A 57,671-nucleotide genomic window follows, 5' to 3' on the forward strand; every position below is an offset into this window, starting at 1 on the left:
ATGGGTACAACTTTAAATGTTAGAAACTATTAGCGAAATTTTTCTAGTCTTCTTTAATAAATGTTATTTCTATTTCTTTGTTATTACTTCACTTGGTAATTCTGAGACAGTCCCTTTAAATTTATAAGATAAATATATTTAATCCATATATGACAAGAACAGAGGATACAGCAACGACAAGTAAATTTTTTTCAAAGTATGCTAAACATACGGCAACTAAAGTACCTATAGATGAAAATAGCATACTTCCTGTACTATAAAATATGCTTGGAAATGTCATAGCGCCTAAAACAGAGTATGGCATATAACTTAAAAGAGATCTAATAAATACAGATTCTATTTTTTTGTTAAATATAGTTAATGGAATTACTCTAGGAATATAAGTAACTACAGCCATGATTATTACGCAGATAATTATGTACATTTATAAATCCTCCTTTACTGGAAAAAAATATGCGCCTATTATTGATGCAATAATGGATGACATTATAACAGCAAAACCACAAGAAACTTTATTTAAATAAGGTACGAACTTAAATAAACAAGAAAAAATTATAGCTATTAATACGACTATAAAGATTGGTTTTGATATTTTCACTTGAGGTATTATTAAAGCTATGAACATAGCATATAAAGCTATACCTAAAGCATCTTGTAATGAATTAGGTAAAATTGTTGTTGTTATAGCCCCTATAAAGGTGCCAAGAGCCCATCCTAAATAAGGCAAAGTTATTATGCCAAGCATGAATTCAGAACTAATATCACCTTCTTCTAGTGAGGCTAAGGTGAATGTTTCATCTGTTATACCAAATGATATTACACATCTTTGAATTAAAGGAATCTTTCTTTGAAGTTTTTGAGAGAGAGAAAGAGACATAAGCATATATCTAATATTTATAATAAACATTGTTAAAGCTATTTCTAGGTATGAAGCAGTATTAAAAATAAGACCAATACCTGCAAATTGTCCTGCTGATGTTAAATTTGTCATTGAAATTATAAGTGCCATAAAAGGGCTAAGACCACCACGTGCAGCCATCATTCCAAAAGTGATAGATACGGAAATATATCCTAAAGCTATTGGAATTCCTTTTTTTAATCCAGCTATATAATCGTCTAAATTTCTAATATATTTATTAGTAGTAAGATTTAAATTAATATTTTCTTTCAAATTGAATCACCCCAAATTTTTTATTAAATAAAATTATAACAAACATTTAAATGGAAATATAGGATAATATTTCATTTTATTATATGGAAATTATGATACAAAAATGTAAAAGTCCAACTTAGGGGTGATAAATGACATAATTTTAAATATTAACAATAATAATGAATAGAGAATATATATAACTATAATGAATAAGGGGATAGGATATAATGAGAAATGCAATTTCGAAAAAAGTGATATTAACAGGTATTATTGTTATAACAATAATGAATTTAGCATCAGTATCAGTATCAGCAAAATGGTGTAAAAATAGCAACGATAGCTGGAATTATATTGAAGAAAATAATAATCAAAATTCAGAAATAACAGCAGATGAAGCTAGAAATCTTATATTTAAAGAAGACGGCCAACATGTTTATGCTGTGATGAATAATAATTCAGTAGTTAGCGGTACAGCAAAGCTTATATTTGATACTAATATATCAATGGATATAATAAATAAAATTAAAGAGCAATGGGAAATGCCAACTTCAGAAGAACTGTATTCTTTTGATATTGTTGATGATTACTGCGAATTAGAACATTATTATGTGGGGAGATATAGTAAAAATGTTTATAGAACTGGCAATCAAGGTGGCTTAACAGTATATTTAATGGTGGATAATAATGTAGTTAAAGAATATCCTTGGATAGGCCTAAAATAGATTATTTATTTGGAGATGCCTTATAGTAATAGTAAGTTAAAAATCACGCAAAAATAGTTGCGTGATTTTTTTATAGTTAGTAAGGCGCATTCAAAAAAATAATAGAGCAGTATGTCGGTAAATTTAGTTAATAGCTGGCTATTAACTTGAACTTGCCTTCTTACCCTTGTAACAAATATACGATGCATCTTTGGTCTATTATTTTCTTTTATGTGCCTAAAGCATTTTTTTATTAAATATAAATAATATATATTATAGATAATAAATTGGGGGAAAGATTAATGGATTTAGTACTAGTATTTTTAATTACAGCAATGGTTATTTGGAAGAGTGTATATACAATTAGTTTAATAGTAAAATTTTCAAAGCAAAAAAATAAAAAAGAAAAGTGGATTAATATAATATTGTTTAATGCGTATATAATATATTTTTATTTTTTATTTAAGGCTGCTATGAATTCGATAACTTCTCCACTTGAGGGGCCTATTTGGTTAATTATAATTTTTATAATCCTTTTATTTGGTAACCTATTATATGATTTTAAAAATGGTAAATTAGATAATTAGGATAAAAATTAGTTTATATATTAAAAAAAGTTTAATTAAATAAAAAAAACTTAATATTAGGAAGGAAATAAAGCATTTTTATAGAATAAATATAGTAAAGTGGTGTAAAGTGGTGTAAAGTGGTTTGAAATAGAGGTTAAAATACTGTAAATTATTAAGGTAGGAGCTAGAACAATGTTTATTGGAGAATATCAACATTCATTAGATTCAAAAAATAGAATTATTGTTCCAGCTAAACTGAGAGAAGGCCTTGGTGATAAATTTGTTATAACTAAAGGACTTGATGGATGTTTATATGCTTACCCACTTAATGAATGGGAAATTTTAGAAAATAAGCTAAAAACTTTACCTTTAACTAATAAAGATGCTAGATCTTTTGTAAGATTCTTTTTTTCTGGAGCCTTTGTGATTGAGCTAGACAAGCAATGTAGAGGATTAATTCCACAAAATTTAAAAGAATACGCAGAAATAGAAAAGGACATAGTAAGTATTGGAGTACTATCTAGAGTTGAGATATGGAGTAAGACAAAGTGGATTAAATACAATGAATCAAATATTGATTTTGATTCAATAGCAGAAAAAATGAATGATTTAGGAATATAAGGAGTTTTTATTATGGAATTTAAACATGTTTCGGTTTTATTAAATGAGTGCATAGATGCATTAGACATAAAAGAAAGTGGGATTTACGTAGACTGCACATTAGGTGGAGCAGGTCATTCATCTCATATATTAGAACATTTATCAAAGGAAGGATTATTGATAGGAATTGATCAAGACAGTGATGCATTAAAAGCAGCAAAAGAAAGATTAAAAGATTTTGATAATGTAAAGTATGTGCATAGAAATTTTTATAATATAGATAGTATTTTAGAAAATTTAGACATACCTAAGGTTGATGGAATTTTAATGGACCTTGGAGTATCATCTTATCAACTTGATGAAGGAGAAAGAGGATTTAGTTATATGAAAGATGCTCCTTTAGATATGAGAATGAATAGAGATGATGATTTTTCAGCTTATGAAATTGTAAATACATATAGTGAAGAAAAGCTATATAAAATAATAAAGGACTATGGGGAAGAACGATTTGCAAAAAGAATTGCAAATTGTATAGTAAACAGAAGAATAGAAAAGCCAGTAGAAACGACTATGGAATTAGTAGATATTATTAAGGCTGCGATTCCAGCAAAAGCTAGGAGAGAAGGTCCTCATCCAGCAAAGAGAACTTTTCAAGCTATTAGAATAGAAGTTAATTCAGAGCTTCAAATATTAAACAAAACTATTGAAGATGGAGTAAGTAGATTGAATTCTGGAGGAAGAATGGCTATTATAACTTTCCATTCACTAGAAGATAGAATAGTAAAGCTAAAATTTAGAGAATTACAAAATCCATGTACTTGTCCACGAGAATTTCCTATTTGTGCTTGTGGAAAGACACCAAGCGTTAAGCTTATATCTAGAAAAGGGATTGAACCTACTAAAGAAGAGGTTGAAGAAAATCCAAGAAGTAGAAGTGCAAAACTTAGAGTCATTGAGAAATTATAAAAATAATTTTTATTATGTTATAAATTAAGCAGGGATGTGAATAAATTGGCGGGAAGAGAATATGATTATATAAAAGGCAATACAGTAGTAAAACCATCAAGAAAAAGTGTAGTAACTAAGCCAAAGAAAAAACAATCAGATTTACAACGAGTTAAAAAAAGTAAAAACAAAAGAGTAAAGAATGAAACGATAGAGACAAGAAAAAGTACACTTATGATATCAATAGTCATATTATCTTTAGGGATTTTTGTTATTGGAGGAGATGCCAAGGTTTATAATATGCAAAAGAAAGTAACGGATGTAAGTACTCAAATCAGTAGTGCTCAAGAAACAAATGAAGCATTAAAGGTTAAACTTTTAAAGTTTGGATCTTTGGAAAATATTAAAAAAAATTCTGAAGAAAAACTATCTATGATAGTACCAACTAAAAAGGATATAGCCAAAATTGATTTTTCAGAAAATTATTTTGAGAATGTTAGAAAATAATGATTCTGATGGAAATAAAGTGAAATAGAGCTATTTTCGAAATCTATGGATGCTCTTAAATAATTGTGCATCCTACTTGCTTTTATCTGATAGCTAGAATTTGTAACACTACAATACTGTTAAGAAGGAAATCATTGCTGCCAGTAATTGCATAAGGCATCTTCGAAAAAATAACTTGATCTAAAAGAGAACTTAGATGGGGGAATTAGATATTGAGGAAACCAAATTATAAAGATAGAGCAAAAATGCGAAAGAGAATGACAATTGTAATAGGCGGATTGACATGTGTTTTTGTATTGCTGACTATGAGATTATCTTACATAATGATAGCAAAGAGGCAGGAATATGCAGCACGAGCAGAAGAACAATGGACAAGTGAAGTAAAGATAGATGCAAGAAGAGGAAGAGTTCTAGATAGGAATGGGAAGGAACTAGCTGTATCAGCAAATGTTTATAGAATTGACTTTGATTTAAATTCTATTAGATCATATTTATCTAGAGATTTAACTAAATTATCAAAAGATAGTATAGAAAAATTAAGAGGGATTGGGTTATCAATAAAAGAAGGACAAAAAAATTTAACAACAGATGATATCGCACCTCTAATTGCAAAGGCTTTAGATTTAGATGTAGCAAAGGTTAAGGATAAACTTGAAACTAAATTGCCAAGTGGAGCAGATGCTGGATCAGCAACACTTATAAGAAGAATAGAAAAGGATGCGGCAGATAAGATAAGAGAGTTAAACATAAGTGGGATTTTAGTATCTCCAGATACAAAGAGATATTATCCAAATAATAATTTCTTATCGCATGTACTTGGAAGTACTAATGTTGATGGACAAGGGCTAACAGGAATAGAGCTTCAATATAATAGTTATTTATCAGGAGTGCCTGGAATGAAAATTGCAGAACTTGATAGAAATAGTGGGGAATTGCCTTATACAATTTCTCAATTCACACCACCAGTAGATGGTAAGGACATTACATTAACAATTGATGAAAATATTCAATTTTTTGCAGAAAAGGCAGTAGAACAAGCATATAAAGATAATAATGCTAAGGCAGCTTCAATATTAGTTATGGATCCTAAAACTGGAGAAGTTCTAGCTATGGCTAATAAACCGGATTTTAATCCTAATACCCCATATGAGGGAGCAGAAAATTTTGAAGGCGCAAATCAATCTGAAAAGGTACAAAAAATGTGGAGAAATAGATTGGTTAACGATACATTTGAGCCTGGTTCAATTTTTAAGGTAGTGACAGCAATTACTGGATTAGAAGAAAAAATTGTAACTAAGGATACAGACTTCACTTGTGGTGGTGGACTCAAATTTGGAAATCGTACAATTAAATGTTGGAAAACTCAAGGTCATGGAGCAGAAAAATTTCCGGATATAATTCAAAATTCATGTAATGTTGGATTTATGAAACTAGGAGAAATGATAGGAAAAGAAAAACTATGTGAATATATTGAAAAGTTTGGTTTTGGAAAAGTTAGTGGAATTGATTTACCAGGTGAAGCAAAGGGAATAGTTAAAAGTGTAGATAAAATTTCAGAAACTGATCTTGCAACTATAGCGTTTGGACAAACTAATACTGTAAACTCAGTTCAATATATGACTGCACTTGATGCAATTGCAAATGGAGGAAGCTTAATTCAACCTCATGTTATGAAAGAAGTTACTCATAATGATGAGAGTGGTGTTAAAATTATTGATGATAAATTTACTCCTAAGACTCAGCAAGTAGCAAGTGCAGAGAAGACAGCAGAACTTAGAACTTATCTTGAAAGAGTTGTTACAGGCGGTTCTGGTGCAGGAACATTTATGGAAGGATATCACATTGGTGGTAAGACAGGTACAGCTCAAAAGGTTAATCCTGAAAATGGTACGTATGCATCAGGTAAATATATATCTTCTTTTGTTGGTATGGCACCAGTTGATGATCCTCGAATTACAATAATGGTAACAGTAGATGAGCCAAGCAATGGATCGTATTATGCAGGACAAGTATGTACACCACCTGCTAAGATGTTATTTACAGATATTTTCAATTATCTTGATAGTAAATTTTCTAAGGAGAATTCAAGCCAAATATCAAGAGACGTTGTAATTCCAGAAGTAAGAGGAATGAAACTAGATGAAGCTAAAAAGGTTTTAAAAGAAGCAAAATTAGATTTTGTTTTAGATGAATCAGGAGATACAGTTTTAAATATAAATCCATATCCAGGATATGTAGTAAAAGAAGGAGCAAAAATAAATCTTTACACAGGAAATAATGGGTCTTATAATAAAAATGTTGTTATGCCAGATGTTAGGGGATATTCCAAAGAAGATGTATATAAGTTGTTAAATAGTCTTGGAATAGTTTCAGTTTTTGAAGGCGATGGAATGGTAGTAGGACAGAACATTGATCAAGGGGAAGTTATAACTAAAGGAACATCAGTTAAGTTAACTTTAAAGTCAGATTATAAAGATTAGGCTGTTATTTTTTCATGTGTCTTATTAAACAAATATTTATCTGTATTATTATTTTCCTTTGAATGTTTAAGTAAAGTACTAGCATGTGGGTTTTTGCCCACATGCTAAATTATTGTAAAAGAGAAATAAGGCACATTCAAAAAAATAGGTATTTAAAAAAACATAGTAAGCATATTATTTAAGGAGATGATTAAAAATGAACCTTAAAGATATTTTAAAAGGAATAAATTATAAGGTTATACAAGGAAGTTTAGACAAGGAAATAGTATCAATAAATTATGATAGTAGAGAAATTAAGAAGTCAGATGTTTTTGTTTGTATAAAAGGATATGCAACAGATGGGCATAAGTATATTCAAAAAGCAATAGAAAATGGAGCTAAGGCAATTGTTATTCAAGATAATATAGAGATTTCAGATAAGAATGTATCAATTATTAAACTTGATGACACAAGAAAAGCTTTGGCACTTATGGCAATAAACTATTATGATAATCCTAGCAAAAAAATGAAGATGATAGGTATAACTGGTACTAACGGAAAGACAACTACAGCATTTATGATAAAATCAATTTTAGAAGCTAATGGGAAAAAGGTTGGGCTTATAGGAACAATAGCTAATTATATAGGAAAAGAAGAAATTCATACTGAAAGAACTACTCCAGAATCATTAGAACTTCAAGCATTATTTAGTAATATGGTAGATAAAGGTGTAGAGTACTGCGTAATGGAAGTATCTTCTCACTCATTAGAACTAGATAGAGTTTATGGAATTGAGTTTGAAGTTGGAATTTTCACTAATTTAACTAGAGATCATTTAGATTTTCATAAAACATTTGATAATTATTATAAAGCTAAATTTAAGTTGTTTAAAAGAAGCAGTATAAGAATTATTAATTTTGACGATAATTATGGAAAACAAGTAATTAAAGATTTGAATGATTTACATGCAAATAACATATATACATTTTCTATAAAAGAAGATGCGGATTTTAAAGCATTTGATGAAAAAATGGGAAGTAAGAATATAAGCTTTAAAGTAAATTTAAAAGAAAATGAAGAGTTCATTTTATCAATTCCAGGTGAATATAATATTTATAATGCATTAGGTGCTATAGGAGCATGCCATAAGTTAAATATACCAGTTTCATGTATCAAAGAAGGAATTAATAAAGTTATAGTCCCAGGAAGATGTGAAAGAGCTGTGGTAGAATATAATTTACCTTATGATATAATCATAGATTATGCTCATACTCCTGATGGATTAGATAATATACTAAAAACAGCAAGAGGATTTACAGAAGGAAGATTAATTGCAGTATTTGGATGCGGTGGGGATAGAGATAAGGTGAAACGACCACAAATGGGAAAAATAGGAACAGAAATTGCAGATATTTCTATAATAACATCAGATAATCCTAGAACAGAAAAACCAATGGATATTATAAAAGATGTTGAATCTGGAATTGAAAAGGATAATTATATAATAATAGAAAATAGAAAAGAAGCTATAAAAAAAGCTATAGATATTGCAAAAGAAAATGATGTTATAGTTATTGCTGGTAAGGGACATGAAACATATCAAATATTAAAAGATAAGACTATACATTTTGATGAACGAGAAGTTATAAAAGAAATTTTAGACATTGTAAAATAAAGAACTAATTAAAAATTCTTAGGATTTTTTGAATGCTACAAGGAAGTGAAGGTAGTTAATACTGCTGTTATTAGTTACATTTTTTTAAGTAGTATAGTTACAAAAAAGACAAGAAGACTTATTAGTTATTTATTTGAAGATGCCTAAGATGATAAATAAGAGGTGGAATAAGCTATGAATTTAAATTTAGAGGAAGTAATTGAAGCTATTAATGGAGAAATAATTGTAAAAAATAATGAAGGCTCTTTTAATAAGATTTCAACTGATACAAGAAAAATAGAAGAAGAAAGTTTATTTATTGCACTTAATGGAGAAAATTTTAATGGAAATGATTATGTTATTGAAGCAATAAAAAAAGGTGCTTCAATAGTTATAGTTGATGAATTAAAATTTGATATAAAAGATTTAAATAATAAAGGGTTAGTTATAAAAGTAGAAGATACTAAAATTGCACTTGGAGCTTTAGCAAAATATTATAGAGAAAAATTAGGTATAAAAGTTGTTGGAATAACAGGTTCTACTGGAAAGACTTCAACAAAAGATTTAGTTGCTGCATTTTTAAGTGGAAAGTATTCAGTATTTAAAACTAAAGGTAATTTTAATAATGAAATAGGATTACCTCTTATGATATTTGAACTAGATCCTAGTTATGATATTGCGGTATTAGAAATGGGTACTAGTAATTTTAATGAAATTCATAGATTAGCTAATATTGCAAGACCAGATATTGCAGCTATTACTAATGTTGGAGTAACTCATATAGAATATTTAAAGAGTAGAGAAAATATACTTAAAGAAAAGCTTAGTATAACTGATTTTTTTGAAAATAATAATCCATTAATAGTTAACAATGAAAATGATATGCTTCAAACTTTAAATCAAAGTAGTAAGTTTAAACTTGAAAAAATTGGATATAATGAAAACTGCGAAGTATATTCAAAAAATATAGAGCTTACTGAAAAAAGCACATCTTTTGATGCAGTAACTCAAAATGGACAAAGCCATAGATTTAAATTAGATATGGTTGGAGAACATAACGTGTTAAATGCACTTATAGGAATACAGATAGCAATAGACTTTGGTGTTACATTTGAAGAGATGGAAATAGGGTTAAAGAATTTTGAAGCGACTTCTATGAGGTTGGAATTCATAAAGAAAGATAATATAACAATAATAAATGATTGTTATAATGCTAGTCCAGATTCTATGAATGCAGCACTAGAAGTATTAAAGACTTATCCTGGAAAAAGAAAAATAGCAGTATTAGGAGATATGGGTGAACTAGGAGAACATGCAAAATTTTCTCATAAGATGGTTGGGGAACATGCTATAGGAAAAGCAGATATGATATTAACAATCGGAGAATTTAAAGATGATTATAAAGAGGGATTTGGAAAAGATACAAAGGTATTTGCTTCAAAACAAGAACTTATGAATAATGTGAAAGAGTTTATTAAAGATGGAGATGTGATTTTAGTTAAAGCATCAAGGTCAGCAAAGTTTGAAGAAATAGTTAAATATATAGAAAAGTTATAATATATATAACAAAGGAGGTGAACTGCCTTAAAATTAGGCAGTATTAGATGGGGGATACATTTAGGGAGTTATTAAATCCAACAATTTTATCAGCATTAATAATGGGCTTTGTATTTTCAATGATTTTGGGACCTATATTTATACCAGTATTGCATAAATTGAAATTTGGTCAAAATATAAGAAAAGAAGGACCTAAAAGTCATCAGAAAAAATCAGGGACGCCAACTATGGGAGGACTTATATTCTTTATTTCAGTAACTGTTACTATGTTAATAATAGGGTATAAAGCAAAAGATGAAGGAATGATAATATTATATTCTTTAATTGCGTTTGGAATAATTGGATTTTTAGATGATATGCTAAAGATAATTTACAAAAATAATCTTGGATTAAGAGCATGGCAAAAGATGTTATTATTAATTTTATTCTCTGTTTCATTAGCATATTATGGTTATATACATGTGGGAACTAGTATCCTAGTTCCATTTTCTAATAATCAATTAAATTTAGGAATTTTTTATATACCTTTAGTAGTTGTATATTATGCAGCAACAACAAATGCAGTTAATTTAACAGATGGAATAGATGGACTCGCAACATCAGTTACAGTAATAGTTTTAACTTTTTTTGCGATAGTAGGTTTTAAGACAGGGCATTATCAAGTGGGAGTGTTTTCAATTGCACTTGCTGGAGCTTTATTAGGATTTCTTAAGTTTAATGCTTTTCCAGCAAAGATTTTTATGGGAGATACAGGATCATTAGCTCTAGGAGCAGCTATAGCAACAATAGCATTAATATTAAAAATGCCATTATTCATAATTATAGTGGGAGGAATATATGTTATTGAAACATTATCTGTTATAATACAAGTCACTTCATTTAAATTAACAGGTAAAAGAGTGTTCAAGATGTCACCTATACATCATCACTTTGAACAAGTTGGATGGAGTGAAGTAAAAATAGTTACAATTTTTGCAACAGTTACCTTAGTTTTATGTATTATAGGATTTACAGCACTTTAGGTGTTTGAAATAAGATAATAAAAGGAATATACAAAAATACTGACTTGTTATTTTCTTTCATGTGCCTTAGTAATTAAGTTTGGAGGAGTTATATATGAGAGTTGGCAAACTCAAAAACAAGAATATGGGTCAAATGGATTATGGAATATTCTACTGTGTAATTTTACTCTTAGCAATTGGAGTTGTTATGGTATATTCTGCAAGCTCTTATTATGCGATGTTTAAAAATAATGACAGCATGTATTTTCTCAAGAAACAGCTGTTGTTCGCAGTTCTAGGTATAATAGTATTGTGTATTACTATGTCAATTGATTATCATAAGTTAAAGCAGTATACTGCTTTAATGATGATTGCTTGTATACCATTATTATTACTTGTATTTTTATTTCAAGGGGTAAATGGAGCTCAAAGATGGATTACACTAGGACCATTATCTTTTCAACCATCAGAGTTAACTAAGTATGTTGTAGTATTCTTCTTAGCAAAGAGCATTGAGGCTAAAGGTGATGGGATTAAAAAGTTTAGTACGGGGATTGTTCCATATTTAGTAGTTTCTGGAATATATGCAGCTTTAGTATTAGCAGAAAAGAACTTAAGTATAGCATCAGTTATAATGATAGTTACATTTATAGTGCTTTTTTCCGCTGGGGGAAGATTAAAACATTTGTTTGGAATTGTAGCTCCACTTATGATAGCTGCAGCTACTGTATTCACATTAGGTGAAGGATATCGAAGAGCTAGAATGTTAAATTTTTTAAATCCATGGAAAGATCCAACAGGAAATGGATATCAATTAATACAATCTTTCTATTCATTAGGTGCTGGAGGAATTACAGGACTTGGTCTTGGTCAATCAAGACAAAAGACATTGTATATGCCAGAACCTCATAATGACTTTATATTTGCTATAATAGGTGAAGAATTAGGGCTTATTGGATGTATGTTTATAATAACTCTTTTTATAATATTTATTTGGAGAGGAATTAAGGTAGCGATGAAAGCTAAAGATAGTTATGGAACATTACTAGCAATAGGAATTACATCAGTTATTGCAGTACAATCTTTAATAAACATTGCTGTTGTAACAGGGTCAATGCCTGTTACTGGAGTGCCGTTACCATTTATCAGTTATGGAGGGACTTCGCTTGTAATAAATATGGCAGCAATGGGGGTACTTTTAAACATATCACGTCAGGCTGAAGGAAAAGCAGATAATTAAGGCATATGAAATAAAATAGACTAATATATTGACTTGTTATTTTTGAATATAAGAGAATTTTAAAGCTATAGTTTTAAAGACTATGGCTTTAATTTTATCTAAATTTTCTTGTTAGTTATTTATTTAGAGATTCTTTATGTAAAATCTATTAAAAAATTGATGAAAATATTTTGACAAAGTGGTATTATTAGATAAGGTATTTACAATATTAATTAAAATGATATAAGTATACTAAAAGGTACTTTTAGTAGAAAAAAGGCTATTTAAATACTTTTTTGTAAATAAGGCACATTTAAAAAAATAATAGACGACGAGTTTTGGTATATTATTTTCTTTCATGTGCTTAAATATTTATTTAGATATAAAAATATAGAGAAATAGGGATGTGTATGATAAAAAAAGAAAATAAATATATTTTAAAAGCACAACGTAAAAAATTTATAAAGAAGTTATTGATTATATTCCTTTTTTTTGTTATGGCAGTGGTATTATTTATTACAAAATCAAATTTTTTTATAGTTAAAAAAGTAGCTATTACTGGAAATCCAATAATAACAGGTGATGATGTAAAAAAAAGATGTGAGAGAATAATTGGAGAAAATATTTTTTTCGTTAAAAAAGATGATTTAATAAAAGAAGCAAAAAAAAATCCATATGTAGATGAAGTAAAGGTAAGTAAACAATATCCAAAGCAAATTAATATAAACATAGTAGAAAAAGAAGGAATTTATTATGTAAATCAAGGGAAAAGTAAATTTATATTAAATAATAAGTTGATTCTATTAGAAAAGACAGATGATATACAAGGAAGAAACTTAGTGGAAGTAACTGGAATTGATTTTCAAGAATCAGAAATAGGAAATACAGTATTAGAAGATTATAGGATTCGTAACATTTTAGAGGACTTTTACAATGTTGTGAAAAATAATCCAACTGGATATAATGTTAGTTGTATCGACATTAAGGATTTAACAGATATTAAAGTATATATAGGAGACATAGAAGGAAGACTAGGAAATGATGAAAATATACTTGATAAAATGAACAAAATACTTCATATTGTATCAAATCCAGAAACTGGAATTACTAAGGGATATATAGATGTAAGTTTTGATGGATCACCAATATATTATAAGGAATAGGGAAGGTAGGCAACAATGAAGGTATCTAAATCACAAATTTTTGTAGCTCTTGTATGTGCACTTTTAGGTTTCTTATTAGCATATCAGTTTAAAGTATTATCTAATAAAGGAAATCAAAATGAAATTAGCAATTATGATAAAAATAATATTATCTCAGAAATTGAAAGCATTAAAAAAGAAAAAGAAGAACTTAAAAAATCTAATACTACCTTATCTGAAGAACTTAAGAAAATAGAAGAATCTGCTGCAAAAGATGGCGATTTAGGAAAAGAAATAAAAAATCAGCTTGATAATGCTAGAATGCATTTAGGGATAGTTGATGTTAAGGGACCAGGTATAGTAGTAACAATAACCCCTAAAATTTCAATTTTCTCATCAAATCCAGGGGATAATAGTAGGGACTTAGGAGAAGATGAATTGGTTCATATAGTAAATTTACTTTGGTACTCAGGTGCAGAAGCAATTTCAATAAATGATATTAGAATAACCCCACAAACAGGAATAAAGATTGCAGGAAATGGGATAGCAGTAGGATCATCAGGAAAAATATATGCTAAGGATAAAATTGTTATAAATGCTATTGGTGAAAAAGGAAGATTAAATGTAGGAATATCGTTTCCGGGATCTTTAGAGTATAGAGCGCTTCAAAATTATAATTGCGAAGTTAAATTAAATGATGACATATTAATTGGAAAGACAACACAATCAATAAAAAGTGAATTTATTAAAGCAGTGAAGGAATAGGGGGATTAAAGTTGATTGCAATAATTGGATTATTAATAGGAATAATATTAGGTTTTGTATTTGATGTTAACATATCAGAAACTTTTTCACCATATATGTCTGTAGCTATACTTGCATGCTTAGATTCAGTTTTTGGTGCTATTAGAGCTAATCTATCAAAAAACTTTCAAGCAGATATATTCATATCAGGTTTTTTTGGTAACGCACTACTTGCAGCAGGATTGGCATACTTAGGTGATAAGCTGGGAATACCAATATACATAGCCGCAGTAATAGTTTTTGGGGGAAGAATATTTAATAATTTTGCAATAATAAGAAGACTCCTATTAGAAAAAGTTAAATCACGCTAAAGAGGTGAAGTTGTGAATAACAATAAGCAATTTTTCTTTGTTTTCCTTGCAAGTATAGTTTTAGGAATTTTAATATCAACAAATTTTGATATCGGAAAAATTCAGTCTTTTGCACAACTGAATGCTAAACAATATCAAAATGCAATAGAGGAAAGGGCTAGCTTATACAAAGAAATAGGAAGCTTAAAAGAAAATAATATTAAAACTAAGGATAAAATTAATGAATATACGAAGGAAGATAAGAAAAATGAAAAAATCCTTCAGGATATGAAGGCTCAAATAATTGATTATGGATTATTTACAGGATTAAGTCAAGTTCAAGGACCAGGAATAGTATTAAAGATAAATGATGGAAATATTAATTTACAAGAAGACACTCAATATGAAACAGATAATAAAATTTTTCATGATAATGATATGGCATTAGTTTTAAATGAACTACGCAAAGCTGGTGCAGAAGCAATTAGTGTTAATAATCATAGGATAGTACCTTGGACTGGAGTAATATGCAACTGGGCATTTTTGGGATTTGAGGATAATAAAATGGAATCAGCACCGTTTAATATTTATGCTATTGGAGATACTGAAAAATTAAAAACAGCATTACTTGAAGAAGGAAGTCATGTTAAAACGCTTATGATTAGAAAATTATATGTAGAAATTGAAGAAAAGGATGCAATTATAATGCCTCCAACTACAGCTGATAGCAATGTTAAGTTTATGAAGAGAAAAGAAGATAATTAAAATAAAAATCAAATTCTCTTTATTTTCTTGAAGGAAATTTGACTTTTATAGAGAATAATATATTTAGGATGGGAAATAAGCATTAAAAAGAGGGAGTAGGCTATGAGTATTAAAGATAATATAAATAAATTAAGGATGGAAATTCCTGAAGGAGTAGAACTCTTAGCTGTTTCTAAGACAAAACCTATAGAGGATTTAGAAGAAGCATATCAATCAGGAATTAGGGACTTTGGAGAAAACAAAGTTCAAGAACTTCTTAATAAAGTAGAACATTTTCACAATGATGTAAGATGGCATCTTATAGGACAGCTTCAAAGTAATAAGGTTAAGTACTTAGTTGATAAAGTATATTTAATCCATTCTTTATCTAGCATTAAACTCTTAAATGAAATTGAGAGAGTTTTTGGAAAAGCTAATAAAGTAGCAAAAACATTAATTCAAATCAATATTGGAAGAGAAGAAAGTAAGAGTGGAATACTAGAAGAAGAATTATCTGAAATTATAGATGCTGTTGAAAAATGTCATAATGTTTTAGTTAAGGGGATTATGGTTATCATCCCTAAGGGAGACGATGAGAGTAACAGAGAATACTTTAAAAAGACAAAGCGAATATTTGAGTATCTTAAAAAAAGAGACTATAAAAATATTAATATGGAAATACTTTCGATGGGAATGACACAAGATTTTAAAATAGCAATAGAAGAAGGATCTACTTTGGTCAGAGTTGGACAGGGAGTATTTGGGAAAAGAAATTATAATGTAGGAGGAGAAAAGTAATGAGTAACATGTTAACTAAAGTTAAGTCATTTTTAGGATTGGGAGACGAGGAATATGAAGATTATGAGGACGACTATGAAGATGGCGAAGAAGAAGAATTAGAAGATATGATAGAGCCTGTTATTACAAATAAGAAAAATGGTAAGGTTGTTAATATTCATACATCTTCAGCTACAAAAGTAACAATTACTAAGCCAGTTGACTATGAAGAAGCAACTGAAATTTGTGAAGCATTAAAAAATAGAAGAATAGTATTAGTAAATACTACATTATTAGAAACAAAAATTGCTCAAAGATTATTAGATTTTATAAGTGGATCTTGTTATGCACTAGGAGGAGAATTACAACAAATAGAAAAAGGTGTATATATTCTTTCCCCTTCAAATGTTGAAGTAACTAATGAATTAAAAAATGAATTAAGTTCAAAGGCCTTATTTAATTGGTCAAAGTAGGAGGAAAATATGTCATTTATTATTGCTAATTTTATTAGTACGCTCTTTAGAATATTAGAGTTCGCTATACTGATAGAATGTGTATCTTCTTGGATATCTCCGGGAAAACAAAATGATTTTATAAAACTAATAAGTAGCTTTACTTACCCTGTATTAGAACCGTTTAGAAGAATACAATATAAGTTTATGCCAGATATGCAAATAGATTTTTCTCCAATTTTTGCAATTATTGCTATGGATATAATTAAAAGTTTAATTTTAAATATTATACGTTAAATATGAAAGAGCAGATAGTTAAATATTTTGGAGAAGAAGATAGAGCAGATGCATTAAACCTATATGAAAAATATATGTTAGCCTTGGACAAAGATATTCCTGTTTTTGGAAAATATTTTTATACACCTAATGTATGGAAGTGGTTTCAAAAAAAATGTACAACTAATAGATTTAAGGTAGAGAGCAAAGGACTTTTTGAAAATGCAGAAAGAAGAATGATTTCTTTTAATAATATATATGAAAGTCCTTTCCCTATGAAATTAGTTAAAATTGAAAGTAAATCTAAATTTTCAATTTTACAACATAGAGATTTTTTAGGCGGAATTTTATCATTAGGAATTGAAAGAAACAAAATAGGTGATTTACTAGTAGTAAATAATGTTTGTTATTTACCTGTACATGAAGATATAATTAATTTTTTGTTATATAATGTAGATAAAATAGGAAAAACCCCCTGTAGTATAACAGAAATTGAAGAAGGGGTAGAGTTTCCTGACATTAGATTACAAGAAGAAATTATTTTAATCTCTTCATTAAGAATTGATGGGATTGTTTCAAAAATAACTAAGTTATCTAGAGCAAAAGCCCAATTGTTAATAGACCAAGGACAAATTTTGATAGATTATACAAAAGTTAAAGATAAGAGCTATGAAGTTAAAGAAGAAGAAAGAATTACTATAAAAGGAACCGGAAAATTTATTATAGGAAATGTTATTGGAAATAGTAAAAGTGGAAAATATAAAATGATTATAAAAAAATATACATAATTGAGGTGAGAGTATGAAATTAACACCAATGGACATAACTAATAAGGAATTTAAAAAAGGATTAAGGGGTTATAATACAGAAGAGGTTGATGAATTTTTAGATCAAATAGTTGATAACTATGAAGAGTTATATAAGGAAAATTCAAATTTGAAAGAAAAACTAACTAATATAAATGAAAAAGTTGAGCACTATGCTAAAATTGAAACTACTATTCAAAATACATTAGTACTTGCACAGAATGCAGCAGAACAAGCTAAGAGTTCTGCACAAAAGGAAGCAGAACTTATTCTTAAAAATGCAAATGAAACAGCTAAAAAAGTTCTTGATAAATCTCATAATGATGTGATTTCAATAAACGATGAGTATGAAAAGGTAAAACAAGAATTTATTAAATTTAGAGCTAAGTATAGAAATTTTATGAATACTCAACTTGAAACTTTCGATGATTTAGAAAAGGATTTTATTAAGAATTATAATGTTTCTGATCCAATAGAAGAAGTTGAAGAAATACAAGAAAAAAACATTAATATACAAGAAAAAGATATTGAAATATGTGATGAAAATATAATTGATTATGATAAAAAATCAATTGCTGAAGATATAAATGAAATAAAGAGTTTCTTTGCTCAAGAATAACAGTGTATATCTTTAATATGCCTTAAAGGAAAGTACCTTTAAACTGTAATTTTAAATTACGTTTTAAAGGTATTTTTTAATCTATAAAGATAAGGTACAATATATATGTTGAGTAATAGAAGGTATTATATTATAATGTTGAGAGAATATGCATAGAAAGGGTATTAGTTTATGGAAAAAACTGTTTTAATAGTTGATAAAAAAGAAGAAGGAATTAGAATAGATAAGTATTTGTGTGAAACTTTTAAGGATAAATCTCGTTCCTTTATTCAAGGACTTATTGAAAAAAAAAATATTAATGTAAATGCTAAATTAGTTAAAAGTAATTATAAATTAAAAGCCCTTGATGAAATTGAAATAAATATACCAGAACCAGAAGTTTTAAGCGTTGATGCAGAAGATATAGATATAGATGTATTGTATGAAGATAAGGATATAATAGTTGTAAATAAAGCTCAAGGAATGGTGGTTCATCCTGCGCCAGGAAATTATAATGGAACCTTAGTTAATGCACTATTATTTCATTGTAATGATTTATCTAGTATAAATGGAATTATAAGACCTGGAATAGTACATAGAATTGACAAGGATACTTCAGGAGTTCTAGTAGTAGCTAAGAATGATGAAGCTCATAATAAACTTGCTGAACAATTAAAAGATCATTCTATGAAAAGAGAGTATTATGCATTGGTTGAAGGAAGACTAAAAAATGAATCTGGAACAATTGACAAACCTTTGGGACGAGATAAAAAAAATAGATTAAAGATTGCTATAACTCAAGACGGAAGAAGAGCAGTAACTCATTATAAAGTAATTGAGAGATATGATGGATATACCTTAATAAAATGTATCTTAGAAACTGGTAGAACACATCAAATAAGAGTACACATGACATCAATTGGATATCCCTTAGTAGGAGATCCGCTTTATGGATTTAAAAAACAAAAATTTAAACTTAGAGGACAAATGTTACATGCTAAGAAGCTTGGTTTCATACATCCAACTAAGAATGAGTATATAGAATTCACAACAGATTTACCAGACTATTTTAAAGATATATTACATAAGTTAAAAGATTAAAAGTTATTTTAATATAATGTTATAAGGGGGAATATTAGATGAATTTAAAGGCTGTTTTGTTAGATGACAAAGCTATAAAAAGAACATTAATTAGAATTTCGCATGAAATAATAGAAAGAAACAAGGGAATAGATGATATAGTATTAATTGGTATAAAGAGAAGAGGGTATCCCCTTGCACAAAGACTTGCAAATTATATTGAGGGAATTGAAGGCGTAAAAGTAGAAGTTGGATATGTGGATATAACATTATATAGAGATGATTTAACTGCTTTAAAGAAAGAGCCTACAGTAAAAAATTTAGATTTAGGAATTACAATAAAGAATAAAAAAATAATTTTAGTTGATGATGTATTATATACGTGTAGAACAGCTAGAGCTGCTATTGATGCAATTATAGATGTAGATAGACCTCAAGGAATACAATTAGCTGTACTAATAGATAGAGGGCATAAAGAATTACCTATTAGAGCAGATTATGTAGGTAAGAACATACCAACATCTAAAAGTGAAGTTATAAAAGTGATGTTATCAGAGATAGATGGGGATGATTCAGTAAAAATATATGATTCTGAAGAAACAACAGAAAAATTATAAAAAGAACTAGAGAGTGAATAAAACGAATATCACTCAAAAACAGTTAGATAGCAGATAAAAGGAGTAGAATATGTATAATTTAATTGCAACAAGTACTTTTGGTATTGAAAGCATAACAGCAAAGGAATTAAAGGCACTTGGATATGAAGATTTAAAGGTTGAAAATGGAAAAGTAACATTTGAAGGTGATGAAATGGATATAGCGATTGCAAATGTTCATTTAAGAACTGCAGACAGAGTATTAATTAAAATGGCGGAATTTGAAGCAAAATCATTTGAAGAACTTTTCCAAGGAACCAAAAGTGTAAAATGGAATGAAATAATACCTCAAGATGGAGTTATGCATGTTGTTGGTAAATCAGTAAAATCAACACTTCATAGTGTTCCAGACTGTCAGTCTATTGTTAAGAAGGCAGTTGTTAGTAGTATGAGTGAACATTATGGAATTGATCAATTTAGTGAGAGCGGACCAGTTTATAAAATTGAAGTAGCTATATTAAAGGATATAGTCACACTAACAATAGATACAACAGGACCAGGACTTCATAAGAGAGGATATAGAGAGCTCGCTGGAATAGCACCTTTAAAAGAGACTTTAGCAGCATCAATGCTTTTAATTTCAAGATGGAGAGATGATTTTGAATTAATAGATCCTTTTTGTGGTTCAGGAACTATATTAATTGAAGGCGCTATGATAGCTCAAAATATTGCTCCAGGAGCAAATAGAAGTTTCGTTTGTGAAACATGGTCAGATGAACAAAAAAATATGTTTGATATAGTTCGTGATGGAGCTAAAAAATCTATTAAGGACAAAGATATAAAGATAATAGGATATGATATAGATTATAGAATTATCAAATTAGCTAAGGAAAATGCAAAAAAAGCAGGGGTAGATAAGTATATAGAATTCCAAGAAAGAAACTTTATGGACTTTTCAAGTTCTAAGAAACATGGATTTATAATATCAAATCCTCCATACGGAGAAAGACTTGGAGAAAAAGAAGCTTTAGATGTTCTTTATAAACATATGGGAGCTATGAAAAAGAAACTAGAAGGTTGGGATTTTAATATTTTAACTTCAATTGAGGATTTCGAAAGATTACTCACAGTAAAATCAACTAAAAATAGAAAATTATATAATGGTAAGATTAAATGTCACTATTATCAATACTTTGATAATAGTAAAATTAAAAATGCTGGGGACACATTAATTAATGAATTAATAGATTAGTAATACTAGAAACTAATAAGGCATTTAAAAAGATGGCTATGTTTTAGCAAAGTGTTGATATTGTTATATTTTTGTAAAGCGGACATTGAAATTGGACTTTTAGAACTCTTAATGAGTATCGTCATCTTTGCTGCTTGTCCAAAGCTTGTCTTTGGAGCAAGCTAAAAGGGGAATATACTCATTTAGACGTTCTTAAGTGAGATCCAAAATTTTATATTTTGTTGATCGAACTTACTCAGCGAATGAATATGAGTCGAGTTTCCTATATCAACTTCTTAGTCCACTTTACAATATATAACAATATCAACATGGTTTTAAAACAAAGCGTAAAAATAAAGAAATAGGGATGTGCTTTTGCAAAATATTTTTTAGCAAAAGCATATCCCTATTTTGTTTAGTAACGGTAGTTATTTTTATTGATTAAGGTCGAGCTTATCGAAATCTTTAGGATCAACTATTAAGGTCTTGTTTGTATGATAAATCACCATACCAGGCTTTGCACCATTTGGTTTTTTAAGCTCTTTTATTTTGGTATAATCAACTGGTATTTTAGAAGAATTTTTTCCTTTACTGTAATATGCAGCAATTATTGCAGCTTCCTCTAATGTTTTATCGGGTACCTCATAAGAAGCAACAATAACATGAGAACCAGGAATATCTTTTGCATGTAACCAAAGATAATTTTTGTTAGCAAATTTTAAACTTAAATAATCATTTTGTAGATTATTTTTTCCAACATATATATCAATACCATCACTTGAATGAAAATGATGAGGCTTAGAGGTTTTATTTTTTTTATTAATTTTATCTGATTTTTTATATCTCACATACCCAGTTTCAATGAGTTCATTTTTTATATCAGATATTTCATCATAACTTTCAACATTTTGAATATTCGTAAGAACTGAATTTAAATATTCTTCTTCTTTATTATTTTTTTCAAGTTGAGATTTGGCATATTCCTCAGATATTTTTAATTTATTGTATTTCTTATAATAAGTTTGAACATTTTCAGAAGGAGTTTTAAATTGATCTAACTTTATATCGATATACTCTTCTTGTTCATTATAATAATTTAATAATGAGGCTTTAGTATCACCCTTTTTAAATGTATATATGTAAGATGTTAAAAGGTCACCTTTTATTCTTAATATGTCTTTTTCAGAGCACTCTTTTAAAGTTTCAATAAGAATTTTTGATTTCTTTTTACATCTATCTATATTTGTATTAATGAGTCTTTGAAGATCCGTAGATTTATTGTGAAGTCTGTCTTGTTTATCTTTTTTAGAGAAAAAATCATCCATGAGTATATTAGGATCATCATATTTTATTGATGAAAAAGCATTTTCTAAAGAGTTTAACTTTAAAAAATAAAAGTCCTTAAAAAGTCCTAAATTATTCATATAAATATTGTAAGAAATATTCTTATCTAAATTAAAGATGAAATTATTAAAAAAATCATAAATTTCTTTCCTAGTAGGTGATGAATTTGATTTAATAATGTTATAATATAAATCTGAAGACAATAATTTACTAATGCCTGTAAAAGACTTAGAAAAGAAATTTTCATCAAAAACTATTGAATTAGTACTTATAAAATCATTTAAAGATTGATATTCAAATGAAAATGGATTTAATTTATGAGAATCAGGTGGATAAACATAGGTAACTCCTGGATAAAGAACTCTAAAAGTATTTATATCAGGTGTAATATGTTTAATAGATTCCATAACTTTATTATCTCTATTTCTAACTAATGTGATATTAGAATGTCGGCTCATTATCTCTATGATTAGGGAATAAACACTATCAAAACCTAATTCGTCTCGATTTTCGATATCAATTATTAATATTCTATCATTATCTTTTTGCGTTAACTTTACAATACGTCCACCTAATATGTATTTTCTTAATACCATTAAATACATAGGTGCTTTAATAGGATTATTTTTAGCGTAATTAGTTAAGTGAATTCTAGCAAATCGAGGAGAGGCAGATATTAAAAGTTTTATATTTTTGCGTTCTTTTCTCAATGTTAAAATAATTTCGTCTTTTTCAGGTTGATTTATTTTATCTATTTTTGAATCTAATATTGATTTTTTTAGATCATCAATTAAACTATATAAGTAGATGCCATCTAGTGCCATTATAATTCGTCCTTTCTTAGTGCAAATAAGGCATTTTTAAAGAAAATAATGCCTTAATATAGTATAACATTATAGATGCTTTATTATCAAATATTCATATGATATATTAAGATATAACAGTGTGCTGTAGGATGTTATAGATGGTACTATTTGATAAGGTCAATATTAAAATTTTTATGCATTTTCAAAAAATAATGAGTCAGTATGTTAATCTATTTTTTTGAAGATACCTTAGCAAATAATTATTTATATGACAAAGTATATAAGTTCCAATAAAGTTTGTTCATTAAAATAAATTTTAGAACACTTATAAATACTATGATTTAACTACTATAGTGAAGAACTTATATAGAAAATTTATGATATATATGATTCTAAGTAGATATTGTTAATTAAAGATGCAATTTATTATAAAAATTAAATAAAAGTTTATAAATGTATTAACTTAATTAGAACATATATATTTAAAGAATATTGAATTGAAGTAATAAAAAATAGGAGGATATATTAAATGGATTTTTATAAAATGCACGGTGCAGGAAACGATTTTATATTTATTGAAGATTTTAATCATGAAGTAAAGGATGAATGTAAATTAGCGCAAAAGCTTTGTGATAGGCATTTTGGAATTGGAGCAGATGGTTTAGTTATTGTTAGAAAATCGGATAAAGCTGATTCTAAAATGACTATCATAAATTCAGATGGATCAAGAGCAAATATGTGTGGAAATGCTATAAGATGCTTTGGTAAATATGTTTATGAAAATAAAATTATTGACAATACTAAATTTTCAGTTGAAACAGGGGATGGAATTAAAGAAATTGAAATAATATTAAATGAAAATATAGTAGAATATATAAGAGTATATATGGGTAAACCATGTTATAATGGGGAATATATACCTTTAAATGGGAAAGATAAGTTAATAAATTGTGAGGTTAATGTAGATAATAAAAGTTACAATATGACTACATTATTAATGGGAGTTCCGCATACAGTTATTTTTGAAACTAATAGAGAATATGATGTTAAAGAAGGATTAAAGATAGAAAAGTTTAATTTGTTTAAAGAAGGAACAAATGTGAATTTTGTTAAAGTGAATGATAAAAATCATATAAGAGTTAACACTTGGGAAAGAGGAGCTGGAGCAACATTAGCTTGTGGTACAGGATGTTGTGCATCAGTAGTAGTGGCTAAGGATTTAGGATATGTAGATGATGGAAAGATTTTTGTTAAAGCACCAGGCGGAGAATTGATTATTGAAGTTTTAGATGATGGAGTGTATATGAGTGGACCAGCTCAATTTGTTTGTAAGGGGCAAAGTTATTTAGTTATCTAAAATAAATCACATTCAAAAAAATAAGCAAAAGATTTTTAGCATATTAGTTTATATTTTGTTTTAAATAATGTTTAATATGAGGGGATAGAAATGAAGGAATTTAGAAAAAAGTACTTGCGGTTTTTAACTTTCATTATTTTTCCTCTGTTTCTATTAGGATGTTCATCTGGCAAAGAAGATATAACTAAGGTAACAGAGGAAATAAAGTTAAATTCTGGATCAGCATTAAAAAGTGAAAATGGAAGCTATAAATTGTATAATTATGAAGATGGAAAGTATATACCTGCTCAGCAAAACAGTATGATAGTAGCTTATGATAAGGCAAGTTCAAGCTATATATATATGGAGGATGAAAAACATTATATTGTACATAACGGATATAAAATGGAAGTTAAGGATAAAAATCATAGTGACATAAAGATATCCCCTAAAGGAAATTATGTATCATATTTTATGGAAGATGAAGGATTAAAATTAAAGATAGTTACTACTAAAGATAATAATGAAGTTAAATTAAATTCTAATGTATCTATATCAGGAACATTATATGATTGGTATGACGAGAAAAATTTAGTTTATTATGGAATTAATGATGATGGTGTAAATGGAATATTTACCTATAATTTAGATACTAATAAAGAAGAATTGCTTTACAAATTAGAAGGAGGATATCTATCGTTTATAAAAGCATCAAAAAATGATCTTATTTTTATACAAATAAATTTAGAAAACCAAAAAGAATTAATGATTATAAATAAACAAAGTAAAGAAACAAAGAAATTAAGCAATCAAATAGAGGATTTATCAGATTTGATTGTTTATAATGATACAATATATTTTACAGGAAAAGTTTATGGAGACACAAATTCACTTTATAAGATAAATTCAGATAAAGTTAAAAGAATAATATTTGACTTTCCTAGTATGGTAAAAATGGAAAAGGGCTTGAGTCTAGATGAAAATGGAAATATTTTATTTGTTGGTGCTAAGGGAGTTTCAGAAGATGAAGCGATATATAGTTTTTCAGAAGACGGAACAATAGCAGTAAGGTCAAAAACGGCAAAAGAATATGTTTTTTTACAATATAGAACTTAAGCATACTAACTTGTTATTTTTTAGAATATGCATTAAAGGTTTTAAATGTACAGTTTTGTAGAAGTGTACATTTAAAACCTTTTTTTTATTCTTTAGGAATTTATATTATTAAAAAAATCGACAGCTCCACAGTTGCCTTACGATTTTTTTATTACATTCAAATGAATACATTTACATTAATTGGGATAGAGTATTAAAAATGAAACATGCTTAAATACAAGGGATTATAAGCTGATTTTAAAATTTAGAGCAGTACTTAGAAGAAAAATGCTAATAATGAAAAAGATTATTAAGTTGTATAAAAGAAAATAATGAGTCAAAGATGCTATATATATTTTGCACAAGGGTAAGGAGGAGATAATGATTAATGAATATGAAATTAGAGATATAGATTTAAGCATTGCTAGAAAGATAAATAAAAAGATATGTGAAAAATATCAAGTTATTCCAATGAAAGAGCAAGGCGATAGTATTATAGTTTTAAGCTGTAACACTAAAGATGATGCAAAAGATTATTTAAGATTTATTTATAATACTAATATTATAATAAAGAAAATAACAAAAAATAATTATGAATATTTAAAAGAGTTAATATTTGAAGTTGATAATAAAAACTTAGAAGAATATCTTATATATCATGCAATAGATAGAAAAGCTAGTGATATCCACATTGAACCTAAAGAGAAGGAAGTGGATGTAAGATATAGAATCAATGGAACTTTAGTTCTAGTTTATAAGATATCTATATCAGAGTATTTAAGTTTATCTTCTAAGATTAAGCTAAAAGCAAATATGGATATATCTGAGAAGCGAAAACCACAAGATGGAAAGATGACTATAAATTATAATGGTAGTGCATATGATTTGAGACTTTCATCTATCCCTATAGTATATGGTGAAAAATTAGTAATAAGACTTCTGTATTGCGAAAAATTTGATTATAAACTAGAAGATTTATGTTTTTCACAAGATAAGATAGAACTTATTAGAAGAATTATGGCCTTAAATAATGGACTAGTCATTATAAATGGGCCAACCGGGAGTGGCAAATCTACTACATTATATACAATTTTAAAAGAAATAAACAAGGAAGGTATAAATATAACAACTTTAGAAGATCCGGTGGAAGTTTTAATACCTAATATTAATCAGATGAGCTTAAGTAAAAAATTAAATATTGATTTTTCAAATGGATTAAAAAATATATTAAGGCAAGATCCTGATGTTATTATGATAGGAGAAGTTAGAGATGAGGAAACAGCTAAAATTGCTGTTAGATCATCTATTACAGGTCATAAAGTGTATACCACTATTCATTGTAAATCTCCTAGAGATGTTTATTTAAGATTAGAGGATATGGGAGTTAAATCATATTTAATTAGAGATTCAGTGGTAGGAATTATTTCTCAAAGATTAGTAAAAACATTATGTGAGGAATGTAAACAAGAGGATAATGAAAACTTTTATAAAGGAAATAAAGTATATAAAAAAATTGGATGTAAATCTTGTGATTATTCAGGATACGCAGGAAGAAAGCTTGTTAGTTCTGTATATTTTTTAAACAAGAAATATGATATGGAAAAATTATATAGTGATCAAAGTTATTTATCAAATTCAAGTATGAAAAAGGATCTACAAAATTTACTTAAAAAAGGAGAAATTCCTTATGATGATTATTTAAGATTTATAGAAGGAGAAGGATTAAGTGAGAATATTTAATATAAAAAAACACTTTTTTCAGATGAGATTTAATAAAGTAAGTTCAAAGGAACTAAGCTTAATAGCTGGTAACTTAGCGCAACTTTATAAAGATGGAATAGCTATAAATGATGCACTTGATTTAGTTCAAGAAGTTACTTTAAACAAAGAGTATAAGAATAGCCTTAGTAAGGTTTTAAGATCAATAGAGGATGGAAAAAGCTTATCAAAAGCTTTTGGAGAATTTAAAGAATTATATCCTGAATTTTTTATAGGTATAATTTCAATAGGTGAAAATAGTGGAAAATTATATGAAGTCTTGTATGCTTTAAAAAATTATTATAGTAAAAGAGTTTTTATAAGAAAAGAGGTTATAAATGCAATAACATATCCAATATTCATATTTTTTTCGCTTATTGCTCTTATAATATTTTTAATAACAGTAGTAATACCTAACTTTTATGATATCTATATATCTATAGGAAGCACACCACCTTTAAGTTGTTCAATGTTATATAAGTTCAGTAAATATCTAAAAGATAATATTTTAGTTAGCTCGATTTCCATACTTTGTTGGATAGTATTAATACCAGTTATAATTGTTAAAAATTTATCAAAAAGAAAAATAACTCAAACATTTAAAAATATAAAAATTGTTAAAGATTTTTTTGAATATATGATGGTTTTAACTCTATCTATCATAATGAGTAGTGGAGTTAATATTTCCTATGGACTAAAATATTGTTCAGAAGGTATGAGCTTTAGGTATTTAAGAGATAAGTTAAGTGATATTAATAAAAACATTTTAAGGGGATACACATTAACAGAAGCAGTAGATGATACTAAGGCATTCTCTAGATATACAATTGCTATAGTGAAAATAAGAGAGGAAAGTGGCTCTGTAGAAGAGGGACTAAAAGAATTGAGCATTTTGTTAGAAGATAACTTGACTAAAAATATTAAGAAATATATTAGTTTACTTCAACCATTTTTAATTATTTTTATGGCAAGTTTAATTACTATATTTTTAATTGCTTTTATACTACCTTTGTTTGATACGCTAAAGAGTGGCATAAGGTAGATGAAAAAGAAAGGCTTTACATTGATAGAAGTAGTGGTAAGCATGGCTATAATAAGTATTTTATTTGGTGCTACATTATCATTAAGCAAAATGAGTTCAAATATATCAAATGATATAAAGTTTGAAAATTCACTTTATGAAATAGAAAATTTATTATCTTATGCTAAAGCATATTGTAAAAAGAATAATATGGCAGGAGAGATTCAAATAGATAGTAGCAGAAATCAAATTATATTTTTTGAAAACTCTAGTCATGTAATAAAGAGATTGATTTTACCAGAAGAAGCTAAATTGACTTATAATAAGGAATGCTTAGATATAAGTTCTAGAGGACATATAAAAAGAGGTTTAACAATATTAGTGCAAGATAAATGGAGTAAAACTCATAATATAACTATTAGGGTAGGAATAGATTTAATAGATATTAAAGATAATGATGATTTTTTAATAGAATATAATGTTTATAAGAAAATTTTACTTGAAACTGAGAATTACTGATTTGTTATTTTTTTTAATATGACTAACCAAGAAAGGAATGCAAAAGTGAAAAAAAAGGGAAGTATTTTAATAGAAGTAATAGCATCGTTAGCTATGTTAAGCTTAATAGTAACCTTTGCTGTTAGTACTCATATTCATAATAATAATGTTTTAAAAGAAAGACAATTAAGTGAAGAAGTTGATAGAGCAGTTTATAATTTGATGAATGAAATTAAATATAATTTTTCTATAGATGAAGTTAAAGAATTATTAAGATATAAAGAGATTGGTTTAAAATTTGACCATGATTTTTCAAAACAATTTTTATACAAGCATGTTAATGATTTTATTAAAGGAGATGATATTAAAATTTCTTTAGTAGAAGAAAAAAACTCAGAAATTATCATACTAATTAACACTTTTATAAAAAAAGAAAATTATGAAGTTAATATAGATAAAACATTTAGCAAATGTTGGTGGATGGAAAATGTGGGTAATGTATGAGAAAAGAAAAAGGCTTCACAATAATTGAATCAATTATATATATTTTTTTAACTACGATAATTTTATTTGAGGGAATAAGTATGGTAAGCGTAATTTATAAGGGATATATAGAAAATGAAAGTATTAGTATAAACTACAATGATATGCAATCGTTTTATATAAATTTAGACTCTATTTTAAAAGAAGAGGATATAGAAGATGTAGAAGTAGGTGATGGTTATTTATTAATTTCAAGAAATATGGATTCAACTTTAAAAAGTAAAAAAATTATAAAAGACAAAGATTGTGTGGTTGTAAAGTACTTATGTGGAAATTATGAGGTGGGAACAAATGTTTTGCTATTAAAAGTCAGTGACTTTAAAGTTGTAAATAAAGAGAATTTAATTTATATAATTGTTACTGATAAAAATGGAGAGGATTTCATCAGATGTTTGTAAAAAAGAGAGGTAGTGTTTTAATAAGCACAATATTAATATTATCATTAATAATAATTATTACTAATTGTGCTTTTAAAATGATGAAAAATAATAATGAAATGGAATATTTATATAAGCATGATGGTGATATTTATAATTTGAAAAATTCAGAAAAAAATTCATTGTTCGAATTCATGCAAGAGTTAAATAAAGAAGAAATAGAAAAAGTTTTTGAAGGAGATTTTCAAAAAACAAATTCAAATAATACACTTAATTATAATAAAGAAAAAAATATATTTTATTTACGTAATTGTAAGAAACCAATACAAGAAAGAAAAGTAAAATATATTAAAAAAAATAAAAAAATAATACTTATTCCTACATATAAAATTAAATATATTGAATAACACTGAAAAAAAAGTCAATAATATAGATATATTTGATTCATTATTAAAGGAGCATATTATGAGTAAATCACTATTAATAATTAAAAACAATACTTTTACCTATCAAGACAATGAATATTTATTTGATGAGTTTGATGAAATTCAAAGTTCATTAAGCAAAGATAGGGAACTTATTATATTAGAAGAAGAGTTATATTCAAAACATTTCTTTGGGAATTTCAAAAAGAAAGAGTTACATAATTTTATTGAAAACAAGTTAAATAAGGAATTCCAGAAAAACGATGATATACTTTATCATTATGAACAGGATAAAAAGAATAAAATGATATCTATATATTCTATAAAAGGTGGAAAAAGGGTAGAAATATTATCTCAAGAAGCAAAGGAATTAGTAGTTAAGCCAATACAATTTATAATAAAAGAGACAATGATAGATTTACTAGGAAAAAAAGCGTTAAATGCTAAACTTATTTTACAATTTGATAAAAGTTATTATTATGTTTCATTAAAAAAAGGAAAATTTTATTATTCATTTGTAGAGAAGAAAATGGATATTTTACTTAATAGAATACATGAACTTTATATAAAAGAAGCTATAAAACAAGAAGAAAATAAAGTTTACGTTGATAGTGCAATATATGATTTTACAAAAAAAATATATAAGAATTTTATTGATAAGTTTGAATTAATAAGTATAAATAGTGGAGATTTATTAAATGAGAAAATATATAAAAAACAAAAATTTCATTTCAAAAAAGTTTTATAATCAAAAAGTACAAGACGAAGAAAATAAACAAAATAGAATATGTGCATTATTTATAATAATTGACTTAGTATTATTTCCTATTGCTTTGGAAAAAATACAAGAATTTAAAGATAAATCCATAAACTGCAATAATAATATAGAACAAGTATCAGAACCTACAATTAAGTTAGAAAATGTAAGCTCTTGGATAAATAATATAATAATAGATGGTATTGAATGTGCTAGTATTACTCAAGATGGTGGAAAGATTGAAATTAATAATTTAGAAATATTAAAAACAATAGAATCAAATGAGTATATAAAGATAAATAGCTTGATTTCTAATGCTAATGGAAACTATACATTAGGGGTAGAGTTGAATGAATAAAAGAAACAAAGGTATAATAACTATAATTTTTATTATTGTTGCTTTGTTTCAAAGCATGGTAATATTCTATATAAAATCAAATGAAAAATTAATTAAATCAACATTGCCTTTAAAAGTAACTTATAGTAAAAATCATAAAACTCTAGAAGACTTTAATAAAAAATTACAAACTTTAGATAATTGTTATATAGTAGGAGCAAAAGAAGTTGATGATAAATGGTATATTAAAATAAATATACAAGGAAATAAAGACATACTTTTAGAAAAGCTATCTTATTTAAGTGAATACGATATAAATGATTATAAATTTGAGCATAATAAAGATAAAAGTTCATTAACAATAGAATTAAGTGATAAGGATTTAGAGGTGTAAGTAAGTATATATTAGATAAGGCATTTTGGAACGTTATTTTTTTAATGTCTAAATGAAGAAAAATATCTAAAATTTATGAAAAAATTTAGACTTTTTTTATGTAAAATATAGATAAATAATTGCAATTATTACTTTCTTTTGATAAAATATCATTGTTATGTCGAAGTTTATAACATTTGAACTTTAATAATATCTAAGGTACATTCAAAAATGTGCCTAAAGCATAAATTTAGATTGTAATTATTCTATAAATTTTGGAGGGATATTTAATGATATCAGCAGGAGACTTAAGAAAAGGTGTAACTTTTGAGTTCGATGGACAAGTGTTTACAGTTACAGATTTTTTACATGTTAAACCAGGTAAAGGAGCTGCATTCGTAAGAACAAAGCTTAGAAATGTAATTTCAGGAGGAGTTGTAGATAGAACATTTAACCCAACTGAAAAATTACAAGAGGCTGTAATAGAGAGAAAAGAAATGCAATATCTTTATTCAGACGGAGAATTATATTACTTTATGGATCAAGAAACTTTTGAACAAATTCCTTTAAATGCAGAAAAAGTTGAAGATGCAATAAAATTCTTAAAAGAAAATATGTTTGCAGTAATAAAATTCTTCAAAGGAAGTGCTTTCTCAGTAGAAGCACCAAATTTTGTTGAATTACAAATAACATATACTGAACCAGGAGTTAAAGGAAATACAGCGACTAATACATTAAAGCCAGCTACTGTTGAAACAGGAGCTATAGTAAATGTTCCTATGTTTGTTAGTGATGGTGATGTTATAAGAATAGATACTAGAACTGGAGATTACATGGAAAGAGTTTAAAACTCTTATAAGGCATATTGAAAAAATAATAGATTAGTATGATTGTTTATTATTTTCTTTCATTGCCTAAGTTGCTAAGTTTATTGCTTAGCAACTTTAATTTTAAGCATATTAAAAAACAACAAGTCAGTATGGCTAGTATATTTTGTGTTATACCACGTTGGAATGCTTACCTAATAGATAAACTATTAGCAAAACATATATCCTTGTCTTACACAAAATATACATAATATATTTGATTCGTTATTTTATTTAATATGTCTTATAAAAGGAAGTGAATAGATATGGAAGAGCTTAAAAGTCAAATTGAAGATTTAAAGTTAAATTTATCTAATGTGGAAACTAAAGAATATAAAAGTTGTTTTACTTCTTTAGTTTCTATTTTAGAAGCAATGAATGATAAATTAGAAGAACTAACTGTGAATCAAGAAACCATGGAAGAGAATATTAAATTTATGGATAATGATTTAACAGATATTCAAGATGAACTTTTTGAAGAAGTGTCCATAGATGAATTGAGTGATATGGAACAAGAATATACAGAAGTTAGTTGTTGTCATTGTGGTAATACAATTTTTGCTGAACAATCAACTTTAAAAAATAATAGCGAAATTCCATGTCCATATTGTAATAAAAATATTAAGGCTAACTAATTATTTAGGCATATTAAAATAAATAATAAGTCAATATGTTTTATTTAAAAATGTCTAAAGTATAAGAAAATATTTTTTGCCATAGCTTTTAGCTATGGCTTTTTTGCATGTATAAAAGCTATAGCTAAGCTTATGAACATTTTTAAATTGATACAAAAGGTATGTAATTTTAAATTTACATATCTTTTTTTTCTGTAAAAGTAATATTTTCATTCTGAAATCAATATTAATAAATTAAGAAAAACAATAGAGGAGGAAGTGAGATGAAAGATGAAAATGAAGTTTTGAATATTTTCCCGAGTAATATAGTTAGCTTATTTAAAGAAAAATCTAAAAAAGAGCAGTTTTATGAGATAAGAATTAAAATAGGAAAACCAATTTTAGTTTACTCAAATATAGGTGAATCAATCATAGATTATATTCCATCTAAAGATGAATTGAAAAGCATAGTTCAAAAGATCTCAAATTACTCTTTATATGCTTATGAAGAAGATATAAAACAAGGTTTCATAACAATTAAAGGTGGTCATAGAATTGGTATAGCAGGAGAATGTGTTATGTCAGAAGGAAGAGTTAAGACTATAAGAAACATATCTTCTATAAATGTTAGGTTTTGTAGAGAAATCATAGGATGTTCAAATAAAGTTATGAAATATATAACTTCAAAAAATAGAATTTATAACACTATGATTATTTCTCCACCTAAGTGTGGTAAGACAACTATTTTAAGAGACATAGCTAGAAATATATCAGATGGAATGCAATCAATATCTTTGCAAGGAAAAAAAGTTTCAGTAATAGATGAAAGAAGCGAAATAGGAGCTTGCTATTTTGGAGTTCCTCAAAGCAATTTAGGAATTAGAACTGATGTATTAGATAATTGTTTAAAAAGAGAAGGCATGATTATGTCAATAAGAAGCCTCTCTCCTGAGGTATTAATTTGTGATGAAATTGGTACAAGAGGAGATGTGGAGGCATTACTTATGGCATTTAATTCTGGAGTAAATATAATTACAACAATTCATGGTTTTACAATTGAAGATCTTTATAAGCGTAAGGTTTTTAAGGACCTTATTGACAATCAAATACTTGAAAGGATAATTACATTAAGTTCGAGAAATGGAGTTGGAACTATTGAAAAAGTTTATGCATTAAAAGGAGAAGAGAGAGTATGTTTAAATTAATACTTATCTCCATGTTATTTGTAACTAGCTCATATATAGGCTTTATGTATGGAGAAACATTTAGAAAAAGATGTGATGAGGTTAAGGAAATTTTAAAAGCTTTGATAATTCTTCAAAATGAAATTATATATGGAAGCACACCTTTGCCAGAGGCATTGGAAACACTTAAAGTTAAAGTTAACTCACCTTTAGATGAAATTTTAGATAAGACTAATAAAAAATTAATACAAGGAAACGTTAAAAGCGTATATCAAGCCTTTAATGAAGAATTTATGCTTTTAGAAGAAAAATTTTATTTATCACAAAGTGATAAAAGAATAATAGGAGATTTTTTAAAATCTTTAGGAGAGTCAGGAGTTTTTGGACAAGAAAAAATATTTAATTTAGCTATTGAAAACATAAAGATAAATTTAAAAGAAGCAGAGGATATCTCAAGAAAAAACATAAAGGTTTATAGATGTCTTGGCATATGTGTTGGAGCAATGCTTACAATATTTTTAATTTAGAGGAGGGATATTTATGCATGATATAAGCATTCTTTTTAAAATTGGAGGAGCTGGAATATTACTTGTAGTACTAGATAAAGTTCTAACTAGCAGTGGAAAGGGAGATGTTGCAGCTATCACAAATATTGCAGGAACAGTAATAATTTTGTTAATGATAGTTTCTCTTATAGGAGATTTGTTTAACACAGTAAAAACAATGTTTGTGATGTAGGTGATTTTATGTTGATAGTAAAGGTTGTATCTTTAGCTTTTATTGGATTATTTCTAACTTTGATATTTCAAAATACTAAAATTGGAATGGCTACTTTTATTTCTTTAGCTGTAGGTGCTCTAATATTGCTTTTAATGGTAGGTCAATTACAAGAAATAATTATCTTTTTAAGAACTGTAGCAGACAAGGCTAATATAGACACAGTATATATTGGCATTATATTAAAAATTTTAGCGATAGCATATTTAGCATCTTTTACTAGTGAATTATGTAAGGATGCAGGAGTTTCAAGTATAGCTACAAAGGTAGAATTCTCAGGAAAGATAATGATTTTAGTTCTTGCAATTCCAATACTTATGGCTGTATTAAATTCTATTTTACAGATAATGTAGGTGTAATTATGAATATAATAAAAAGATTTACAATAGGTTTATTAATAAACATTATGATTATTACCATAGGAAGCTGTGTGTTTGCAGATAGTAACAGAGCCTATGGAGCAGAGTTAAACAATGTAAGTATTAGTAGAAATAATAAAACGCAAAGCAATCAATCTTCAGATAATGAAGTTAATATAGATAAACTAGATGGCAATACCAAAGGAAAAATCGATTGTTTATACGATTATATAAATAAGATGAAGACTGATGTAGAACTTATGAATGATTTAGATCCCATACAATATATAAAAGAGTACATTAAGACTGGAAAAGGAAATATTTCAATAGGATCAGTCAGTAAAGGAGTACTTAGTATTGTTTTTAAAGAGGTTAGAAGTGTATTAAAACTTGTAATCTCAATAGTTACAATAGTTATAATTTGTTCGCTGATTAAAAGTCTTCAAAATGCATTTTCAAATGATAGTATATCAGAAATAGCTTTTTATGCTTGTTATGCTTTGATTATTATGGTTTTATCAAAAAGTTTTATTATATCTATTTCAGTTGCAAGAGAAGTGATAACTAATATTTCAGATTTTATGGCTGCATTATTACCAGTACTTATAACAATGATAGGTGTAGCAGGTGGAATGACTCAAGCTGCAACTTTAGATCCAATTGTCTTTGCTGGAGTTATATTTATACCTAGAATATACTCAAATATTATAATTCCACTTATTTTAATGGGCTTTGTATTAGAATTTGCAAATAATCTTTCTACTGAACATAAAATAACCAACTTATGTAAACTTTTAAAACAATGTATATTATGGATGCAGGGGATTATAATTACTGTTTTTATAGGGCTCCTTACAATAAGAGGAATTACATCAAAGACAATAGATGCTGTAACCTTAAAGACAGCAAAATTTGCTATAGATAATTTTGTGCCTATTGTTGGAAAAACATTCTCAGATGCTATTGCATCAGTTGCAGGATATTCATTAATAATTAAGAATGCAATAAGTTCAATAGGATTAGTTGTTATTATTTTAATACTTCTATATCCGATAATTAAGTTGGTGCTTATGGCACTTATATATAAATTAGCAGCTGCACTTATAGAGCCTATAAGTGACTCAAGGATAACTAACTCAGTAGCAGCAGCAGGTGATTCAATGATACTTATTATATCTTGTGTACTTAGTGTAAGTTTAATGTTTTTTATTTTAATAGCGATCATTGCATCATCTGGTATGTTTGTAGTTGGAGGTTAGATTATGGAAATATTAAAAGGATTGGTAACAAATTTAGTAACTGCCCTTATATTTATAACGGCAGTAGAACTTATAGCTCCTAATAATAATATGAAAAAATATCTAAAGTTTATATTAGGATTAATATTAATAACCGTAATCTTAAATCCAATAGTAGAGCTTATTTCTAAGGGAAAAGAAAATGTATTTGTTAGCATTAGCGACTATCAAGATGTAGTTTCTAAATATGATAATAAAATAAATAACAGTGATAGTGGTACTTTAGAAAAATATAATAATGATATTAGCAAACAAACATTTATAGATAATTTTAATAAAAATTGTGATAGTTTACTTAAAAATAAATATCCAGATAAGAACTTTAAAAGTGAAGTGGATTGTACAGTTGATTTTACAGATATGAGTTTGGATATAAAAAAAATAGAAATTGGTATAAGTGATAAAGATATAAAAAAAATAAAGAAAATAAAAATCAAAAATCAAAGTAATGAAAAGCAAGAAAAGCAAGAAAATAATCAGTATAAAGAAGTAGTTAATTTTGTATGTGAACAATTAAATATTCCTAAAGAGAAAATAGAAGTATATGAAATAGAGGAATAGGAGATGAGTGAATGGATAAAAATAAGTTTAAGAAACAGATAAAAAAAATACTATCTGAAAAAAAATTAAGTAGTCTTATTTCAGTATGCTTAGTTTTAGCTTTTATACTTGTAGCAATAAATGTATTAATGCCTAAAAATATTTATTTAAATAAACCTAAAAATGATCAAAGTACATCTTTAAACAAAGAAGATAATAATACTAATACTGTGAGCAGTAAACTTAGTGAACAAAAAAATTATGAGGAAAAACAAAAAGTTGATTTAAAAAATATATTAAAGAAGATGGACGGTGTAGGAGATGTTGACGTAATGATTTCATTTGAAAGTGGAGAAGAAAAAGTGCCAGCTTATGATACTACTGCTCAAACATCAACTACAGAAGAGACTGATAATGAAGGCGGAAAGAGAGTAAACAATCAACAAAATGATGGTTCAAAGGTAGTTATGACTAATAGTGATGGTAATAATGAACCTTTTATATTAAGGACATATAAACCTAAAGTTACAGGCGTTGTTGTGGTTGTAGAAGGTGCTGAAAATGGTAAAACAAAATATAGTATTGAGCAAGCAATTTCAAAGTTATATAACTTAACTTTAGATAAGGTTAATGTATATCCTATGAAGAAGTAGCATATAATTTTATAGAAAAAGGATGGGAGGAGAAATATTATGAAAAGGAAACAATTGGGAATAATTTTCACATTACTAGCATTAATATTATGTGTAGGGGTGCTAGCAGCAAAACTTAATACTGGGGGGTTAAATGATCCAACAGACTTAAGTCAAGTACTATCAACTGAAAATATAAACACTACTAAAGAAAATGGAAAGGTAGCAGATAATAAAGGAGAGAAAGCAGCATTAAGCCAACAAGAAGGTTTTTATCAATCAAAGAGTCTAAGGGAACAACACGATTCATCAACAGTTCAAAATTTAAAAGCTATAATAGATGACTCAAATACATCTAAAGAAAGAAAAGAAGATGCAACAAAAGAGTTAACTCAAAAGACTATGAATACAGATAATGAAGGCAGAATAGAATTAAACGTAAAAAATAAAGGATATGAAGATGTTTTATGTACTTTAGACTCTAATAAAGCAACAGTAATAGTTAAATCTCAAGATCAACTTGCAGAAAAAGATAGTGTTGCTATTCAAGAAATAGTTCAAAATGTATCAAAAATTAAAGATGTAATAATACAAGTTGAAAAATAACATAATATCCATTAAATATTCGACTTGTTATTTTATTTTATATGACTAATTGTAATGTTAAATCATATTTGATATAATAAACCTAAGATTAACATGTTTTGTTATTACAAAACCTAGGAGGGTGAAGAGCATGGAAGATTTCAACAATGAAGAAAATGTTGGAGTTGTAAAAATATCCGATGAGGTGGTAAGCGTTATTGCTGGTATTGCAGCACAAGAAATTGAAGGCGTTAGTGATTACCAAGTAGGTGTTTCAAATAACTTATCAAGTATTCTAAAAGGAAAAAAATCTCCAGGAAAGTCAACTAAGGTTACTTTAATAGAGGATAGAGCGACTATAGAGATGAGTTTAAGCGTTGAGTATGGTATAAAAATCATGGATGTAGTTTCACAAGTTCAAGAAAATGTAAAGAGAACTGTAGAAGCTATGACTGGTTTACAAGTAGAGGCTGTTAATGTATATGTTCAAAACATTTACTTGCCTAAAAAAGAAGAATGTGAATCTAATTAGTTTTAATTTCACCCTCTGAATTTCAGAGGGTGTTTCCATGTTAGGTATTATTTTGTTTATAATGCTTAAAAATGTTTATAAAAGACAAAATGTAGGAATAATAGAAATAACATAAATATCAGGAGGACTATATGAATAGAAAATTATCAAGAGAAAAAGCAATGGAATTATTATTTGGAATGAGTTTAAATGCGGACAATTGTGAAGAAACATTAGAAAATTTCATAGATAATTATGAAGGAGACATAAAAGAATTAGATTTAACTTACATAAAGAGAATATTAATAGGTGTGGAATACAATAAAGAGAAAATCGATGAAGCGATATCAGCAAATTTACATAATTGGAAAATAGGCAGAATATCAAAAATCAACTTATGTATTTTAAAATTAGCAGTCTATGAGATAGAATATAATGAAGAAGTCCCAAATAGGGTGGCTATAAATGAAGCATTAGAAATAGCAAAAAAATATTCTGATGAAAAAAGTGTATCATTTATTAATGCAGTATTAGATAATATTCTAAAAAAATAAAAAGGGGCGGATTGTAAATGGGGCAAATTATAAATGGAAAAGAAGTGTCACTTAAGGTAAAAGAAGATATTAAATCTTTTGTTGAAAAAAGAAATAATAGTGGTTTAAAGATACCTAAAGTTGCTTCCATACTAGTTGGAAATGATGGCGGATCAATTTATTATATGGGAAGTCAAGAAAAGGTAGCTATGTCACTTGGCGTTGGTTTTTTGAAGGTTGTATTAGAAGAAAAATGCAATGATAAAGACGTTATTGATGAAATTCATAAATTAAATAACGATGATGATGTTCAAGGGATAATAATTCAATTACCTTTACCTAAGCACTTAGATGAAAAGAAAATAATAAAAGAAATATGTATACATAAGGATATAGATTGTCTTACTTTTGAAAGTCAAGGCAAACTATATATGGGAGAAAAAGGTTTTATACCTTGTACTCCTAATTCTGTTGTTACTTTAATTAAAAGTTTAAATGTAGATATTTCAGGTAAAGAAGTAGTTGTTCTTGGAAGAAGTAATATAGTAGGAAAGCCAGTGGCACAACTGTTATTAAACGAAAATGCTACAGTTACAATATGTCATTCTAAAACAAAGGACTTAAAAGAAGTTTGCAGTAGAGCCGATATATTAGTAGTTGCAATAGGAAGACCAAAATTTATAAATGAAGATTATGTAAAAGAGGGTGCAATAGTTATTGATGTTGGAACTTCATCATTTGAAGGAAAGATAACTGGAGATGTAGATTTCGATAAGGTAATAAATAAAGCATCTTTCTTAACTCCAGTACCAGGTGGAGTTGGAGCTTTAACTACTACTCTTTTAATAAAAAATTCATGTGAGGCTTTAAAGGAATATGAGGATTAAGACGTTAACTGTTTCAGATTTAACAAATTATATAAAGAAAGTAATGGATAGCGACTTTATTTTAAATAATCTCTCTGTAAAAGGAGAGATTTCTAATTTAAAGTTCCATAGTAGTGGCCACATTTATTTTTCTCTTAAGGATAACAATGGAAAAATAAATTGCGTAATGTTTAAAAGTAAAGCTAGCCTTTTAGATATATCATTACAAGATGGAATGGAAGTTATAATTAAAGGTAGAGCATCGCTTTATCCTGCTACTGGTAGCTTTCAACTTTATTGTGATGAAATAAAAAAAGAAGGTCAAGGCGAACTATTTATTAAATTCGAGGCTCTTAAAGACAAATTATCTAAATGTGGATATTTTGATGAAGAGTATAAGAAAGAACTACCTAAATATGCTAAGAAAATAGGAGTTGTAACCTCTGAAACTGGAGCTGTAATAAGAGATATTATAAATGTGACTACAAGAAGAAATAGCTTAGTAGACATAGTATTATATCCTGCTAAAGTTCAAGGAGAAGGTGCTTATAAAGAAATTATTAAAGGAATTGAATACTTTAATAAGAAAAAAAATGTTGATTTAATAATAGTAGGTAGAGGTGGAGGTTCCATAGAAGAATTATGGAACTTTAATGAAGAAGATGTAGCTATGGCTATATTTAATTCTAAAATTCCTATTATTTCAGCAGTTGGTCATGAAGTAGATTTCACTATTTCAGATTTTGTAGCCGATTTTAGAGCAGCAACGCCGTCTCAAGCAGCTGAAATATCAGTTCCACTTTTAAGTGATATAAATGATAAAATTTATGATATATCAAGAACTTTAGATATGAAGATTCAGGATAAAATAGTACATTGTAAAAATGAGTTAATGTCAAATGAAAGAATTTTGAAATTACATTCACCAATGTCTAAAATAGTAAATTCATATTTAGAAGTAGATAAATTAAAAGATAGATTAAATTTTATAATAAGTGCAAGAATTAAAAGAGAGAAGCAAAATATAGAAGGATTAAATAGTCTACTATCTGCTAATAATCCTGTAAAAGTACTTAATAAAGGTTATGCTATAATAGAGGATGAAAATAATATTTTAATTACAAGTACATCTCAATTAAGTGATGAAACAAATTTAAAAATTTCTCTTAAAGATGGAATAGTAAAGGGAAATTTTATACCTACTAAGTAAGGAGCTTAAAGATATGGCGAAAAAAGAAAGCTATGAAGAAATGTTACTTAACCTTCAAGAAATATTAAATAATTTAGAACAAGAGGGATTGAGTCTTGAAGAGGGCATGAAAGCTTATGAAGATGGCGTAAAGCTTGTAAATAAGCTTTATAAGACTCTTAATTCATATGAAGGGAAGATTTCTATAATCAAGGATGAAAAAGAAGTGGAGTTTGACAAACAAGATGGAGATAAATAATTTAAAAAATACAATAGACAACTATTTAAAAGAATATTTTAATGAAAAAGATTCTTATAATAAAACTATATATGAAGCAGCTAGCTATAGTATAAATATAGGTGGAAAGAGAATACGTCCACTGCTATTTTCTTTAACATATGATATATATAAAGAAGATACAAAAAAAGTAATGCCTATGGCAGCAGCAATAGAAATGATTCACACATATTCTTTAATCCATGATGATTTACCATGCATGGATGATGATGATCTAAGAAGAGGAAAACCAACAAATCATAAGGTATTTGGAGAAAATATGGCTGTTTTAGCAGGAGATGCATTATTAAATGAAGCTATGGTATTACTTATGAAACAGTCATTAACTTTAGGCGAGAATTCACTAAAAGCTTCTTATGAAATTGCTACAGCATCAGGTGCTGAAGGTATGATAGGTGGTCAAGTGGTTGATATTTTAAGTGAAGGTAAGAAAATATCAAAAGAACAATTAGAATATATGCATACAAAGAAAACAGGAGAATTAATTAAGGCTTCAGTGGTAGCAGGAGGTATTTTAGCTAATGCACCAGATGATGATTTAGAAGCTTTAGATAAGTATGGAAAAAAATTAGGCTTAGCCTTTCAGATAAAAGATGATATATTAGATATAACAGGATCATGTAAACAGCTAGGAAAAAATCCTCACAGAGATGAAGAATTAAATAAAACTAATTTCATAACTGTTTATGGGGTAGAAAAGTGCGAAGAACTATGCAAGCAATTAACAGAAGAATGCATAGAAATTTTAAATAGATTAACAGTAGATGCAAGTTCTTTAAAGGAGTTAACATATAGCCTTTTAAACAGACAAAACTAAAAAAGGGAATGGTTGTTATGAAGTCATTAATAGATAGTTTAAACTTCCCAGAAGATTTAAAAAATATGAATGAAAACAAGATGAAAATATTAAGTAAAGAAATTAGAATGTTTTTAATAGATAGCGTTTCAAAGACAGGAGGTCATTTATCATCTAATTTAGGTGTGGTTGAGCTTACACTTAGTCTTTTTAAAGCTTTCGATTTTAATAGGGATAAAATAGTTTGGGACGTAGGACATCAAAGTTATGTATATAAGATTTTAACAGGAAGAAAAGAAGGGTTTAAAAATCTTAGACAATTTAATGGACTTAGTGGTTTCCCAAAAAGAAATGAAAGTAAGTATGATTCTTTTGATACAGGTCATAGTAGTACATCAATATCAGCAGCACTTGGGATTGCAAGAGCGAGAGATTTGAAAAATGAAAACTATAATGTTATTGCAGTTATTGGTGATGGAGCTTTAACAGGTGGAATGGCACTTGAAGCTTTAAATGATGCAGGTTTTAGAAAAACAAAAATAGTTATAATTTTAAATGATAATCAGATGTCAATTTCTCTAAATGTTGGAGGTCTTTCAAGATATTTAAATAAGTTAAGGATGGAACCAAGATATAATAAATTAAAAGCTGATATACATACATCTTTAAATTCATCAAATTTAGGTAAAAACATAGCTTATAAGATGTCAAAAGTAAAAGATAGCATAAAGCAATTAGTTGTACCTTCAATGTTTTTTGAAAATATGGGAGTTAAGTATATAGGACCAATTGATGGTCATGATATAAAGTCAATGACTGAAGTATTTACTAAAGTTAAAGATATAGAAGGCCCAGTTATAATACATACAATAACTAAAAAGGGAAAAGGATACGCTTTAGCAGAACAAAGCCCATCAAAATATCATGGAGTTGGACCATTTGATTTAGAAAGTGGAGAGTCAAGGATATCTTCTAAAACTACTTATTCAAAGGCATTTGGAGAAGCTTTAGTAGATATTAGTGATAAGCATAAAGATATTGTAGCAATAACAGCAGCAATGCCGGATGGAACTGGCCTTAAAAACTTTGCAAGCAAGTTTCCTGAGAGATTTTTTGATGTAGGAATAGCAGAGCAACATGCAGTAACACTCGCGGCAGGAATGGCAAGTAATGGCTTGAAACCGGTTTTTGCAGTGTACTCAACTTTCTTGCAAAGAGGTTTTGATCAAGTTTTTCATGATGTTTGCATGCAAAATTTACCAGTTATATTTGCAATAGATAGATGTGGTATAGTTGGAGACGACGGAGAAACTCATCAAGGAATTATAGATATATCTTATTTATCAATGATACCTAATATAAGTATAGTTGCACCTAAATGTGTAGAAGAGATGCCTCTTCTTTTAAAATGGGCAATTCAAAAAAATGCTCCAGTTGCGATAAGATATCCAAGAGGAGCGGATATAATTGATTATATGACACCTTTAAAGGAAATAAAAGAAGGCGTATGGGAAGTAATAAGTGAAGGAACTGATGTTTGTATTATTGCAAGTGGAAAAATGGTACAACATGCAATTTTAGCAAAAGAATTGTTAAAAGATAAAAACCTAAATCCTAAAATAATAAATGCAACATTTATAAAACCAATAGATAAAAAAATGTTACAAAAACTTAAAGACGAAGGATATAATATTTTAACTATAGAAGATAATAGTTTAGCAGGAGGATTAGGATCATCAATTTTACAATCCTTAAATGATATAAATTATAAAGGCAATATTAAATTATTAGGATATAAAGATGAGTTTATTCCACAAGGAAGTGTTGATATACTTTATAAGGAATATGGATTAGATCCTCAAAGCATAAGTGATGCTGTCATAAAACTTTAGGCACATTCAAAAAAATAATTGACAAATATACGACGCATCTTTGATCAATTATTTTCTTTCATGTGCCTTATAATTAAAAGGAGAAGAATACATGGCGGGAAAAAAGCAAAGACTTGATTTACTTTTAGTAGAAAAAGGTATAATTAATTCCAGAGAAAGAGCAAAAGCTTGCATTATGGAAGGCAAAGTATTTATAGATGGTCAAAGAGTTGATAAAGCAGGAGAAAAGATAAGTTACGAAGCTGATATAGAATATAGAGGAGAAACTCTTCCATATGTTAGCAGAGGTGGACTAAAATTAGAAAAGGCAATGAAGTCTTATGATATTTCCTTAGAAGGGAAAGTATGTATGGATATAGGAGCCTCTACAGGAGGATTTACAGATTGTATGCTTCAAAATGGAGCAATAAAGGTATTCTCAGTAGATGTTGGATATGGACAATTTGCATGGAAGCTAAGGACTGATGAAAGAGTAGTATGTATGGAAAGAACTAATATAAGATATGTTACTCCAGAGGATATAGGTCAGGCTTTAGATTTTGCATCAATAGATGTATCATTTATATCATTAAAGAAAATAATGCCAGCAACACTATCATTATTAAAAAGTGATGGAGAAGTAGTTGCACTAATAAAACCTCAGTTTGAAGCAGGACGTGAAAAAGTAGGAAAAAAAGGCGTTGTTCGAGAAATTAGTACTCATAAAGAAGTTGTTTATGGAATTATAGATTTCCTTAAAGAGAAAGAATTGAATATTTTAGGGGTAGGATATTCTCCAATTAAAGGACCAGAAGGTAATAGAGAATATTTAGTTTACTTTACAAAGGATAATGAGAAAGAAAGCAATTTTAAAATGCAAGATGTAGATGAGGTGATAGAAGCCTCTCATATACAACTTTAAATGTTTTTGGAGGGGTTATGGAAAATATAGGTATTGCAATAAATCCATCAAAAGATAATAAAAATACTATTTTAAATATGGTTATAGAAAATGTTAAACAAGTATTTAACATTGAATATATTCCAATATATAATAGTTTTGATATAAAAGAATTAGACTTAAGTTCCTTAGATTTACTTATTATTTTAGGTGGAGATGGAACGTTACTTGGAGCAGCAAGAGAACTAAGTGATAATTTTAATGCACCAATACTTGGAGTAAATATAGGGAATTTAGGATTCTTATCAAGTACTGAAATATCAGATTTAGATTCTGCATTAAAAAAGATTAAAGCAGGAGACTGTAAAATTCAAGAAAGAATGATGTTAAACTGTGAAGTCAATTTAGAAGAATCTAAAAAGGAACTTAAAGCATTAAATGAAGTAGTTGTTGCACGAGGCACACTATCTAGAATGGTAAAGTTTAAAATATTTGTTGATGGAAAATTATATTCAATATTTAAGGGTGATGGACTTATTATATCAACACCTACTGGATCAACTGCATATTCATTTTCAGCAGGAGGACCATTTATATATCCAGATTTAGAGGTCATTACCATAACACCAATATGTGCACATACAAAAAGTATGCATACTATAGTTCTAAAAGGTGAGAGCATTATTACAATAATGGTAGAAAACGAAGATGACGAAATTTATTTAACAGTAGATGGTCAAAAAGCTATTGAAATGAATGACAAGGCTTTAATTACAGTAAAGAAAAATACTAAGTCAATAAAATTACTTTTATTTAATGATTATGATTATTTCAAAGTAATAAGAAAAAAGGTTTTAAATAATTCTAAAGAATGTGATGGTGAGAAATTTTGAAATCAAAAAGGCATACAAAAATATTAGAAATTATATCATCTAAAGAAGTAGAAACTCAAGAAGAATTAGCAGAAGAATTAAAATCACAAGGCTTTGATATAACTCAAGCTACAGTTTCAAGAGATATTAAAACTTTAAAACTTATTAAAGTTCAAGCTCAATCAGGTAAATCTAAGTATGTTGTATCTTCAGGGGAAGAAAGAAATATAGTTGATAGATTAAGCAATATTTTATCCAATACAGTTATAAGTGTAGAAAACATAGATAAAATGGTTGTCATTAAAACAATAAGTGGTTCAGGATCTGCAGCAGCGGAAGCTATAGATAATTTAGAAGGTTCTGATATAGCAGGCACCGTAGCAGGAGATAATACAATATTTATTTTAGTTAGAAGTTTAGAAAAGGCTGAAGAATTAGTATCAAAAATAAGAAAGAGAATATGATTATAGATATAAGGATGGATAAAAATGTTAATTCAATTAAATATTAAAAATTTTGCATTAATACAAGAAATAACTATGAATTTTAATGAAGGATTTAACATACTTTCAGGTGAAACTGGTGCAGGAAAGTCTATTTTAATGGATGCAATAGATTATGTCCTAGGTGGAAAATTTTCTAGAAGCTTAATTAGAACAGGAGAAGAAAAAACCTATGTAGAAGCACTGTTTACTCTTGAAAATAATACAATAAGAAAAATATTGATTGAATTAGATATTGAAAATGATGATGATATATTAATCATTTCAAGAGAAACTCATCAAAGTGGAAGAAGTTTAATTAAGGTTAATGGAAAGAGTTTGATAGCTTCTCAATTAAAAAGAATACGAGAAAAACTTTTAGATATACATGGACAACATCAAACTCAAAATCTTTTGCAAAAAAATAGTCATATATTATATTTAGATAGTTTTATAGGAAATGAAATTACTGAGCCATTAGAAGAATTTACTTCTTTAAAAGAAGATTTACTGAAAGTTCAAAATAAAATGCAAGATATTTCAGGTAATGAGGATAGAGAAAAACTTTTAGATTACATTAAATTTCAAATAGAAGATATAGAAAATGCAAACCTAAGAGAAGATGAAGAAGAGAAGTTAAAGGAAGAATTTAATTTATTATCAAATGCTGAAAAAATTAGTAATAGTTTAAATTTATCTTATTCATTGTTAAATGGTATTGAAGGAGAAAACAGTGTTATAAATTCAATTTCAAAAGTAATACAAGAATTATCTAATGTAGAAAATAATTTTGAGAAAATTAAAAAAAATAGAGAATTAATTGAGGGAGCCTTTTACTCATTAGAAGAAGCATCAAGAGAAATTAGAGATATGGCTGAAGAAGTTGTATATGATAATGATGCTTTAGAAAAGATAAATTCAAGGATATATGAAATAAATCAATATAAGAAAAAATATGGAGTTACTATAAAAGATGTTATAGTATATAACAAAAAAATTAAAACTCAATATCATGATTTAGTAAATTCAGAAAAAATTATAGAAGAGTTAAATAAACAAAAACAAGAGATTTTAAATAAAATGGATAAAGTATCTTTAAAGCTTCATAATTTGAGAATTAGCAAAAGTACACAGTTAGAAGAAAATATTTTAAAGGAACTTGTTTTTGTAGGACTTGAAAAATCTAAAATGCAAATCAATATAATTAAGGAAGATAGATTTAATTCTAGAGGTTCTGATGAAGTAAACTTTTTAATTTCTACAAATCCAGGTGAACCTTTAATGCCTTTAGAAAAGGTATTATCAGGTGGAGAGCTTTCAAGAATTATGTTAGCCCTAAAGTGTGTATTTGCAGATAAAGATGAAATACCTACTTTAATTTTTGATGAAATAGATACAGGTATTAGTGGCGTTGTTGCTCAAAGAGTTGGTGAAAAGATGTATCAGGTGTCAAAAAATCACCAAGTTCTTTGTATAACTCATCTTCCTCAAATTGCAATTTTATCAGACTATCATTACTTTGTAACAAAAGAAGTAAAAGATAATAAAACATTTACTAGGATTAGAGTGCTTTCAAAAGAAGAAAAGGAATATGAAATAGGCAAGATGTTAGGTGGAGACGAAGTGACAGAAGCTACATTAAATAATGTTAAAGAAATGATAAAGTTAGGTGAAATTAAAAAATTAGAAATTTAAAAATTAATACATATTGAAATATAATTTGGTAAAAATAAAACCATGGATTCCATGGTTTTATTTTTTTTTATAACAATAAAAAAATTATTTATAAAAATTTAACATAGGTTAAATAATTTTGTCTTTTATAACAAAGTTAATACAGCATAATAGGCTTGTCTAGTGGGGAAATTAAAAACAGAAGCAAAGGAGGAGGGAAAAATGAATAAAAAAATTTTATCAGCAATAAGTTTAATTACAGCTCCAATCTTGATTCTGGTTTTAATAACCACGATAAATATAAGTAATATACCTAATAAAATTTATATTAATAGAGATATGCCTGTATCTTCAATTATTCCTATAGCAAGTACATTAAATAAAGTTGTAGATACAAAAAACAAATATCAAGTAAAGTTATTAGGTGTAATTCCAATTAAATGTTTAGAAGTAGAAAAAGTTAAAGATTTAGAAGTTTATCCTGGAGGAAATAGTATAGGTGTTAGAGTTTCTACTGAAGGAGTATTAGTTGTTGGATATTCAGATATTGAAATTAATAATCAAACTGAAGAGAGTCCTGGTAAATTAGGAGGAATAGAACTAGGTGACACAATATTAAAAGTTAATGGAGAAGAAGTACAAAGTTGTAAAGATTTAATTAATATAATTAAGAAATGCAATGAAGCAAATGTTAAAGTAGAAATTCTAAGGGGAAATCAAAATATTGTTAAAGAAGTAGAATTAAAAAGAGAAAAAGAAGAAAATTATAAACTAGGGTTATGGATTAGGGACTCTACAGCAGGAGTTGGAACTATGACTTTTGTAGATAATGAGTCTAAAAAGTTTGGAGCACTTGGTCATCCTATTACAGATTGTGATACAAATGAACCATTTTTAATTAAAGATGGCGATTTGTTAGAATCATCTATAATTAGTTTAAGAAAAGGAGAAAAAGGTTCTCCAGGAGAATTAAAAGGTGTATTTGTAAATGAAAAAAATCCAAATGGTCAAATAAAAAATAATACACAAAGTGGCATTTTTGGAACAGTACAAAATGTTGATATGGTAAAAGATAATTCAAAACCTATGAAAATAGGATTTAGAAATGAAATAAATGAAGGAAAGGCAAAAATACTTACAACTATTGATGAATCTGGCCCCAAAGAGTATGAGATTGAAATAGTAAAATTACTAGATCAGCAGGTTCCAGGTCCTAAAAGCATGGTAATAAAAGTTACAGATCCAGAATTATTAGAAAAAACAGGAGGAATTGTTCAAGGAATGAGTGGAAGTCCTATTATACAGAATAATAAACTTGTAGGAGCAGTAACTCATGTACTTATAAATAAGCCTGATACTGGATATGGTATATACATAGAATGGATGTTAAAAGATGCAGAAATAATTAAATAATAATACAAAAGCATTAGCTTTTAGCTAATGCTTTTGTATTATTATATTTAAATCTTTGACTTGTTATTTTCTTTTAATATGCCTTATTAAAAAATTAGTAGAGTTTTATCAAAGTATTTTCTATAAAACTATTTACTTATCCTAAAAATAAGGTTATAATTTACAAATAGTGGAATATAAATAAATTATAACAATTAATGATATAATTTATATGATTTAGTTGATTATTTAGTGAAAATAAGATTGAAAAAGGTACATACCACTATAACAAAATAAAATAAAAAGGATTTTACTGATAATTATAGAATTACTTTATAATGGGAACCTCAGTTTTAGGTAGTCGTTGTTATTTTATAGGGGTTAAGAGAAATTATTAATATAATGTAAAGTTGATGAAGGAGAGAAAAGCATGGAAGATTCAAAAATATCTGTACTTATTGCTGATGATAATAAGGAGTTTTGTAGTATTTTAAATGATTATCTATTGAATCAAAGGTATATAGTTGTAACAGGGATAGCAAAAGATGGTAGAGAAGCTATAGACTTAATTGTTGAAAGAAAGCCTGATTTAGTAATTCTTGATATAATAATGCCTCACTTAGATGGATTAGGAGTTTTAGAAAAATTAAATACAATGAACTTAGAAAAAGTACCTAAGATAATAATCTTATCTGCAGTTGGACAAGATAAAATTACTCAAAAAGCTATAACATTAGGTGCAGATTATTATACTGTAAAGCCTTTTGATATGGAAGTATTCACTAAGAGAATAAGAGAAATGTTCAATAATGGTTCCGATTCCGAAAATATGAGAAGAAGTTCAGCACAACAAATGATCTCATATACTACTGAATCACAAGCACCAAAAGGAACAATGGATTTAGAAACAGAAATAACTAATATAATACATGAAATAGGAGTTCCAGCACATATAAAAGGATATATGTATTTAAGAGAAGCAATAACTATGGTAGTTAATGATATTGAACTTTTATCAGCAGTAACAAAGGAATTATATCCTTCAATAGCTAAAAAGTTTAATACAACAGCTTCAAGAGTAGAAAGAGCTATAAGACATGCTATAGAAGTAGCGTGGGGCAGAGGCCAAATAGAGGCTATTAACAAGCTATTTGGATATACTATACACAATGACAAGGGCAAGCCTACAAATAGTGAATTTATCGCAATTATCGCTGATAAATTAAGACTTAAGAATAAAGTTAGCTAAGCATAGTGGTAGTAGTAAAATCAATAGATTAAGAAGTTTAGGAAATAGTTACAAGTTGCTTTTTAAGCCAATAAACTGTTTTTTAGGCCGATAAACTATTAATAAAAAATGTGCATAAAGACCTTTAATTGGTTGGGTGTTAATATCTAATCAATTGGAGGTTTTTATTATGTCAAGAATTATGAAACAAAACAAAAAAATTGAATTTTTTATTGAAAATTTTATGATAAATTGTAAACTTAAAGAATTAAGTGTAAAAATTATGGATTCATACGAAAAGATGCTGAAGTTGTTTGCAAAATATTTAGAAGAAGAATATAAAATAACCTCTATAGAAAAAATTGAAGGAGAGCATGTTAAGGACTACTTAGTTTTCACAAAAGAAAGAGGTACATACTCATATGTTACTAATATCAAAAGTATAGTTCTTTAGAAAATATAAAGAAGTGGTAGATTTTTATTTGGATTAAGTGTTATGCACACACAATAAAATAAATATCTATCAATAACGATAAATAAAAAATATATAATCCCTTTTAGTTCGTTACCATTTAATCGTAACGAACTAAAGAGATATTATTTTATATATACAGAATATGTTATAATTTGTTTATATTAGTTATGCTTAATTAAAAGATATAAATTTGTAAGATAAGAGAAAAGAAGGTATGAACATGATTTATCAAGATGACCAATATATTAAAATCAGTGGATATATAAAAAAAGAAGCGACTGTTAAATTTGATTTTATCTGTCATAAGTGCCAGAAGAAAACCATTATAGGTTATGATATGAGTAGATATGGACAAGTTGGTGAATTTGTTTGTAATTGTGGAGTAAAATACAATGTTACTGATAATGACGTATATAAATCGCCAGTAAAAATATGGTGTGATGGAAATTTTATTAATGAAATTCAAACATACTAAAAGTAATTAAAGATTATTATAGAACCTAAAATATTCAACAAATTAAAATATTGCATTATTCAGAAATTAAATTGGAATTTTTTGTTATGCAATACTTATCTAGAATGTAATAGTAGATTATTGTGAACACACTTTAAATTTAATAGATATTATAAGGAGTGATAAAGTGAGAATCTTAAAATATGATTTATTTCCAGAAGCGTATGGTTCTAACGGTAGGTTTGTGTCTAAAGAAGGTACTGTGGCAGAATTGATAATTGATACTGGAATGCTTCTAAATGCAGATTTTGACAAAGTAATTCCTAATCTTAATATATTAAATAAAATGTTTTTACAAGGTCTGTATCCTCGTACTGGAGAATGGGAACCTTTTGAAATAATACAGGAAGAGTATGAAGAATTAGTAAAGTACCTATGTTCATTACCTATGCCAAGGCCTTATAGAAGTCTATAATATTATTATAAATTATTTGTAGTTTGTGAGGTGAAGGTATGGCAAAATATGTTTTAAGATATTGCTTTGAACTTGGTGGTACTTGTTTATGGTCAGTTAATGACAATGCAAAAAATAAATTTGATTATCCTATAGATAATGATGAATTACCAGTTTCAAAGAATATAGTTGATGAGCTATATGCACTTGAAGAAGAATATCATGGTTATATTGATTGGAATTATCCGCCCAACCCATCGCCTTGGACAACAAAGCAAAAGCTTGATTTAAAAAAACGTGCAAATATGGTATATCTTAAATTGTTATAAGAATTAGGTGGTGATTTTGAAGCTATCAATGAAATAGATAAATGCATAGAATAAAGCATAATCTTAATTTAAAGTAATTGTAATATTATAAATTTATGTACAAACTTAGGAAAATGATAATTTAATATATTTGAGTAGTTTTAAGTAGTCTCATATCTTATATTAAATGTGTAAAGAAAAACAAATGTTATTAATTACGTTTATAAAAAGTCGTTATAGCCTACAAACACCTTAAATAAGTAATAAAATTGAATAATTTGGGTTACAACATTTTATTTTATAAACGTCTATAAAATATATAATAGCTGATATATTTATCACGCTAAAGGGTCATATGGTACAACAGGAGAGAGAAAACAGTTCAACGTATAAACTCCCAAGGATTAGCAGTTGGAGCAGCTAAAGGTAAAAAATCAGGTAGACCACAGGCAGAACTACCAAAGGAATTTATTAAAGAGTATAAGAAGTTTAAAGATGGTGAATACGGTAAAATGTCAGCATTAGCAAAGACTTTAGGAATTTGAAGAAGTACGCTTTATAAATACATTAAGATTGTAGAAGATAAGGAGGGTTAAAAATGCAACAAAAAACTATTTTAAAAATATCTATTGTAACATTGATACTAAACTTGATAACATTAGGAATTAATTTATCGCTATTTTTTAGTAAATAGTGTGAAGTAATTTGGGAGGGTATGAAGAGTGGTTATCTCTCTTCTTTTTTGTTCTTTTGAAAACTCCTTTTTATGTAATAAAATTGATATTTTACCTTGTATGAAAAAATTAAAAATTGAGATTGTAAGCAATGATGAATATATGTAAATTAATACTCGGACAGGGGTTCGACACACCTCGCCTCCACCATGAAATCCACGACCATTTGTATGTGGCTTAAATAGTTGCTTACAGGTGGTCGTGTTTGTTATTGTTATGGGGTAGCTCCACCAATTATGAATTTTAGTGTATTTTATAGACTCTTTAGGGGCACTGTGTTATGCGGTTTTAAGAGTTCTTGATTTTATGTCATCATGTATTGATATAAAAAATTAACTGTGTTGTATTTATTGTGACATTTTTATAATGCAATTCAAATATTAATTCATTAGATAAAATTATAGTTATTTCATTAAAATGAAGTATATAAATTATAATATAGACTTGTTAATAAGTAGTGTATTTAGTATATAGTTGGCTAGAAATTTTGAAGTGTTTTTTAGAATTGCTTTGGTTTAAAGTGTACAATAATATTAGTAAAAACTTTTTAATTTAAATTTAAAAGTAAAATAATTAAAGTGATTAGCGAACAAAGGAGCAAAAAATGGATCAAACTTATGAAAGTGTTTTAATAAGTAAATTAAAAAATAATGTGATTTATAAAGAGTTAAAAAGAAAATGTTCAGACTTAGAATGTGGGCCTAAAGTACTTTCCCTGGTACATGAAGTTGGCCAATATTCAATTGTTAAGCATAAAACAGTAATGAAAAATATGGCAGAATTTACGTTGCATGATGAAGATCATATATTCAATATGCTTTTCATTATTGGAAAACTAATTCCTAAACAAACTTTAGAATTTATGTCTATTCCAGATTTGATGTTAACACTCTTATCCGTATTTTTGCATGATATTGGGATGTGTCCTGAAGAAAATCAAATTAAAGCTTGGAAAAACCAATTATCTAATGATGAAAAGCAAAATTATGAAGAAGAGATTGAAACTTATAAAAGATTTAGAATGACATATACTCAACAAATCGAAGAAATTGAAACTTTAAATAATGCTAGAGAGTATTCTAAAGCACAATTGCTTGAAGATTTTATTGTAACTGAATATATAAGAATAACGCATTCTGATCGTGCCAGGAAAATTATTGCAAGTGATTGGCGAAATAAAATTATTTATAATGAAACAGATTTAACGGTTGAATTGGCAGAGATTTGCTTTAGTCATAATCAGGATTACACCAACTTGTTAAACATGGAAACAATTAAAATATGCGATACAGATGTGTTTTGTTGCATGCCCTTTATTGCTGTTTTATTACGTTTGTCAGATATAATAGATTTTGATACAAAAAGAACTCCAAGTGTTTTATTTTCACATTTGACAGTAAGGAATCCTATTTCTCTTTCTGAATGGAGAAAACATCAAGCTGTAAAGTGTTGGTCTATAACTAATAAAAAATTAGTTTTTACAGCAGAGTGTAGTCATCCAGCTATTGAAGCAACAATTCGTCAATTCTGTGATTTGATTGATAATGAATTAAGAAATTGTACTTTAATTTTATCTAATTTAAATAGTGATTATATTGAGGAAAATATATTAAATTATAAAATACCTTTGCCAGCAAGAGTTGATCGAAGAAAGATTGCAGCAATTAAAGATATTGTGACTGGGAAACCAATTTATAGATATAATGATACTAAATTTACACTAAGCAAGAGTCAAGTTATTGATTTGTTAATGGGTACAAAATTATATGGAAAACCTGATGTAGCATTAAGGGAATTAATACAAAATTCTATTGATGCCTGTTTATTAAGACAAAAACTTAGTGAAAGATGGGGAGAGACATATAAACCTGAAATTGAAGTGGAATTTTATAATCAAAATGGAGATGATTATCTTAAGGTAAAAGATAATGGTGTTGGAATGAATCAGCATATTATTGATAAATATTATACTAATATTGGATGTTCATATTATAAATCAAGAGAGTTTTATGAAATCATGGCCGATATTAAATCTTCATTTAAACCAATATCAAGATTTGGAATTGGTATTCTCGCTTGCTTTATGGTTTGTGATAGTATAGAAGTAAATACACGACGTATTACTGGAAGATATCAATTTGATGAAGCACTAAAAATTGCTGTTGAGGGATATGAAAGTTTATTCTCTATTTCTGATAGTGATAGGGTAGAACCTGGCACAGAGACAATTTTAAGATTAAGAAAATTGCATCCATGGGATCAAATGAATAAAGATTCCTTTAAAAAATCTGTAAAAAATTTAGTTCCATTGCCACCATTTGAAATTACTATAAAAGCGGAAGACGAGGAGATAACATGTGTACCTAACGATTTTGAAGAATTGGATTTATCACTGCTAAAAGATTATACATGGAAGAGAGATAGTTTTAGTGAAAAAAATAATATTAAAATTATTAATATTAATTTAAATTCATCAGAGTATAGTTTTAGAGGAAATGCATCAATAGCCTATATTGTAAGTAATGGAATTCCAGTAAATAAAGTAGAATTGGTATCTAAAGATGTTTTGGTTGATGGAGAATGTTATTCATTGTCGTATGATATTTCATATGGAACTAATTGTATAAATAAAAATTCAACCCAAATAGAAATAAATGAAAATGGAGAAATTGAATCTAATCACAGCTTTAATGTAATATCAAAGTCTAAATCTGCTTTATCAATACATGGAATAGATGTTCCTTGCAGTCTATTTTCTGATTATACAAATTTTGGACAAAAAGCTGTGCTAAAATTTCCGTTTCCAATTATATTTAGACTTGACATTGGAGAAGGAAATGATTTGAATTTAAATTCAGCAAGAACACAGATTATATATGATAATATATGGATGAACTTTGAAAAACAATTTTTTGAAGTCATATGTACTAAAATTAAAGAGAAAATGGATAGTAGTAGTTGGAGTGAATTTAAAGTTATTATCTATGAGCAGTTAAGAGATAACTTCCTAAAGAACATCATTGAGGGGTTATGATAAATAAAAAATAAAATAGATTTTTATTAAAGTGAGGAACTTATTTTAAAGTTTATAAATTAGTGTTTATAATATCCTTGCGGATAGAAGAACTAGAGGAGATTGCAAAAAAGGATTTGAAGAGCTTGATATAAAAATAGAAGAGAAAGTTGGAAAGTTATAGAAAGTGATATAAATAAAAAATGCTTTTAAGCAAATTAATGTAAATATACTATAAATATTAAATTTGATAATTTTTATACGCATATTGAAATGATGTATGAGTAACCACGCACGGAAGAGCTAGAATTACAAAGGAAAAGTTAGATAATATAAAAATAGGTAATGAACATGATGTGCAGATAATATTGTAGTCTTTAATAAAATCCATATTTCCAGAAGCAACAAACGACACTGGATTTTTAATGATAAAATATGAAATTTTCATTGAAAAGTATTCTATAATTATAGATGTAAAATGTACAAGGGTAAGAATGACAGAGCGAAACTTAACAGAAAAAGTTGGCTCAGATATAATCCATTACCACTATATTAATATATTCTTCTTCATATAGTCGTGCTTCAACTCCACCATCAAACCAACGAAAATTTAAATATTGAATTTTCGTTGGTTATTTTTGTTTATGCATATTTGATAAAAATGTATTATAAATTTTTTAAAATTAAAATAACATTGTCATAATAGAGTGTTTCTAGGTAGTGGTATTGAAAATGTAAAAATAATGAAAATTACAAAGAAATCACCGCAAATATCCATAATATGATATATTATAGATAATATATAATATTATGGATATGAAATGGGAGGCTCTTATGGCTACTTATTACAATACTAAAACGTGGCAAAGGACATTAGGTACTGATACAGAAATTCCAGAAGAAAATAAAGATAGAAATAAATTAATAACAGCAT

The 57,671-nt window shown here is 27.3% G+C and carries 66 protein-coding genes (1 of these 66 running past the window's edge); 63 read left to right on the forward strand and 3 right to left on the reverse strand.

Annotated elements, in window-relative coordinates; all coding sequences use genetic code 11:
- Positions 1-121 precede the first annotated feature (121 nt).
- Positions 122-424: an AzlD domain-containing protein gene (locus tag BM027_RS10490; protein WP_090091579.1), complete on the reverse strand. Its 303-nt coding sequence runs from the start codon at positions 422-424 to the stop codon at positions 122-124.
- Positions 425-1,171 carry an AzlC family ABC transporter permease gene (locus BM027_RS10495; protein ID WP_242943310.1) on the reverse strand — a complete coding sequence of 249 codons (747 nt, stop codon included), beginning with the start codon at positions 1,169-1,171 and terminating at the stop codon, positions 425-427.
- A 209-nt stretch (positions 1,172-1,380) separates the two neighbouring features.
- Between BM027_RS10495 and BM027_RS10500 the strand changes: the two genes are divergently transcribed.
- The 22 genes from BM027_RS10500 (at position 1,381) to BM027_RS10605 (ending at position 21,182) form a co-directional block, all read left to right on the forward strand.
- The gene (locus BM027_RS10500) at positions 1,381-1,875 is read left to right on the forward strand and encodes a hypothetical protein (RefSeq protein WP_090091580.1); all 495 of its coding nucleotides are present in this window, start codon (positions 1,381-1,383) and stop codon (positions 1,873-1,875) included.
- A 281-nt stretch (positions 1,876-2,156) separates the two neighbouring features.
- Positions 2,157-2,441, forward strand: coding sequence for a hypothetical protein (locus tag BM027_RS10505; protein ID WP_090091581.1), 285 nt, complete (start codon positions 2,157-2,159; stop codon positions 2,439-2,441).
- A 174-nt stretch (positions 2,442-2,615) separates the two neighbouring features.
- Positions 2,616-3,044 carry a division/cell wall cluster transcriptional repressor MraZ gene (gene mraZ / locus BM027_RS10510; RefSeq protein WP_090091582.1) on the forward strand — a complete coding sequence of 143 codons (429 nt, stop codon included), beginning with the start codon at positions 2,616-2,618 and terminating at the stop codon, positions 3,042-3,044.
- 12 nt (positions 3,045-3,056) lie between these two features.
- Complete coding sequence (rsmH, locus tag BM027_RS10515; protein ID WP_090091583.1) at positions 3,057-3,989, forward strand: 16S rRNA (cytosine(1402)-N(4))-methyltransferase RsmH; 933 nt, start codon at positions 3,057-3,059, stop codon at positions 3,987-3,989.
- Positions 3,990-4,025: 36 nt separating this feature from the next.
- A complete protein-coding gene (locus BM027_RS10520; protein ID WP_242943311.1) occupies positions 4,026-4,475 on the forward strand; it encodes a cell division protein FtsL in 450 nt (149 codons plus the stop codon).
- 212 nt (positions 4,476-4,687) lie between these two features.
- Positions 4,688-6,955 (forward strand): stage V sporulation protein D, encoded by a 2,268-nt coding sequence (locus BM027_RS10525; protein WP_090091585.1) that lies wholly within the window; start codon positions 4,688-4,690, stop codon positions 6,953-6,955.
- Positions 6,956-7,151: 196 nt separating this feature from the next.
- Positions 7,152-8,609, forward strand: coding sequence for a UDP-N-acetylmuramoyl-L-alanyl-D-glutamate--2,6-diaminopimelate ligase (locus tag BM027_RS10530; RefSeq protein ID WP_090091586.1), 1,458 nt, complete (start codon positions 7,152-7,154; stop codon positions 8,607-8,609).
- A gap of 174 nt (positions 8,610-8,783) precedes the next feature.
- Entirely contained in the window at positions 8,784-10,145 is a 1,362-nt protein-coding gene (locus tag BM027_RS10535; protein WP_090091587.1) for a UDP-N-acetylmuramoyl-tripeptide--D-alanyl-D-alanine ligase, read from the forward strand.
- Positions 10,146-10,192: 47 nt separating this feature from the next.
- Positions 10,193-11,167 (forward strand): phospho-N-acetylmuramoyl-pentapeptide-transferase, encoded by a 975-nt coding sequence (gene mraY / locus BM027_RS10540; protein ID WP_090091588.1) that lies wholly within the window; start codon positions 10,193-10,195, stop codon positions 11,165-11,167.
- A gap of 94 nt (positions 11,168-11,261) precedes the next feature.
- The gene (gene spoVE, locus BM027_RS10545; protein WP_090091589.1) at positions 11,262-12,386 is read left to right on the forward strand and encodes a stage V sporulation protein E; all 1,125 of its coding nucleotides are present in this window, start codon (positions 11,262-11,264) and stop codon (positions 12,384-12,386) included.
- 383 nt (positions 12,387-12,769) lie between these two features.
- Positions 12,770-13,528 carry a cell division protein FtsQ/DivIB gene (locus BM027_RS10550; protein WP_242943312.1) on the forward strand — a complete coding sequence of 253 codons (759 nt, stop codon included), beginning with the start codon at positions 12,770-12,772 and terminating at the stop codon, positions 13,526-13,528.
- Positions 13,529-13,543: 15 nt separating this feature from the next.
- Positions 13,544-14,272: a DUF881 domain-containing protein gene (locus BM027_RS10555; RefSeq protein WP_090091590.1), complete on the forward strand. Its 729-nt coding sequence runs from the start codon at positions 13,544-13,546 to the stop codon at positions 14,270-14,272.
- An 11-nt stretch (positions 14,273-14,283) separates the two neighbouring features.
- Positions 14,284-14,622, forward strand: a complete 339-nt coding sequence (locus BM027_RS10560; protein WP_090091591.1) for a small basic family protein — start codon at positions 14,284-14,286, stop codon at positions 14,620-14,622.
- A gap of 12 nt (positions 14,623-14,634) precedes the next feature.
- Positions 14,635-15,366, forward strand: a complete 732-nt coding sequence (locus tag BM027_RS10565; RefSeq protein ID WP_090091592.1) for a DUF881 domain-containing protein — start codon at positions 14,635-14,637, stop codon at positions 15,364-15,366.
- Between the two features lie 102 nt (positions 15,367-15,468).
- Entirely contained in the window at positions 15,469-16,143 is a 675-nt protein-coding gene (locus BM027_RS10570; RefSeq protein ID WP_090091593.1) for a YggS family pyridoxal phosphate-dependent enzyme, read from the forward strand.
- A complete protein-coding gene (locus BM027_RS10575) occupies positions 16,143-16,595 on the forward strand; it encodes a cell division protein SepF (protein ID WP_090091594.1) in 453 nt (150 codons plus the stop codon). The genes BM027_RS10570 and BM027_RS10575 overlap by 1 nt, the downstream gene beginning before the upstream one ends.
- 9 nt (positions 16,596-16,604) lie before the next feature.
- Positions 16,605-16,871, forward strand: coding sequence for a YggT family protein (locus BM027_RS10580; protein WP_090091595.1), 267 nt, complete (start codon positions 16,605-16,607; stop codon positions 16,869-16,871).
- Positions 16,872-16,873: 2 nt separating this feature from the next.
- On the forward strand, positions 16,874-17,638 hold the full coding sequence (locus BM027_RS10585; protein WP_090091596.1) for a YlmH/Sll1252 family protein: 765 nt from the start codon (positions 16,874-16,876) through the stop codon (positions 17,636-17,638).
- A gap of 13 nt (positions 17,639-17,651) precedes the next feature.
- Positions 17,652-18,275, forward strand: coding sequence for a DivIVA domain-containing protein (locus tag BM027_RS10590; protein WP_090091597.1), 624 nt, complete (start codon positions 17,652-17,654; stop codon positions 18,273-18,275).
- 171 nt (positions 18,276-18,446) lie between these two features.
- The gene (locus BM027_RS10595; RefSeq protein ID WP_090091598.1) at positions 18,447-19,355 is read left to right on the forward strand and encodes an RluA family pseudouridine synthase; all 909 of its coding nucleotides are present in this window, start codon (positions 18,447-18,449) and stop codon (positions 19,353-19,355) included.
- Positions 19,356-19,393: 38 nt separating this feature from the next.
- Positions 19,394-19,951 carry a bifunctional pyr operon transcriptional regulator/uracil phosphoribosyltransferase PyrR gene (gene pyrR, locus BM027_RS10600; RefSeq protein ID WP_090091599.1) on the forward strand — a complete coding sequence of 186 codons (558 nt, stop codon included), beginning with the start codon at positions 19,394-19,396 and terminating at the stop codon, positions 19,949-19,951.
- A gap of 70 nt (positions 19,952-20,021) precedes the next feature.
- Positions 20,022-21,182, forward strand: coding sequence for a THUMP domain-containing class I SAM-dependent RNA methyltransferase (locus tag BM027_RS10605; protein WP_090091600.1), 1,161 nt, complete (start codon positions 20,022-20,024; stop codon positions 21,180-21,182).
- A gap of 413 nt (positions 21,183-21,595) precedes the next feature.
- Here the strand turns inward: BM027_RS10605 and BM027_RS10610 are convergent, their stop codons facing one another.
- Positions 21,596-23,329, reverse strand: a complete 1,734-nt coding sequence (locus BM027_RS10610; protein ID WP_090091601.1) for an Rqc2 family fibronectin-binding protein — start codon at positions 23,327-23,329, stop codon at positions 21,596-21,598.
- Between the two features lie 511 nt (positions 23,330-23,840).
- Between BM027_RS10610 and dapF the strand changes: the two genes are divergently transcribed.
- The 41 genes from dapF to BM027_RS10815 all read left to right on the forward strand — a co-directional run.
- Positions 23,841-24,668, forward strand: coding sequence for a diaminopimelate epimerase (gene dapF / locus BM027_RS10615; protein ID WP_090091602.1), 828 nt, complete (start codon positions 23,841-23,843; stop codon positions 24,666-24,668).
- Between the two features lie 90 nt (positions 24,669-24,758).
- Complete coding sequence (locus BM027_RS10620; protein ID WP_090091603.1) at positions 24,759-25,763, forward strand: hypothetical protein; 1,005 nt, start codon at positions 24,759-24,761, stop codon at positions 25,761-25,763.
- A 360-nt stretch (positions 25,764-26,123) separates the two neighbouring features.
- Positions 26,124-27,482, forward strand: coding sequence for a GspE/PulE family protein (locus BM027_RS10625; protein ID WP_090091604.1), 1,359 nt, complete (start codon positions 26,124-26,126; stop codon positions 27,480-27,482).
- Complete coding sequence (locus BM027_RS10630) at positions 27,469-28,542, forward strand: type II secretion system F family protein (protein ID WP_242943313.1); 1,074 nt, start codon at positions 27,469-27,471, stop codon at positions 28,540-28,542. Before BM027_RS10625 ends, BM027_RS10630 begins: the two co-directional genes overlap by 14 nt.
- Positions 28,543-29,040 carry a type II secretion system protein gene (locus tag BM027_RS10635; RefSeq protein WP_090091605.1) on the forward strand — a complete coding sequence of 166 codons (498 nt, stop codon included), beginning with the start codon at positions 28,543-28,545 and terminating at the stop codon, positions 29,038-29,040.
- 45 nt (positions 29,041-29,085) lie between these two features.
- A complete protein-coding gene (locus BM027_RS10640) occupies positions 29,086-29,523 on the forward strand; it encodes a hypothetical protein (RefSeq protein ID WP_090091606.1) in 438 nt (145 codons plus the stop codon).
- Positions 29,520-29,960, forward strand: a complete 441-nt coding sequence (locus BM027_RS10645; protein ID WP_090091607.1) for a competence type IV pilus minor pilin ComGF — start codon at positions 29,520-29,522, stop codon at positions 29,958-29,960. The genes BM027_RS10640 and BM027_RS10645 overlap by 4 nt, the downstream gene beginning before the upstream one ends.
- On the forward strand, positions 29,951-30,346 hold the full coding sequence (locus tag BM027_RS10650) for a hypothetical protein (RefSeq protein WP_090091608.1): 396 nt from the start codon (positions 29,951-29,953) through the stop codon (positions 30,344-30,346). Before BM027_RS10645 ends, BM027_RS10650 begins: the two co-directional genes overlap by 10 nt.
- Positions 30,347-30,404: 58 nt before the next feature.
- Positions 30,405-31,112 (forward strand): hypothetical protein, encoded by a 708-nt coding sequence (locus tag BM027_RS10655; RefSeq protein ID WP_090091609.1) that lies wholly within the window; start codon positions 30,405-30,407, stop codon positions 31,110-31,112.
- A complete protein-coding gene (locus tag BM027_RS10660; RefSeq protein ID WP_090091610.1) occupies positions 31,063-31,479 on the forward strand; it encodes a hypothetical protein in 417 nt (138 codons plus the stop codon). The genes BM027_RS10655 and BM027_RS10660 overlap by 50 nt, the downstream gene beginning before the upstream one ends.
- The gene (locus tag BM027_RS10665; RefSeq protein WP_090091611.1) at positions 31,472-31,852 is read left to right on the forward strand and encodes a hypothetical protein; all 381 of its coding nucleotides are present in this window, start codon (positions 31,472-31,474) and stop codon (positions 31,850-31,852) included. The genes BM027_RS10660 and BM027_RS10665 overlap by 8 nt, the downstream gene beginning before the upstream one ends.
- 269 nt (positions 31,853-32,121) lie before the next feature.
- On the forward strand, positions 32,122-32,679 hold the full coding sequence (gene efp, locus BM027_RS10670; protein ID WP_090091612.1) for an elongation factor P: 558 nt from the start codon (positions 32,122-32,124) through the stop codon (positions 32,677-32,679).
- A 284-nt stretch (positions 32,680-32,963) separates the two neighbouring features.
- On the forward strand, positions 32,964-33,332 hold the full coding sequence (locus BM027_RS10675) for a CD1247 N-terminal domain-containing protein (protein ID WP_090091613.1): 369 nt from the start codon (positions 32,964-32,966) through the stop codon (positions 33,330-33,332).
- Positions 33,333-33,595: 263 nt separating this feature from the next.
- On the forward strand, positions 33,596-34,516 hold the full coding sequence (gene spoIIIAA / locus BM027_RS10680) for a stage III sporulation protein AA (protein WP_090091614.1): 921 nt from the start codon (positions 33,596-33,598) through the stop codon (positions 34,514-34,516).
- Positions 34,504-35,022, forward strand: coding sequence for a stage III sporulation protein SpoIIIAB (spoIIIAB, locus tag BM027_RS10685; protein ID WP_090091615.1), 519 nt, complete (start codon positions 34,504-34,506; stop codon positions 35,020-35,022). The genes spoIIIAA and spoIIIAB overlap by 13 nt, the downstream gene beginning before the upstream one ends.
- 13 nt (positions 35,023-35,035) lie before the next feature.
- Positions 35,036-35,233 carry a stage III sporulation protein AC gene (gene spoIIIAC, locus BM027_RS10690; RefSeq protein WP_090091616.1) on the forward strand — a complete coding sequence of 66 codons (198 nt, stop codon included), beginning with the start codon at positions 35,036-35,038 and terminating at the stop codon, positions 35,231-35,233.
- Positions 35,234-35,241: 8 nt separating this feature from the next.
- Positions 35,242-35,625 (forward strand): stage III sporulation protein AD, encoded by a 384-nt coding sequence (gene spoIIIAD, locus BM027_RS10695; RefSeq protein WP_090091617.1) that lies wholly within the window; start codon positions 35,242-35,244, stop codon positions 35,623-35,625.
- 8 nt (positions 35,626-35,633) lie between these two features.
- A complete protein-coding gene (spoIIIAE, locus tag BM027_RS10700; RefSeq protein ID WP_090091618.1) occupies positions 35,634-36,890 on the forward strand; it encodes a stage III sporulation protein AE in 1,257 nt (418 codons plus the stop codon).
- Between the two features lie 3 nt (positions 36,891-36,893).
- Positions 36,894-37,490 carry a stage III sporulation protein AF gene (gene spoIIIAF, locus BM027_RS10705; protein WP_090091619.1) on the forward strand — a complete coding sequence of 199 codons (597 nt, stop codon included), beginning with the start codon at positions 36,894-36,896 and terminating at the stop codon, positions 37,488-37,490.
- Positions 37,491-37,501: 11 nt separating this feature from the next.
- Positions 37,502-38,122 carry a stage III sporulation protein AG gene (gene spoIIIAG, locus BM027_RS10710; RefSeq protein WP_090091620.1) on the forward strand — a complete coding sequence of 207 codons (621 nt, stop codon included), beginning with the start codon at positions 37,502-37,504 and terminating at the stop codon, positions 38,120-38,122.
- 39 nt (positions 38,123-38,161) lie between these two features.
- Positions 38,162-38,707, forward strand: coding sequence for a SpoIIIAH-like family protein (locus BM027_RS10715; protein ID WP_090091621.1), 546 nt, complete (start codon positions 38,162-38,164; stop codon positions 38,705-38,707).
- 130 nt (positions 38,708-38,837) lie between these two features.
- Positions 38,838-39,218, forward strand: a complete 381-nt coding sequence (locus tag BM027_RS10720) for an Asp23/Gls24 family envelope stress response protein (protein ID WP_090091622.1) — start codon at positions 38,838-38,840, stop codon at positions 39,216-39,218.
- 131 nt (positions 39,219-39,349) lie between these two features.
- Positions 39,350-39,751, forward strand: a complete 402-nt coding sequence (gene nusB, locus BM027_RS10725) for a transcription antitermination factor NusB (RefSeq protein ID WP_090091623.1) — start codon at positions 39,350-39,352, stop codon at positions 39,749-39,751.
- Between the two features lie 17 nt (positions 39,752-39,768).
- On the forward strand, positions 39,769-40,617 hold the full coding sequence (locus BM027_RS10730) for a bifunctional methylenetetrahydrofolate dehydrogenase/methenyltetrahydrofolate cyclohydrolase (RefSeq protein ID WP_090091624.1): 849 nt from the start codon (positions 39,769-39,771) through the stop codon (positions 40,615-40,617).
- Complete coding sequence (gene xseA / locus BM027_RS10735) at positions 40,607-41,806, forward strand: exodeoxyribonuclease VII large subunit (protein ID WP_090091625.1); 1,200 nt, start codon at positions 40,607-40,609, stop codon at positions 41,804-41,806. Before BM027_RS10730 ends, xseA begins: the two co-directional genes overlap by 11 nt.
- A gap of 13 nt (positions 41,807-41,819) precedes the next feature.
- Complete coding sequence (locus tag BM027_RS10740; protein WP_090091626.1) at positions 41,820-42,044, forward strand: exodeoxyribonuclease VII small subunit; 225 nt, start codon at positions 41,820-41,822, stop codon at positions 42,042-42,044.
- Entirely contained in the window at positions 42,031-42,900 is an 870-nt protein-coding gene (locus BM027_RS10745; RefSeq protein WP_090091627.1) for a polyprenyl synthetase family protein, read from the forward strand. Before BM027_RS10740 ends, BM027_RS10745 begins: the two co-directional genes overlap by 14 nt.
- A gap of 17 nt (positions 42,901-42,917) precedes the next feature.
- The gene (gene dxs / locus BM027_RS10750; RefSeq protein WP_090091628.1) at positions 42,918-44,771 is read left to right on the forward strand and encodes a 1-deoxy-D-xylulose-5-phosphate synthase; all 1,854 of its coding nucleotides are present in this window, start codon (positions 42,918-42,920) and stop codon (positions 44,769-44,771) included.
- Positions 44,772-44,862: 91 nt separating this feature from the next.
- The gene (locus tag BM027_RS10755; RefSeq protein WP_090091629.1) at positions 44,863-45,672 is read left to right on the forward strand and encodes a TlyA family RNA methyltransferase; all 810 of its coding nucleotides are present in this window, start codon (positions 44,863-44,865) and stop codon (positions 45,670-45,672) included.
- A 17-nt stretch (positions 45,673-45,689) separates the two neighbouring features.
- A complete protein-coding gene (locus BM027_RS10760; RefSeq protein WP_090091630.1) occupies positions 45,690-46,544 on the forward strand; it encodes an NAD(+)/NADH kinase in 855 nt (284 codons plus the stop codon).
- Positions 46,541-46,987, forward strand: a complete 447-nt coding sequence (locus BM027_RS10765) for an arginine repressor (RefSeq protein ID WP_090091631.1) — start codon at positions 46,541-46,543, stop codon at positions 46,985-46,987. The genes BM027_RS10760 and BM027_RS10765 overlap by 4 nt, the downstream gene beginning before the upstream one ends.
- 24 nt (positions 46,988-47,011) lie before the next feature.
- Entirely contained in the window at positions 47,012-48,700 is a 1,689-nt protein-coding gene (gene recN, locus BM027_RS10770) for a DNA repair protein RecN (protein WP_090091632.1), read from the forward strand.
- Between the two features lie 201 nt (positions 48,701-48,901).
- Positions 48,902-50,092, forward strand: coding sequence for a SpoIVB peptidase (gene spoIVB / locus BM027_RS10775; RefSeq protein WP_090091633.1), 1,191 nt, complete (start codon positions 48,902-48,904; stop codon positions 50,090-50,092).
- A 409-nt stretch (positions 50,093-50,501) separates the two neighbouring features.
- On the forward strand, positions 50,502-51,320 hold the full coding sequence (spo0A, locus tag BM027_RS10780; protein WP_090091634.1) for a sporulation transcription factor Spo0A: 819 nt from the start codon (positions 50,502-50,504) through the stop codon (positions 51,318-51,320).
- A gap of 169 nt (positions 51,321-51,489) precedes the next feature.
- Positions 51,490-51,753, forward strand: a complete 264-nt coding sequence (locus BM027_RS10785; protein ID WP_090091635.1) for a site-specific integrase — start codon at positions 51,490-51,492, stop codon at positions 51,751-51,753.
- 241 nt (positions 51,754-51,994) lie between these two features.
- A complete protein-coding gene (locus tag BM027_RS10790; protein WP_090091636.1) occupies positions 51,995-52,249 on the forward strand; it encodes a hypothetical protein in 255 nt (84 codons plus the stop codon).
- 166 nt (positions 52,250-52,415) lie between these two features.
- Positions 52,416-52,703: a hypothetical protein gene (locus BM027_RS10795; RefSeq protein WP_090091637.1), complete on the forward strand. Its 288-nt coding sequence runs from the start codon at positions 52,416-52,418 to the stop codon at positions 52,701-52,703.
- Between the two features lie 38 nt (positions 52,704-52,741).
- Positions 52,742-53,011, forward strand: coding sequence for a hypothetical protein (locus BM027_RS10800; protein WP_090091638.1), 270 nt, complete (start codon positions 52,742-52,744; stop codon positions 53,009-53,011).
- Positions 53,012-54,328: 1,317 nt separating this feature from the next.
- Positions 54,329-56,758 (forward strand): HD domain-containing protein, encoded by a 2,430-nt coding sequence (locus BM027_RS10810; protein WP_090091639.1) that lies wholly within the window; start codon positions 54,329-54,331, stop codon positions 56,756-56,758.
- A gap of 368 nt (positions 56,759-57,126) precedes the next feature.
- Positions 57,127-57,312 carry a PD-(D/E)XK nuclease domain-containing protein gene (locus tag BM027_RS18900; protein ID WP_423230331.1) on the forward strand — a complete coding sequence of 62 codons (186 nt, stop codon included), beginning with the start codon at positions 57,127-57,129 and terminating at the stop codon, positions 57,310-57,312.
- Positions 57,313-57,571: 259 nt separating this feature from the next.
- Positions 57,572-57,671 carry the beginning of an HD domain-containing protein gene (locus BM027_RS10815; RefSeq protein ID WP_175559969.1) on the forward strand. The gene runs 2,501 nt beyond the window's last position, so 100 of the gene's 2,601 nt are visible here — the first part of the coding sequence; it begins with the start codon at positions 57,572-57,574; the stop codon falls past the right edge of the window.

Origin of the sequence: Clostridium uliginosum, from assembly GCF_900112485.1 — a bacterium.
GTDB classification, from domain to species: domain Bacteria; phylum Bacillota; class Clostridia; order Clostridiales; family Clostridiaceae; genus Clostridium; species Clostridium uliginosum.

Coding starts and splice junctions, on each gene's coding strand:
- BM027_RS10605 (WP_090091600.1), top strand. CDS start 20,022: ATGTATAATTTAATTGCAACAAGTACTTTTGGTATTGAAAGCATAACA.
- BM027_RS10655 (WP_090091609.1), top strand. CDS start 30,405: ATGAGTAAATCACTATTAATAATTAAAAACAATACTTTTACCTATCAA.
- BM027_RS10740 (WP_090091626.1), top strand. CDS start 41,820: ATGGCGAAAAAAGAAAGCTATGAAGAAATGTTACTTAACCTTCAAGAA.
- BM027_RS10580 (WP_090091595.1), top strand. CDS start 16,605: ATGTCATTTATTATTGCTAATTTTATTAGTACGCTCTTTAGAATATTA.
- BM027_RS10645 (WP_090091607.1), top strand. CDS start 29,520: ATGAGAAAAGAAAAAGGCTTCACAATAATTGAATCAATTATATATATT.
- BM027_RS10635 (WP_090091605.1), top strand. CDS start 28,543: ATGAAAAAGAAAGGCTTTACATTGATAGAAGTAGTGGTAAGCATGGCT.
- BM027_RS10500 (WP_090091580.1), top strand. CDS start 1,381: ATGAGAAATGCAATTTCGAAAAAAGTGATATTAACAGGTATTATTGTT.
- BM027_RS10490 (WP_090091579.1), bottom strand. CDS start 424: ATGTACATAATTATCTGCGTAATAATCATGGCTGTAGTTACTTATATT.
- spoIVB (WP_090091633.1), top strand. CDS start 48,902: ATGAATAAAAAAATTTTATCAGCAATAAGTTTAATTACAGCTCCAATC.
- BM027_RS10665 (WP_090091611.1), top strand. CDS start 31,472: ATGAATAAAAGAAACAAAGGTATAATAACTATAATTTTTATTATTGTT.
- spoIIIAC (WP_090091616.1), top strand. CDS start 35,036: ATGCATGATATAAGCATTCTTTTTAAAATTGGAGGAGCTGGAATATTA.
- BM027_RS10720 (WP_090091622.1), top strand. CDS start 38,838: ATGGAAGATTTCAACAATGAAGAAAATGTTGGAGTTGTAAAAATATCC.
- spoIIIAG (WP_090091620.1), top strand. CDS start 37,502: ATGGATAAAAATAAGTTTAAGAAACAGATAAAAAAAATACTATCTGAA.
- spoVE (WP_090091589.1), top strand. CDS start 11,262: ATGAGAGTTGGCAAACTCAAAAACAAGAATATGGGTCAAATGGATTAT.
- BM027_RS10785 (WP_090091635.1), top strand. CDS start 51,490: ATGTCAAGAATTATGAAACAAAACAAAAAAATTGAATTTTTTATTGAA.
- BM027_RS10590 (WP_090091597.1), top strand. CDS start 17,652: ATGAAATTAACACCAATGGACATAACTAATAAGGAATTTAAAAAAGGA.
- BM027_RS10745 (WP_090091627.1), top strand. CDS start 42,031: ATGGAGATAAATAATTTAAAAAATACAATAGACAACTATTTAAAAGAA.
- spoIIIAA (WP_090091614.1), top strand. CDS start 33,596: ATGAAAGATGAAAATGAAGTTTTGAATATTTTCCCGAGTAATATAGTT.
- mraY (WP_090091588.1), top strand. CDS start 10,193: ATGGGGGATACATTTAGGGAGTTATTAAATCCAACAATTTTATCAGCA.
- BM027_RS10570 (WP_090091593.1), top strand. CDS start 15,469: ATGAGTATTAAAGATAATATAAATAAATTAAGGATGGAAATTCCTGAA.
- BM027_RS10585 (WP_090091596.1), top strand. CDS start 16,874: ATGAAAGAGCAGATAGTTAAATATTTTGGAGAAGAAGATAGAGCAGAT.
- recN (WP_090091632.1), top strand. CDS start 47,012: ATGTTAATTCAATTAAATATTAAAAATTTTGCATTAATACAAGAAATA.
- pyrR (WP_090091599.1), top strand. CDS start 19,394: ATGAATTTAAAGGCTGTTTTGTTAGATGACAAAGCTATAAAAAGAACA.
- efp (WP_090091612.1), top strand. CDS start 32,122: ATGATATCAGCAGGAGACTTAAGAAAAGGTGTAACTTTTGAGTTCGAT.
- nusB (WP_090091623.1), top strand. CDS start 39,350: ATGAATAGAAAATTATCAAGAGAAAAAGCAATGGAATTATTATTTGGA.
- BM027_RS10610 (WP_090091601.1), bottom strand. CDS start 23,329: ATGGCACTAGATGGCATCTACTTATATAGTTTAATTGATGATCTAAAA.
- BM027_RS10675 (WP_090091613.1), top strand. CDS start 32,964: ATGGAAGAGCTTAAAAGTCAAATTGAAGATTTAAAGTTAAATTTATCT.
- rsmH (WP_090091583.1), top strand. CDS start 3,057: ATGGAATTTAAACATGTTTCGGTTTTATTAAATGAGTGCATAGATGCA.
- BM027_RS10800 (WP_090091638.1), top strand. CDS start 52,742: ATGGCAAAATATGTTTTAAGATATTGCTTTGAACTTGGTGGTACTTGT.
- BM027_RS10625 (WP_090091604.1), top strand. CDS start 26,124: ATGATTAATGAATATGAAATTAGAGATATAGATTTAAGCATTGCTAGA.
- xseA (WP_090091625.1), top strand. CDS start 40,607: ATGAGGATTAAGACGTTAACTGTTTCAGATTTAACAAATTATATAAAG.
- spoIIIAF (WP_090091619.1), top strand. CDS start 36,894: ATGGAAATATTAAAAGGATTGGTAACAAATTTAGTAACTGCCCTTATA.
- BM027_RS10650 (WP_090091608.1), top strand. CDS start 29,951: ATGTTTGTAAAAAAGAGAGGTAGTGTTTTAATAAGCACAATATTAATA.
- BM027_RS10660 (WP_090091610.1), top strand. CDS start 31,063: ATGAGAAAATATATAAAAAACAAAAATTTCATTTCAAAAAAGTTTTAT.
- BM027_RS10505 (WP_090091581.1), top strand. CDS start 2,157: ATGGATTTAGTACTAGTATTTTTAATTACAGCAATGGTTATTTGGAAG.
- BM027_RS10575 (WP_090091594.1), top strand. CDS start 16,143: ATGAGTAACATGTTAACTAAAGTTAAGTCATTTTTAGGATTGGGAGAC.
- BM027_RS10530 (WP_090091586.1), top strand. CDS start 7,152: ATGAACCTTAAAGATATTTTAAAAGGAATAAATTATAAGGTTATACAA.
- BM027_RS10715 (WP_090091621.1), top strand. CDS start 38,162: ATGAAAAGGAAACAATTGGGAATAATTTTCACATTACTAGCATTAATA.
- BM027_RS10550 (WP_242943312.1), top strand. CDS start 12,770: ATGTGTATGATAAAAAAAGAAAATAAATATATTTTAAAAGCACAACGT.
- spoIIIAD (WP_090091617.1), top strand. CDS start 35,242: ATGTTGATAGTAAAGGTTGTATCTTTAGCTTTTATTGGATTATTTCTA.
- BM027_RS10730 (WP_090091624.1), top strand. CDS start 39,769: ATGGGGCAAATTATAAATGGAAAAGAAGTGTCACTTAAGGTAAAAGAA.
- spo0A (WP_090091634.1), top strand. CDS start 50,502: ATGGAAGATTCAAAAATATCTGTACTTATTGCTGATGATAATAAGGAG.
- dapF (WP_090091602.1), top strand. CDS start 23,841: ATGGATTTTTATAAAATGCACGGTGCAGGAAACGATTTTATATTTATT.
- BM027_RS10595 (WP_090091598.1), top strand. CDS start 18,447: ATGGAAAAAACTGTTTTAATAGTTGATAAAAAAGAAGAAGGAATTAGA.
- BM027_RS10790 (WP_090091636.1), top strand. CDS start 51,995: ATGATTTATCAAGATGACCAATATATTAAAATCAGTGGATATATAAAA.
- mraZ (WP_090091582.1), top strand. CDS start 2,616: ATGTTTATTGGAGAATATCAACATTCATTAGATTCAAAAAATAGAATT.
- BM027_RS10755 (WP_090091629.1), top strand. CDS start 44,863: ATGGCGGGAAAAAAGCAAAGACTTGATTTACTTTTAGTAGAAAAAGGT.
- BM027_RS10760 (WP_090091630.1), top strand. CDS start 45,690: ATGGAAAATATAGGTATTGCAATAAATCCATCAAAAGATAATAAAAAT.
- BM027_RS10535 (WP_090091587.1), top strand. CDS start 8,784: ATGAATTTAAATTTAGAGGAAGTAATTGAAGCTATTAATGGAGAAATA.
- BM027_RS10555 (WP_090091590.1), top strand. CDS start 13,544: ATGAAGGTATCTAAATCACAAATTTTTGTAGCTCTTGTATGTGCACTT.
- spoIIIAB (WP_090091615.1), top strand. CDS start 34,504: ATGTTTAAATTAATACTTATCTCCATGTTATTTGTAACTAGCTCATAT.
- BM027_RS10810 (WP_090091639.1), top strand. CDS start 54,329: ATGGATCAAACTTATGAAAGTGTTTTAATAAGTAAATTAAAAAATAAT.
- dxs (WP_090091628.1), top strand. CDS start 42,918: ATGAAGTCATTAATAGATAGTTTAAACTTCCCAGAAGATTTAAAAAAT.
- BM027_RS10620 (WP_090091603.1), top strand. CDS start 24,759: ATGAAGGAATTTAGAAAAAAGTACTTGCGGTTTTTAACTTTCATTATT.
- spoIIIAE (WP_090091618.1), top strand. CDS start 35,634: ATGAATATAATAAAAAGATTTACAATAGGTTTATTAATAAACATTATG.